Raw genomic sequence first — 55901 nt, 5'->3', positions numbered from 1 at the left:
TCCTTACAGAAATCGCAAACATTTCCCGGCGCGGCCCCATTCCCGCCCTGATCGGCCGGCAAAACAGGGTCATCGCAACCAGAGCGGCACGCACCACACCGTCACGCCCCGCTCGAACCTGAACCTGGAGAGTAAACAATGACCAACCTGATCAAGAACTTCGCCAAGTCCGAATCCGGCGCCGTGACCGTTGACTGGGTCGTGCTGACCGCCGCCCTCGTGGGCCTGGGTCTCGCCGTGATGGCCGTCGTCTCGGGCGGCGTGCAGGACCTCTCGGGCGAAGTGCAGGCCGCGCTCGGCGCCCAGAACCCCGGTGGCACCGATGGCGTTCCGGCCTTCGGCACCGCGATCATCGGCGGCGGCGACACCCTGGCCGACTGATCCCGGGTCTTTCCCAGCAGAACTTCACGATCGGGCCGCGAGCATGTCTCGCGGCCCTTTCGCATGGCGCACCACCCCGGCGGCCGGCGTCTGACGATCGCCCCGCCCGCCGCCCGATCATCGGGGCCCTTGTCTCCGGGTTTTCCCGAACCGGGCCAAATTAGGCCCAAATTCCATGGGACGTATGGGCATCCCTCGGCCCCGGCCCCCGCCGGGCAGGCGATCTGTGCAGTACGAAAAACGGAGCACCACCATGATTACCTACCTCAAGACCTTCGCCACGTCCGAATCCGGCGCCGTCACCGTCGACTGGGTTGTCCTGACCGCGGCCCTCGTGGGCCTCGGCCTGGCCGTGATGGCCGTGGTGTCCGGCGGCGTCCAGGACCTCTCGGGCGAGGTCCAGGCCGCCCTCGGCGCGACCGATCCGGGCGACGGCACCTTCTTCGTGAACCCGATCATCGGCGGCGGCGACACGCTGGCCGACTGATCCTCGATCCCCCGACACGGCAGCGGGCCGCGCGGCGATCGCGCGGCCCGCCGCATGACGGGGCCGGCCGTGGGTGCCCGGCCCATTCCGTCCGCAGGCGAAACAATTCCGCCGCAGCACCACGAAAACGCCAGATTTTCGGAACAGCCTTGGCGAGGCAGGTTCAGTCCCGGCGCCGTATCTGCGGCCGGTCGGGGCAAATACAGGAAAGGACCGATGCAATGAGACTGGTTTTCGGATTGGTGCTGATCCTCGGCGTTGGCCTTGCGGGCTTTGCCGTGAAGGTCGCCATGGAACGTTTCGAGCAGTACCAGGCGGCGCTGGCCCAGCAGCAGACCGCGATCGTGCCGACCACGCAGGTCTTCGTCGTCACGCGCCAGCTGCGCTACGGCGAGCGGCTGACCCCGGCGGACGTGCAGGCCGTGCGCTGGCCGGCCGACTTCGTGCCCTTCGGCGCCTTCACCGAGGCGGACGCGATCTTCCCGCCCGGCGAGGAGGGCTCCCGCACCGTCCTGCGCACCATGGAGCAGCACGAGCCGCTGCTGATCAGCAAGGTCACGGGCCCCGGCGAGGACGCCGGCGTCGCCTCGCGCCTCGAGGCCGGCACCCGCGCCTTCACCCTGCAGATCGACGTGATCGCGGGCGTGTCGGGCTTCCTGCGGCCGGGCGACCGGGTCGACGTCTACTGGACGGGCACCGGGCGGAACGGCGAAAGCGTCACCCGCCTGCTGCGCTCGTCGCTGCAGATCATGGCGCTCGACCAGACCGCCGACGAGGAGCGCAACAACCCCATCATCGCGCGCACCATCACCTTCGCCGCCCAGCCCGAGGACATCGCGGCGCTGACCCAGGCGCAGGCCGCCGGCCGGCTGACGCTGGCGCTGGTGGGCCTGAACGACGAGACCGAGATCGAGCCGGTCGAGGTGTCCCGCGACGCGCTGCTCGGCGCCCGCGAGGAAGTGGCCGAGGCGGTCGAAGGCCCGCGCATCTGCACCGTGCGCCAGCGCAACGGCGCCGACGTGGTGGTGGTTCAGGTGCCCTGCACCAACTGACCCCGCCCCCGACATCCCGCGCGGCCCGGCAGGCTAACCCCTGCCGGGCCGCTGCCGATTTTCCGAGGCAGTTGTGGAAAAAGCACATGAACAGGCCGCGTCAATTGACTGATTCTTGCGCGGAATCCGTTTTTGAGGCAGGGTGCGATGAAAGATGGCGCGTCAAGACGCCGGCAGAGCAGTCATAGAGGCAGGATCACCATGTCCCTGAAGCATTTTCTGCGCGCATGCGTGGTGGGTTGCGCGCTCGCCGTCATTCCGGCGGCCGGCGCCGACGCCCAGGGCCTGAGGGTCGTCGAGGGTCAGACCTCGGCCACGCTCTCGGTGCCGATGAACCGGGCGGTCGTCGTCGAGAGCGACCTGCTCTTCGCCGAGATCAGCGTCGCCAACCCCTCGATCGCCGACATCGCCACCCTGTCGGAACGCACGATCTACGTGCTGGGCCGGGCACCGGGGCGGACCACCATGACGCTGCTCGGCGCCGACGGGGCGCTGATCGCCAACATCGAGGTGCAGGTCGTCCCCGACGTGGCCGAACTGCGCGAACGCCTGCGCGAGATCCTGCGCGGCGAACAGATCGAGGTGCGCACCGCCAATGACGGCATCGTCCTGTCGGGCACCGTCAGCTCGGGCCGCGTGGTCGAGCGCGCGATGGAACTGGCCGACCGCTACGCGCCCGGCCGGGTGTCGAACCTGATGCTCGTCGGCGGCAGCCAGCAGGTCATGCTGCAGGTCCGCTTCGCCGAGATGAGCCGCACAGTCCGGCAGGAACTCGGGGTCCGCCTCGGCCTGACCGAGGACGCCGGCGGCACCGGGTCGACCTTCAGCGGCTCCTCGGCCCCGCCGAGCGGTGTGTTGAGCGTCGCCTCGACCTTCGGCAACGTGCGCATGAACATCATGCTCGAGGCGCTGGAAACCGAGGGCCTGGTGCGCACCCTGGCCGAGCCGAACCTGACCGCGCTGTCGGGCCAGACCGCCAGCTTCCTGGCCGGCGGCGAGTTCCCGGTGCCGACCCGGGACGAGGACGGCTCGGTGGCGGTCCAGTTCCAGCCCTTCGGCGTCGAGCTGGAATTCACGCCCACGGTCGTGGACGACGACATCATCAACCTCAGCCTGGGCGCGACGGTCAGCTCGATCGACGCCGAGATCCCGGGCAACGAAAGCGGCCTTCCGGGCCTGCGCACCCGCGAGGCATCGACCACGGTCGAGCTGCGCGACGGCGAAAGCTTCGCCATCGCGGGCCTGCTGCAGGACGACTTCCGCGATTCGATCGGCCAGGTGCCGTGGCTGGGCGATCTGCCCGTGCTGGGCGCGCTGTTCCGCTCGGCCAGCTACCAGCGCGAGCAGTCCGAACTCGTGATCATCGTCACCGCCCACATGGTGACGCCGGTCCGCGGCGAGGCGTTGGCCCTGCCCACCGACCGGGTGACGATCCCCACCGCGAACCAGCTGTTCCTGCAGGGCCGCCTCTATGGCACGCCCCAGGCGGGCGCCGCGGGCGATGTCGCGCGGCAGGACTTTTCGGGTTCCTACGGCTACGTGATGGAGTGAGAGGATGCGCCCCATGACCAGGACTGCCCGCCCCCTTGCCCTGACCGTGGCCGCCGCGCTGGCGCTGTCGGCCTGCGGCAACACCCCGCTCGGATCGCAGCTCGACGAGGGCGGGTTCGGCAACCCGACGATGAACAACATCCTCTACCACTCGGGCGAGCTGCAGTATGCCGAGGTGCTGAGCGAGCGTTTCGCCCGCGAGGTGCCGACGACGATCAACTTCGCCTTCAACTCGGCCACGCTGGACGAGGAGGCGCGCGCCGTCCTGCGCCAGCAGGCGGCCTTCATCCGGCACTTCCCCGAGGTGCGGTTCTCGGTCTACGGCCACACCGACCTGGTCGGCAGCCGCGCCTACAACCACCGGCTGGGCCTGCGCCGGGCGCGGGCCGCGGTCGACTTCCTCGTCAGCCAGGGCATCGACCGGTCCCGGCTCGAGGCGCTGGTGTCCTTCGGGGAATCGCAGCCCCTGGTGGCGACCGAGGCCGAGGAACGCCGCAACCGCCGCACCGTGACCGAGGTGTCGGGCTTCGTCGCCACGAACCCGCTGGTGCTGGACGGGCGCTATGCCCAGATCGTCTACCGGTCCTACACGACCGGCGGCGGCGGCGGCGGCGGCTCCTGAGCCACGCCGCAGGCCCGGGCGGCCACGGTCGCCCCGGCCCGACCTACAGGTCCCAGGCTGCAAACGAATCCCCCCGTTTCGTCCTATTGTTGCCTCTTTTCCCCACCATCGTCCGAGACTGAGCCCGACCGCCCCGACTCCGCCCGGAGCAGGGCGCCGGGTGCCACGACGGTGCAGGCCGTCGGGCCAGAAAGACGATCCGGGGAACCCGGGCAGTGAAGGACTTGAGGAAATGAGTAGCGGACTTGCCTTGCGATCCGAACCGGCGCCCGTCCTGGCGTGCACCGTTTCGCAGAATGTCCATCACTTCGATCTTCTGATCGAGGACATGGAGGCCGAGCTCGGCGAAGCGTGGGGCGATCTCACCTTCGACGAGGCGCGCGCCTTTCTCGACCAGCCCGACGCCTCGGCGCTCCAGTTCCTGGCGCTCGCGGTGACGGCGGAGGACGACCTCGATCTCGGGATGGTGGGCGAACTGGTGGTCGCGGCCAAGGCGCGCCGCATCCGCACGATCCTCGTCGCCCACGACCTCGGGCCCGCCGCGCTGCACGAGCTGCTGCGCCTCGGCGCCGACGATTTCGTGCCCTACCCGCTGGCCGAGGGCGCCCTGCACGACGCCATCGCCCGGGTCCGGGCCCCGCAGCCGACCCCCGAGCCGGCCGCGGCCGCCGCCCCGGTGGCCCCGGTCGTCGCCGCACAGCCGGAACCCGCCGCCCCCATGGCCATCGCGCCCCGCATCGGGGGCAAGGCCGCGGTCTTCGCGGTGCAGGGCCTGGCCGGCGGCACCGGCGCCTCGACGCTGGCGGTGAACCTGGCCTGGGAACTGGCCAATATCGACAAGCAGAGGGCGCCGTCGGTCTGCCTTCTCGACCTCGACCTGCAGGCCGGGACCGTGACCACCTACCTCGACCTGCCCCGGCGGGACACCGTGATCGAGGTGCTGCAGGACGCGCAGACGATGGATGTCGAGGCGTTCAAGCAGGCGCTTCTGGGCTACGAGAACAAGCTGTCGGTTTTCCCGGCGCCGCCCGAGCTGCTGCCGCTGGACCTGATCGGCCCGGAAGAGGTCGAGGCGCTCCTGAACCTCGCCACCCAGTGCTTCGACATCGTCGTCGTCGACATGCCGCACACCCTGGTGATGTGGACCGAGACCGTGCTGCACCGCGCGGACGTCTATTTCACCACGATGGAGCTGGACATGCGCTCGGCCCAGAACGCGATGCGCTTCATCAAGGCGTTGCGCGCCGAGAACCTGCCGGTGGAAAAGCTGAACTTCGTGCTGAACCGGGCGCCGGGCCTGACGGACCTGAACGGCAAGGGCCGGGTCAAGAAGCTGGCCGAAAGCCTGGGCGTCAAGATCGCGACCCAGCTGCCCGACGGCGGCAAGCAGGTGATGCAGGCCGGCGACCACGGCGAGCCTCTGGCCGCCACCGCCCGCAAGAACGTGCTCCGCAAGGAAATCGCCAAGCTCGCCGCGGGCCTGCACAAGGCCATGCTGGGCGAGGCCGCGGCCGCGAAGTGATCTGAAAGGGGTCTCGGATGTTCGGGAAGTACAAGAAACCGCAGCGCCCCGGGATGCCCGAGGCCGACGACGACCGCGCCGCCGCCCCCTCGCACGCCGCGGCCGACGACGCGCCCTCGGCGATGTCGCGCATCCGGCGCAAGCCGATGGTGGTGTCCGAGGTGCCGAAGACCGCCGCGCAGCCCGCCGACGGCGACAAGGACATGAAGCGCCGCCAGCGTCTCGACGAGATCAAGACCGAGATGCACTCGCGGCTTCTCGACAACCTGAACCTCTCCGCGCTCGAATCCGCCAAGGAAAACGAGCTGCGCGCCGAGATCACCGCCATCGTCTCGGAACAGCTGACCGAGATGGGCGTGGTCCTGAACCGCGAGGACCGCCAGACCCTCAACGTCGAGCTGTTCGACGAGGTCACGGGCCTGGGCCCGCTCGAGCCGCTGCTGAAGGACGAGGGCGTCAACGACATCCTGGTGAACGGCCCCAATCGCGTGTTCGTGGAACGCAAGGGCCGGCTGGAACTGACCGACGTCCGGTTCAAGGACGAGCGCCACCTGCTGCGCATCATCGACAAGATCGTGTCGGCCGTGGGCCGCCGCGTGGACGAATCGAACCCCTACGTCGACGCCCGCCTCAAGGACGGCTCGCGCTTCAACGCGATGGTGCCGCCGGTGGCGGTGGACGGCTCGCTGGTCTCGATCCGGAAGTTCAAGAAGGAAAAGCTGGGCATCGACGACCTGGTCCGGTTCGGCGCCTTTTCCGAGGAAATGGCCGCCTACCTCCAGGCCGCCGTCGCCACCCGGCTGAACGTGATCGTCTCGGGCGGTACCGGTTCCGGTAAAACGACGACGCTCAACGCGCTGTCCTCCTTCATCGACAACAAGGAACGCATCCTGACGATCGAGGACACGGCGGAACTTCAGCTCCAGCAGGTCCATGTGGGCCGGATGGAAAGCCGCCCGCCGAACGTCGAGGGCAAGGGCGCCGTGACCCAGCGCGACTGTCTCAGGAACGCGCTGCGGATGCGTCCCGACCGCATCATCGTCGGCGAGACCCGCGGCGAGGAAGTGATCGACATGCTGCAGGCCATGAACACCGGCCACGACGGGTCGATGACCACGATCCACGCCAACAACGCGCGCGACGCCTGCTCGCGCCTGGAAAACATGGTCGCCATGGCCGGCATCGAGATGCCGCTCAAGGCCGTGCGCGCCCAGATCGCCAGCGCCGTGAACCTGATCGTGCAGGCCAGCCGCCTGCAGGACGGCAGCCGCCGCATGGTCTCGATCACCGAGATCACCGGTATGGAGGGCGAGGTCATCTCGATGCAGGAGGTGTTCCGCTACCAGCGCACCGGCCTGAAACCCGACGGCACCATCATCGGCCATTTCACGGCCTGCGGCGTGCGCTCGCACTATTCGGAACGCTTCCGGCAGTGGGGCTACGACCTGCCGGCGTCGATCTACGAACCCATCGCGGCGGAGTAACGCGACATGCAGCTCTCCATCGAACCGCTCATCTACATCGGCATCTTCGTCGGCGTCATCATGCTGGTCGAAGGCGTCTACCTGGCGATCTTCGGCAAGTCGATCAGCCTGAACGCGCGCGTCAACCGACGCCTCGCCATGCTGGAAAAAGGCACCTCGCGCGAGGACGTGCTGGCCAAGCTCCGCAAGGAGATGAACCAGCACAAGGGCTCGGTCCGGCTGCCGCTCTACGCGCTGATCGCCGACAAGGCGCAGAAGGCCAACATCGCCTTCACCCCCGGCCAGCTGATGCTGGTGATGCTGGGCCTCGGCGTCGCGGCCTTCCTGATGCTGACGATCATGACCACGGCGTCGTTCCCGATCCGGCTGCTGGTCGCGGTAGCCATGGGCGTCGGCGGCGTCTACTACTGGGTCAACAGCAAGGCCAAGAAACGCATGGCCATGATCGACGAACAGCTGCCCGACGCGGTGGAACTGATGGTGCGCAGCCTGCGCGTCGGCCACCCCTTCGTGTCCGCGATCAACACCGTGGCCAAGGAAATCGCCGACCCGCTGGCCTCGGAACTGGGCGTCATCGCCGACGAGGCCGCCTATGGCCGCGACGTGTCCGAGGCGATCCGCGCCATGGCCGAGCGGCTGGACAGCCAGGACCTGCGCTTCCTCGCGGTGGCCGTGGGCATCCAGCAGAAATCGGGCGGCAACCTCGCCGAGATCCTCGCCGGCCTGGCCAGCGTGATCCGCGCCCGCTTCAAGCTGTTCCGCAAGGTCAAGGCGATCACCGCCGAGGCCAAGTGGTCGGGCACCTTCCTGTCGGTGTTCCCGCTGCTGGCGCTGGTCGGCATCAACGTGATGCAGCCCGACTACTACGACGAGGTCATGGGCACGCCCGTCTTCATCCCGGCCTGCGCCGTGGTGGCGGTCATGCTGTTCATGAACATGATGTTCATGAAGATGCTCGTTAACATCAAGGTGTGAACGGAGGGCTACGCGATGGACTTTCTCACAAGCCTCTTCGACGACGCCAACGCCTTCCTCGTGGCGCAGCTGGGCGAGATGGGGCCGCTGATCGTGGCCGGGGGTCTGGGGCTCCTGCTGATCATCGTGGCCCTGCCCTCGATGCTGTTCCGCAAGAAGGACCCGCTCGACAAGATCAAGGCGATGCGCCTGGGCACCGACGTGTCCGAGACGCCGCACGCCCTGCGCCGGGGCGGCAAGGACGAGCGCCTGAACCGCTTCGCCCAGTATCTCGAACCGCAGAACCAGGCCGAATACAGCGCCGCGCAGATGACGCTGGTGCGCGCCGGCTACCGCTCCAAGGGCGCGGTGCAGACCTTCCACTTCGCCCAGTTCGCGCTCGGCATCGGGGGGCTGCTCCTCGGCACGCTGTTCGTGATCCTGTCGGGCGGCGGCACGGCCCAGAGCTCGATCATGACCGTTCTCATCCCCGGCGCCGTCGGCTATTATGCCCCGAAATACTGGGTGCAGCGCCGGGTCCAGAGCCGCGAGGGCGAGATCACGGCCGGCTTCCCGGATGCGCTCGACCTGATGCTGGTCTGCGTCGAGGCGGGCCAGTCGCTCGACCAGGCGATCATCCGCGTCGCCAAGGAGATCCGCGCCGGCTATCCCGCGCTGTCGGAGGAATTCGAGATCGTCGCCTACGAGATGAAGGCCGGCAAGGACAAGTCGCGGGTGCTGCGCGACATGGGCGAGCGCGTCGGCATCCAGGACGTGAACAGCTTCGTCACCACACTGATCCAGTCGGCCACCTTCGGCACCTCGATCGCCGAGGCGCTCCGGGTCTACGCCGACGAGATGCGCGACAAACGGGTGATGCGGGCCGAGGAAAAGGCGAACAAGCTGCCCACGAAGCTGACGCTCGGGACGATGATGTTCTGCCTGCCGCCGCTGCTGATCATCCTGATCGGGCCGTCGGTCTACGGCATCGCCCAGAACCTGTCGGGGGGCGTCGGGCCGTGACGGTCCGACGCGGGGCGCCCCCGCGCTGACATGGAGGGCATGATGAGGGGGCTCATCATCCTGACGACCTGCGCAGGCCTCGGGGCCTGCGTCGGCACATCGGACCCGGCGCGGCTCGACCCGCTGGAGCAGGCCATGGAGGTGGCCGCCCCCGAGGGCACCGTCGTCCTGCGCGAGGGCGTGGACCAGCTCCTCGTCGGCGACCGGCTGATGGACGCGGGCCAGCACCAGCTGGCGCTGCGGGCCTATTACCGCGCCGCCGCCGAGCGCGGGCTCGACGCCGAGATCCTCACCGCGATCGGGTCGGCCAACCTGCGCCTCGGCCGGGTCGGCCAGGCCGAGGACCAGTTCCGCCAGGCGCTGGACGACGACGACCGCTTCGTGCCGGCCTGGAACAACCTGGGCGTCGCGCTGATGGAGCAGGGCGAATACGGCGAGGCGCGGCGCGTGTTCGAGCAGGCCTTCGCGCTGGATAGTGGCCGTTCGGACGCGATTCGCGACAACCTGCGACTGGCTATCGCGCGAATGGAAAATAACGTCTATAGTGAAGCCAATAACCAGAATGGCCCCGGGCTGATCCGGCGCGGTGGGGGGGTCTACGTCCTCCTTGCCGACCCGTGAGAGGGATCGGGGCCTTGAGACCGAGCAGTAAGAGGTCGCCCATGATGCTCCGCCCCCGGACCCTTCCGGTGGTCGCGCTCGCACTGGCCGCATTGGCCGGATGCGACGCTGCCCGCTCGCCCGATGTCGACCGGGCACTCGACCCCATGAACGTCATCGACGAGTCGAACCTCGGCGACATCATGCTGACCGCGGCCGCCCCGGAGGAGGCCGTGGCCTACTTCCAGCGCGCCGTCGGCGAGCAGCCCGACCGCGTCGACCTGCGCCGCGGCCTCGCCGCCAGCCTGGTGCGCGCCGGCCGTGCCGACGAGGCGGTGCCGCTCTGGCGCGAGATCGTCGACAGCGACGGCGCAATCGAGCAGGACCGCATCGACTATGCCGGCGCGCTGATCCGCACCGGCGACTGGGACGAGGCCGAGCGCCAGCTGGACCTGGTGCCGCCCACCCTCGAGACCTACGAGCGCTACCGGCTCGAGGCGATGGTGGCGGACTCGAACCAGGAATGGGACCGCGCCGACCATTTCTACGAAACCGCCGTGGGCCTGACCACGCGGCCGGCCAACGTGTTGAACAACTGGGGCTACTCGCGCCTGAGCCGGGGCGAGTACCGGGGCGCCGAGGAGCTGTTCCTCGAGGCGATCCGCTACGACCCCGACCTGTTCACCGCCAAGAATAACCTCGTGCTCGCCCGCGCGGCGCAGGGCAACTACCAGCTGCCCCTCGTCCGCATGACCGAGATCGAGCGCGCGCAGCTGCTGCACACCGCCGCGCTGGCCGCGATCCGGCAAGGCGAGACCGACATCGGCCGCGCCCTGCTGGCCGAGGCGATCGAAACCCATCCCCAGCACTTCGAGGCCGCCGTGCGCGCCCTCGACGCCCTCGACACGGAGGTTCGCGGCTGATGACGCTGTCCCTGACCCTGACCGAAGCCCTCTGGTTCCTGCCCTTCGTGCTGCCGATCTGCATCTGGGTGGCGCTGTCGGACCTGCGCGCCATGCGCATCCCCAACGTGGCCGTGCTGGCGCTGGCGGGCGTGTTCCTCGGGATCGGGCTCGTGCTGGTGCTGGGCGTCGGGGCCTGGACCTTCGAGACCTACCTGTGGCGCCTCGCGGCGCTGGGCGTCGTGCTGGTGATCGGCTTCGTGATCTCGTCGCTGGGCCTCGTCGGCGCGGGCGACGCCAAGTTCGCGGCCGCGATGGCGCCCTTCGTGGCGCCGGGCGACGGGCTGTTCTTCCTGATGCTCTTCGCGCTGGTGCTGATCGGGTCCTGGGTCACGCACCGCACCGCGGGCCGGGTGCCGGCGCTGCGGCGCGCCACCGCCGACTGGGCGTCCTGGGACCAGGGCAAGCTGTTCCCGATGGGCGTGGCGCTGGCCGGCGCGCTGGCGATCTACCTGGCGCTGGGTCTGTCCGCGGGGCTCTGAGCCCCGCCGCCTCCCCCGCCGCGCCCCGAATCCGCCGCAATCGCCCGGCAGGGTCATGCGCGTCGAGACAAGGGGTTTGACCACATGAACATGCAAGTCACGCAGCCCGAGCCCATGGCGCCCCCGCCGCTGCGCCGGCTCGCGGACACCGGGCTGACGCCCGTGATGATGCGCGACATCCTGCTCAAGACCGTCTTCCGCAAGAACGTCGAAAAGACCTCCGAGATCGCCCGGGCCGTCGCCCTGCCGATCCCGCTGACGCAGGAGCTGATCGACAACCTGCGCGAGATGGGTCTGATGCAGGCCACCGGCACGCTGCACGCCACCTCCAGCTCGGAAATGGGCTTCCAGCTGACCGACGGCGGCAAGGCGCGCGCGCTCGATGCGCTGTCGCAGTCGGAATACTACGGGCCGATGCCGGTGCCGCTCGAGGACTACAAGGCGCAGGTCAAGCGCCAGTCGATCCGCGACATCAAGCTGACCCGCGACATGCTGGAACGGTCCATGGGCCACCTGATCCTGCCCAAGGGCCTGATCGACCAGCTGGGCCCGGCCGTGGGCTCGGGGCGGTCGGTGCTGATGTACGGCCCGCCCGGCAACGGCAAGTCCTCCATCGCCGAGGGCATCCGCAAGGCCATGGGCGACAACATCTTCGTCCCCCACGCGCTGTCCTACGCGGGGCAGGTCATCACGCTGTTCGACCCCATCGTCCACAGTCCGGTCAAGCAGGACGAGGACGCCACCGGCACCAGCCCGCTGCGCAAGGCCTCGGCGCGCTTCGACACCCGCTACATCCTGTGCACCCGGCCCACGGTGATGACGGGCGGCGAACTGACGCTGTCGATGCTCGACCTCAACTACAACGCGGTCAGCCGTACCTACCAGGCCTCGCTCCAGCTGAAGTCCACCGGCGGCGTGTTCATCGTCGACGACCTTGGCCGCCAGGAAGAGCCGCCGCAGGCGCTCATCAACCGCTGGATCGTTCCGATGGAGATGGGCTACGACATCCTCGCCCTGCAGTCGGGCGAGAAGTTCGAGGTGCCCTTCGACACGCTGGTGGTGTTCTCGACCAACTTCCACCCCAACGACATCTTCGACCAGGCGGCGCTGCGCCGGATCTTCTTCAAGGTCAAGATCGACGGCCCGACGCAGGAGCAGTTCCTCAAGATCTTCGCCATGGTCGCCAAGAAGAAGGGCGTGCCGCTGGACGAGGCGTCGCTGATCCACCTGCTTAAGACCAAGTACCCCACGATCGACCACATCTACGCGAACTACCACCCGGTGTTCCTGTGCGACCAGATCAAGGCGATCTGCGAATTCGAGGGCATCCCCTACCAGATGCGCCCCGAATTCATCGACCGCGCCTGGGAGAACCTGTTCGTGAAGCAGGAGAAGATCATCCACTGAAGGCGCGCGAAACTGCAGTTTCGCGGCACGGAAAACTGCAGTTTTCCCCTTCGACTTGCTGCAGCAAGACGCCCCCGGTGGCCAATCGCGCGGCAACGGTTATCTAGGGGGGCATGACGCGCCCCCTGCCCCCCGCCATAACAGGCTGGTTCACCGCCCGCGGCTGGTCCATCCACCCCCACCAGCAGGCCATGCTGGACAGGGCCGCGGCCCCCTGCCAGCTCCTGATCGCGCCCACGGGCGGCGGCAAGACCATGGCGGGCTTCCTGCCCACGCTGGCCGAACTGGCCGACGGCAGCCGCGCGGGCCTGCACACCCTCTACGTCTCGCCCCTCAAGGCGCTGGCCGCCGACATCAAGCGCAACCTCACCGGCCCCATCACCGACATGGGCCTGCCCATCCGCGTCGAGGACCGCACCGGCGACACCTCCTCCCACACCAAGCGCCGCCAGCGCGCCGACCCGCCGCACATCCTGCTGACGACGCCGGAGTCGCTCGCCCTCCTCGTCTCCTACGAGGACGCCCACCGCACCTTCGCGGGCCTCCAGCGCATCATCGTCGACGAGATCCACGCGCTGGCCGAGTCCAAGCGCGGCGACCAGCTCATGCTCGCCCTCTCGCGCCTGTCCGCGCTCGCCCCCGGCCTCCGACGCGTCGGCCTGTCGGCCACCGTCGAGGACCCCGCCGCCATCGCCCGCCTGCTGGCCCGCCACCCCGACCCCTGCGAGATCCTGCAGGCCGACCCCGGCCCCGACCCCGACATCGCCATGCTGACGACCGAGGCGCCCCCACCGTGGTCCGGCGGCGGCGGCAAATACGCCATTCCCGCCGTGCTGGAGCAGGTCAAACGCCACCGCACCACGCTGATCTTCCACAACACCCGCGCGCAGGCCGAGCTGTTCTTTCACCACCTCTGGCTGGCCAACGACGCGCAGCTGCCCATCGGCATCCACCACGGCGCACTGGCCCGCGAGCAGCGCGAAAAGGTGGAACAGGCGATGGTCGACGGGCGGCTGAGGGCCATTGTCTGCACCGGCTCGCTCGACCTGGGGATCGACTGGGGCGACGTCGACCTCGTGATCCAGGTCGGCGCGCCCAAGAACGTAAAACGCCTCGTGCAGCGGATCGGCCGCGCCAACCACCGCTACAACGCGCCCTCCAAGGCGCTGATCGTGCCCGCGAACCGCTTCGAGGTGATCGAATGCACCGCCGCGCTCGACGCCGTGCGCGCCCATGCGCTGGACGGCGACACCGACCACACCGGCCCGCTCGACGTCCTTTGCCAGCACATCCTGATCCGCGCCTGCGCCGGCCCCTTCCACGCCGACGACCTTTTCGCCGAGATCCGCACCGCCGGCGCCTATGCCGACCTGCCGCGCGCCACCTTCGACCGCTGCCTCGATTTCGCGGCCACCGGCGGCTACGCCCTCAGGGCCTACGACCAGTGGCAGCGGCTGATCCAGCGCCCGGACGGCCAGTGGCAGCTGCGCGACCCGCGCCGCGCGCTGCGGATCCGCATGAACATCGGCACCATCGTGGACGCCGACAAGATGCAGGTCCGCTACCAGCGCAGCCGCGGCGGCGCGCCCTTGGGCGAGGTCGAGGAATACTTCGCCTCGATGCTGCGCAAGGGCGACACCTTCCTGATCGGCGGCCAGATCGTGCGCTACGAGGGGATGCGCGAGATGGTGGTCGAGGTCAGCCGCACCCCCTACCTCAAGCCCAAGATCGCCACCTTCATGGGCACGAAATTCGCCACCTCCACGCAGCTGTCGGACCGCATCCTGCAGATGTTCCGGCAGGACGACTGGCCCGAGCTGCCCGGCCACACCCGCGACTGGCTCCGCCTCCAGCGCGAGGTCAGCCGCCTGCCCGAACGCGACCGCCTTCTGATCGAAAGCTTCCCCCATGACGGGCGCGAGCACGTGGTGGCCTACGGCTTCGCCGGCAAGAACGCGCAGCAGACCCTCGGCCTCCTGATCACCAAGCGGATGGAGGAGATGGGCCTGAACCCGATGGGCTTCGTCTCCACCGACTACGCGACGCTGATCTGGGGCCTCGACCCGCTGGACGACCCGCGCCCGCTGTTCACCCGCGACAACCTGGTCGAGACGATGGAGGCCTGGCTGGCCGACAACGCCGTGATGAAGCGCACCTTCAAGGGCAGCGCCATCATCGCCGGGCTGATCGACCGCAACCAGCCCGGCGGCCAGCGCAAGACCGGCCGGCAGGCAACCTTTTCCACCGACATCCTCTACGACACCCTGCGCAAGTACGACCCCGACCATGTCATGCTCGAGATCACCCGCGCCGAGGCGATGCGCGGCCTCGTCGATTTCGGCCGCATCGAGGAAATGCTGGCCCGCATCGGCGACCGCATCGACCACGCCCGCCTGACCCGCGTCAGCCCGCTGGCCGCGCCCCTGTTCCTCGAACCCGGCCGCATCCCCATCGCGGGCATGGCCGACCAGCGCCTGCTGGAGGAGGAGGCGCAGCGCCTGATGACCGCCGCGGGCCTCGCCGCCTGACCGCCCTTGCGCCCCATCCTGCCGCACGGCTATGAACAAAGCATGAACGCCCTGCCCTTCCCCTTCCGCGGCGAAACGCTCCACGCGCTCCCCTCCGGCGGCCTGCACTGGCCGGCCCGCAGGCTGCTCTGCGTGGCCGACCTGCACCTGGGCAAATCCGACCGCATGGCGCGGCGCGGCGGCCCGATGCTGCCGCCCTACGAAAGCCTCGACACCCTCGACCGGCTGGCCGACGACATCGCCGCCACGGGCCCCTCCGAGGTGGTCTGCCTCGGCGACAGCTTCGACGACCTCGCGGCCGGGCGCGACCTGGCCGGGCCCGTGCGGGCGCGCATCGCCGCCCTGATGGCGGGCCGCCGCTGGATCTGGGTGCTGGGCAACCACGACCCCGGCCCGGTCGATCTGGGCGGCACGCACCTGGCCGAATACCGCGCGGGGCCGCTGGTGTTCCGCCACATCGCCGAACCCGGCGCGGCGGGCGAGGTCTCGGGCCATTACCACCCCAAGGCCCGCGTCACCCTGCGCGGCCGGTCCCTCAGCCGGCGCTGCCTGCTGGTCGACAGCGCCCGGCTGATCCTGCCCGCCTACGGCACCTATACCGGCGGCCTGTCCTGCGACCGGCCCGAACTGGCGACCCTGATGGAGGCCGGCGCCGAGGCGATCCTGCTGGGCCCGCAGCCCGTGCGCCTGCCGATGCCGCGCTAGCCGAGCAGCCCCGCCGCCCGGAGGTCGTCGAGATAGGCCCGGCTGACCGGCAGTGCGGTGCCGTCGCCCAGTTCGGCCAGGTGCCGCCGCCCCTCGGCCCGGATGCGCAGGATCGCCCCCTCGGCCACCCAGTGCGAGCGGTGGATGCGGTGGCCCGGCAGCGCCTCGAGCTCCTCCAGCGCGTCGCGGAACCGCATCAGGATGCGCCCGCAACCCGCCGTGGTCACGACGTGGAGGTAATGGTCGTCGGCCGACACCCGCAGCAGCCGGCCCTCGGGCACACCCTCCACCCGGTCGAGAAACCCGGGCCGCCGCTCGGGCTCCGGCACAGGCGCGGACAGCTCCACGTCCGGCATGGGCGCGGGCGGCGCGGGCTGCCGCGCCGCGGCCCGGTCGCGGCTCCGGCGCAGCTGGTCGCGGACCAGCACGATGCACAGGCAGACGGCCAGCACCACGACCACATGTTCCGCCAGCCAGAACAACCCCGCCACGTCGAACCCGTACAGCAGCAGGTTCACGGCCCAGATCGCCGGCCCCAGGACAAGCGCCAGCACCAGCGCCCCCGCCAGATCGCTGGACAGGCTCTCGTCGCCGAACACCCGGCCCGTGACGGCGCGCACAGCCTCCGCCACCAGGATCGCGCCGCCGATCAGCGTGCCCCAGTAGGCCAGCCGCTCGGCGAAGGTGAAGGACAGATAGGTGGTGAAGGGCCCGATCAACGCCACCACCACGGTTGCCGCAAGCCAGGCCACAAGCCGGCTCAGAACGCGGCCCCGAATATCCGAGACCATGGGCTCGTCGGAACGGATCATTCAATAATCTTTGCTGAACAACAATCTATCCGCATATCCTAGATCAATGACATGGCCGATCAAGTCGGTGATGCGGCCGTGGGCCCGGCCGGCGCGACAGGAGGAACACACCCATGGACAGGCCCGTTCCGGACCCGGTGGCGCGGGCGATCCGCGACAGCTTCGCCCGGCAGGGGATGATGGCGACGCTCGGCGCCCGGATCGACGCGATCGCGCCGGGCCGGGTGGTGCTCAGCGCCCCCATCGCCGCCGGCCTGTCGCAGCAGCACGGCTTCGCCCATGCCGGGGCCACCTTCGCGCTCGGCGACAGCGCGGCGGGCTACGCGGCGCTGTCGGCGATGCCCGAGGGGGCCGAGGTTCTGACGGTGGAGATGAAGATCAACCTGATCGCCCCGGCGGCCGGCCTGCGCCTCGTCGCCACCGGCGAGGTGGTCAAGCCGGGCCGGCGCCTGACCGTCGTCCGCGCCACGGTCGAGGCCGAGGCCGAGGACGGCACGCGCACCGCCGTGGCGCTGCTGCAGGGCACCATGATCCCCGCCTGATCCGTTTCAGGCCGTCAGGCCCTGCGGCTCCGGCAGGCCATGGGCGCGGCAGCAGGCGGTCAGCGTGTTGGCCAGCAGGCAGGCGATGGTCATCGGCCCGACGCCCCCCGGCACCGGCGTGATCGCGCCCGCCACCTCCGCGCAGCTGTCGAAATGGCAATCCCCCACCAGCCGCGACTTGCCCGGATCGTCGGGGTGCGCCACCCGGTTGATGCCCACGTCGATCACCGTCGCGCCGGGCTTCACCCAGTCGCCCCGGATCATCTCGGGCCGGCCCACCGCCGCCACCAGGATGTCGGCGCGCCGGCACACCGCGCCCAGGTCCGCCGTCCGGCTGTGCGCCACCGTCACCGTGCAGCTGTCGCCCAGCAACAGCTGCGCCATCGGCTTGCCGACGATGTTCGACCGGCCGACGACCACCGCCTCCATCCCCGCAAGCGACCCGTGATGGTCGCGCAGCATCATCAGGCACCCCAGCGGCGTGCAGGGCACCAGCGCCTTCTGCCCCGTGGCCAGCAGGCCGACGTTCGAGATGTGGAACCCGTCCACGTCCTTGGCCGGGTCGATCGCGTTGATCACCTTGGCCGCGTCGATGTGGGCCGGCAGGGGCAGCTGCACGAGGATGCCGTGCACCGCCGGATCGGCGTTCAGCCGCGCGACCAGCGCCAGCAGCTCCGCCTCCGGCGTGGCGGCGTCAAGCTTGTGCTCGAAGCTCGCCATCCCCGCCTCTGCCGTCTGCTTGCCCTTGTTGCGCACGTAGACCTGGCTTGCAGGATCCTCGCCCACCAGCACCACGGCCAGCCCCGGCACGATCCCGTGCCCGGCCTTCAGCGCCGCCACGTGCTCGGCCACCTGCCCCCGCACCGTCGCGGCAAAGGCTTTCCCGTCGATGATCGTCGCGGCCATGCCCGCCCCCTTCATCTTTCCAAAAATACGCCCTTCGGGAGCGCCCTGACCGACCGCGCCCTCCGTCTCCGGTGGCGTGCCCGGCCCGCCCCCAGGGGGGCGGGACGCGCGCCGGGCGGGGTTCGATGCCCCGCCCGGCGCGCCCCCGTTTGGGTCAGAACAGCCCCTCGATCAACCCCGCGTCGTTGAGGCGGATGGTCTCGGACGCCGGCACCTTCGGCAGGCCCGGCATGGTCATGATCTCGCCGCAGATCGCCACGACGAAACCCGCCCCCGCCGACAGCCGCACCTCGCGCACGGGGATGGTGTGGCCCACCGGCGCGCCGCGCAGGTTCGGGTCGGTCGAGAAGGAATACTGCGTCTTGGCCATGCAGACCGGCAGGGTGCCGTAGCCTTGCGCCTCCCATTCCTTCAGCTGGTCGCGCACCTTCTTGTCCGCGATCACCTCCGAGGCGCGGTAGATCGACTTGGCGATGGTCTCGATCTTCTGGAACAGGCCCATCTCGTCGGGGTAGAGCGTGTGGAATTCCGACGACCCACCCTCGGCCAGCGCCACCACCCGGCGGGCCAGGTCCTCGATCCCGGCCGACCCCTGCGCCCAGTGCTTGCACAGGATCGCCTCCGAGCCCTGCGCCGCCACGTAGTCCTTCACCGCCTGGATCTCGGCCTCGGTGTCGCCCGCGAAGTGGTTGATGCCGACCACGACCGGCACGCCGAAGCCCTTCACGTTCTCGATGTGCCGCCCGAGGTTGGCGCAGCCCTTCTGCACCGCGGCCACGTTCTCGGCGCCGAGGTCGGCCTTGGCGACGCCGCCGTTCATTTTCATCGCGCGCACGGTCGCCACGATCACCACCGCGTCGGGGGCAAGGCCCGCCTTGCGGCACTTGATGTTCATGAACTTCTCGGCGCCCAGATCGGCGCCGAAGCCCGCCTCCGTCACCACATAATCGGCCAGCTTCAGCGCGGTCTTCGTCGCGATGACCGAGTTGCAGCCATGGGCGATGTTGGCAAAGGGCCCGCCATGGACGAAGGCGGGGTTGTTCTCCAGCGTCTGCACCAGGTTCGGCTGCATCGCGTCCTTCAGCAGCACCGTCATCGCCCCGTCGGCCTTGAGGTCGCGGGCATAGACCGGCGACTTGTCGCGGCGATAGGCGACGATCATGTCGCCGAGCCGCCGCTCGAGGTCGGCGAGGTCGGTGGCAAGGCACAGGATCGCCATGACCTCGGACGCCACCGTGATGTCGAAGCCCGTCTGCCGCGGGAACCCGTTGGCCACCCCCCCGAGGCTCACCACGATGTCGCGCAGCGCGCGGTCGTTCATGTCCATCACCCGGCGCCAGACCACCCGGCGCTCGTCGATGCCGAGGTCGTTGCCCCAGTAGATGTGGTTGTCGATCATCGCCGACAGCAGGTTGTGGGCGCTGGTGATGGCGTGGAAATCGCCGGTGAAGTGGAGGTTCATGTCCTCCATCGGCACCACCTGTGCGTGGCCGCCGCCCGCGGCGCCGCCCTTCATCCCGAAATTCGGGCCGAGGCTCGCCTCGCGGATGCAGATGGCGGCCTTCTTGCCGATCCGGTTCAGCCCGTCGCCGAGGCCCACGGTGGTCGTCGTCTTGCCCTCGCCCGCCGGCGTCGGGTTGATTGCCGTGACGAGGATCAGCTTGCCGTTCGGACGGTCCGCCAGCGAGGTGATGAAATCCTGCCCGATCTTGGCCTTGTCATGCCCGTAGGGCAGCAGCGCCTCGGTGGGGATGCCGAGCTTGCCGCCGATCTCCTGGATCGGCTTCTTCCGCGCTTCCCTTGCGATTTCGATGTCGGTCTTGAAGGCCATGTCGGACGGGCTCCCTGTGCCACGCGGGCGTGTCTCTCGCACTCGCCTATAACGGGCGCGGGCCGCCGGGTGAGGGTCGTTTCCGACACATTCACGGGCTCATTCGTCACGCGGCGTTTCCGATGCGAAACCGGCGCGCGCCCTCAGGCCGGATCGGCGCGGGCGGCATCCAGATGCGGCCAGACCGGCTGGTCGGGGATGTGCAGGCGCAGCGTCGCGCCCAGCCTGATCGTCCCCTCCCGTTCCACCCAGGCGGTGACGCCGCGCCGGTTCACGGCGGCGCGCTTGAATGCCTTGCCGAAACCCGGATGCCGCCCCTCGATCGGCTTCGCCGGCAGGGTGCAGGGCCGGTTCTCCATGTCGATCGTCAGGGTGGTGCCGCTGGCCTCGTCCTGCAGCCGCGCGGACGGGGGCACATGGGTAAAGTCGGGGATGCCCGCGATGACCATCGACGCCCCCACCAGCGCGGGGTCGAGCGCGTCGAGACCCATGTCGGCGGCGATGGCGGCCAGATCCTCGGCCGACAGGATCGACAGCTGCCGGGTGTTGCGGATCGGCGTGCCGCGCCGGTACTGCGCCAGCACCCGGCTGTCGGACGGCCGCGTCAGCCCCGCGCGGCTTTCGCCCGCGTAGCCCGCGAAGGTCAGCGGCATCTCGGTGAGCGGGGCGGTTTCCAGCGCCGCGCCGCGGTCGGCGTTGTGGCCGAGCCAGATGACGGTCGCGGTGAAACGGGTCGGCAGGAGCGCGGGCATCGGGGCCTCCGGGACATCACTGGCGCGATCTGACCCGGGTCGCCCGGCGGGCGCAACCCGGACCTTGCGACAGCCGGACGCCGGGGGCGCATCCGGCCGCGATCCGTGCTAGGCTCGGCCCGAGACAACCCACGGGAGACCCCAGCAGATGACCGACAAGACCGACTTCATGGCGCAGGCCAAGGCCCAGATGGACCAGTGGACCGTCGAGATGAAGAAGATGCAGGACAAGATGGTGGAGGCCGGCGCACAGGGCCAGCAACAGATGATGAAGCAATGGGAGGACATGAACGCCCAGCGCAAGAAGATCGAGGCCCAGATGGAGGAGATGGGCAAGGCGAACATGGAGGCCGTGAAAGAGGTCCAGAAATCCATGGAGAGCGCCTGGAAGGAGATGGAAAAGACGATGGAGGCAGCCCGCAAGAAGATGATGGGCGGCTGAGGGCCCGGCCCCGTCCTAGACCGTCACCGGCGCGCCGCCCGCCGCGGCGCGGCGCGCCAGAAGCGCATTGGTCACCTCGTAGGTGCCCGGCATGAACCGCTTGCGCGCCTGCGCCTCGGCCCACCACGCCGCGCCGCCGGGCGTCGTCAGCATCTCGTGGAAATGGTTGGCGATCGCGCCCTCCAGCCCGACCAGCTTCACCGAGAGCGCGTCGTTGTGCTTGAGGAAGTTGCCATAGATGTGCACGCCCTGCTCCAGGTACATCCCGAAGGTGATCGCGTCGGCCGGGCCGAGGCTGCCGTAATCCGCATGTCCCCGGACGAGGATCCCGGCGAGCTGCGGATCCTGGGTGCGCGCCTTGTAGTCGGTCAGCGTCTGCAGCACGTCGCGCCAGTTCGACAGCTCGGCCTGGTGCCGGGTCTGCCGCAGTTCGTAGGCCAGCACGGCCACCGAGGCAAAGACACCCAGCGCGGCGAGCAGGCTGGCGATATCCGCAATCTGGCCGAGCATGTGCGTGTCCCCGTCGTGGCGTGGGCCAGCCTACCCCGAACCCACCCCGTCGCCTAGCACGCAAGAAAAAACCCCCGGCCGAGCCGGGGGTCTCTGGTCTTCCGTCCTGTCAGCCGGGTCAGGCCGAGGGCTCGGGCTCCATGTCGCCCGAGGGGCGCGACTTGGGCTTGAGCTTGGGGATCGCCGTGATCGACGGCGTCCCGCCCGAGGCCGGGCCCGCGTCGCTATTGTCGTCGCCCCGGTTCAGCGGCTCGCCGTTGATGACCTTCTGGATCTCGATGCCCGTCAGGGTCTCGTATTCCAGCAGGCCCTGCGCCAGCCGCTCCAGGTCGTCGCGCTTTTCGGTCAGGATGCGCTTGGCGGTATTGTAACCCTCGTCGACCAGCTCCTTCACCTTGGCGTCGATGCGCTTCTGCATCTCTTCCGAGTGGTTGGTGCCGCCGCCATAGGCGCCGAGATAGCTCTGCTGTTCGTTGGCGTAGTCGACGTAGCCCAGCTCCTCGGCATAGCCGAACTGGGTCACCATCGCGCGGGCGATCTTGGACACCTGCTGGATGTCGGACGCGGCGCCCGAGGTCACCATGTCCTTGCCGAACACCAGCTCCTCGGCCACGCGGCCGCCCATCGCCATGGCGATCTTGGAGGTGTATTTCCGGTAGCTCACCGACAGCTGGTCGCGCTCGGGCAGCGACAGCACGAGGCCCAGCGCCCGGCCGCGCGGGATGATCGTGGCCTTGTGGATCGGGTCGTGGTCGGGAACGTTCAGGCCGACGATGGCGTGGCCCGCCTCGTGGTAGGCGGTCAGCTTCTTCTCGTCCTCGGTCATGACCATCGACCGGCGCTCGGCGCCCATCATGACCTTGTCCTTGGCGTTCTCGAAATCCTCCATCGTGACGAAGCGCCGGTTGACGCGGGCGGCCATCAGGGCCGCCTCGTTCACCAGGTTCGCCAGGTCCGCGCCCGAGAAGCCCGGGGTGCCGCGCGCGATGATGCGCAGGTCCACGTCGGGGCCCAGCGGCACCTTGCGGGCGTGCACGCTGAGGATGCGCTCGCGGCCCTTGATGTCGGGGTTCGGCACCTGCACCTGCCGGTCGAACCGGCCGGGGCGCAGCAGCGCGGGGTCGAGCACGTCGGGGCGGTTGGTCGCCGCGATGATGATGATGCCCTCGTTGGCCTCGAAGCCGTCCATCTCGACCAGCAGCTGGTTCAGCGTCTGCTCGCGCTCGTCGTTGCCGCCGCCGTAGCCCACGCCACGCGACCGGCCCACGGCGTCGATCTCGTCGATGAAGACGATGCAGGGCGCGTTCTTCTTGGCCTGCTCGAACATGTCGCGCACGCGGGACGCGCCGACACCCACGAACATCTCGACGAAGTCCGAGCCCGAGATGGTGAAGAAGGGCACGCCCGCCTCGCCCGCGATGGCGCGCGCCAGAAGGGTCTTGCCCGTGCCGGGCGGGCCGACCAGCAGCGCGCCCTTGGGGATCTTGCCGCCGAGGCGGCTGAATTTCTGCGGGTTGCGCAGGAACTCGACGATCTCCTCGAGCTCCTCCTTGGCCTCGTCGATGCCGGCGACGTCGTCGAAGGTGACGCGCCCGTGCTTTTCCGTCAGCAGTTTCGCCTTGGACTTGCCGAAGCCCATCGCCCCGCCGCGGCCGCCGCCCTGCATCCGGTTCATGAAGAAGATCCAGATGCCGATCAGCACCAGCACCGGCAGCCACAGCGACAGCACGCTGAGGAAGCCCGACTGCTCCTGCGGCCGCGCCTCGATGCGCACCTCGTTCTGGAGCAGCGTCTCGGTGGTGTTGGCGTCGCCCGGCGCGATGGTCGAGTAGGTGCCGTCCGACGTGGTGAACTGGACGTTCTCGCCGTCGAGCGTCGCGGACAGGACCTGCCCGGTCTGAACCTGGCGGATGAACTCGGAATAAGCCACGCCGCGCTGCGCCATCTGGCTCTGCCCGCCCGAGAACAGGTTGAACAGCGCCAGGATCAACAGGAACAGGATGACCCAGAATGCGACGTTTCTCGCGTTACCCAAGGGGAGATCTCCTTACACTCCGGGCGGGAAACCCACCGCCCGCGTTGCCCTAGAAAGATAGACACGCGGCGGGGGACTTCAATGCGAATTGCTGGACTGGGCGATTTGGCCGCCCCCGGTCGCCGGCACGATGGCATCGGCCGGCCCGAGGCCCAGCGCCGGGCAGGCCACCAGCCGGTCGCCGTCGAACAGCGCGGGCCAGGCCCGGGCCGCGCGGGCCGGGGCCGCCACGGGGGCGTCCGCGGGCCGTTGCGCCCAGCCGTCGGGGCCGAGCGCGCGGATCGTCAGGCCCGGCGCGACGCCCGCGCCGACGCGCCAGCGTCCGTCCCACAGCGCGCCGGGGATCGCCGGCGCGGCCAGGCCCGCCACCGCGGCATGTTCCCGCGACAGGCGGACCGCCGCCCGCCCCACCGTCACCTCGACCCCGTGCAGCGTGCCGCCGCCCCCCGCCAGAACCCGGTCGAGCAGCGCCTCCAGCGCCTGCGCGCGCGGGCGGTAGGGGGCCGACGCCACCCGCTGCAACGCGCCCGCCAGCAGCCGCATCTGCGTGTCCCGCTCCACCGCGGCCAGCCCGTCGCGGTCGATCAGGAGGTCGCCGGTCGGCGCGCCGGCCTGCGTCTCGTCGGTGACGATGCGCGCCGCGACCTCGGCCGCGCGGGCCGCCAGCGCCTCGGCCGCGCGCGCCATCCGGGCGGCGGTGCGGGCCAGCCCGTCCGCCTCCAGCCCCAGCGCCGCCATCGCCTGCCGCGCCCGCACCCGGTCAAAGCGGGGATCGGCGTTCGACGGGTCGTCGACGTAGGGCAGCCGCAGCGTGTCGGCGTAGTGGCGCAGGTCCGCGCGGGTCTCGGACAGGAGCGGCCGCAGGAGCCACCAGCCGCCGCGGGCGTCGGGCACCCGCCGCGCCTCGGCCATGCCGGCCAGCCCCTCCACCCCCGACCCGCGCAAGAGGCGCATCAGCACGGTTTCCGCCTGGTCGTCGCGGGTGTGGGCGTAAAGCACATGGCCGACGTCGCCGCGCCAGCCGCCGATCAGGTCCAGCCGCGCGGCGCGGGCGGCGTCCTGCAGGTTGCCCGTGCCGTCCCAGTGCCAGCGCAGCGTGGCGTGCGGGTGGCCGAGCGCGCGGCACTCGGCGGCGACGGCCGCGGCCTCGGCGGCGGCCTCGGGGCGCAGGCCGTGGTCCACCGTCACCACCCTGAGCCCGATGCCCATGACCCGCGCCCAGCCATGGGCCAGCGCCAGCATCGCCATGCTGTCGCCGCCGCCCGACACGGCGAGACCGATGCACTTCGGGAAGTCGGGCCCGAGCAGCGCGCCCATGCGGGCGGCGAAGCGGGCCTCCAGGCTGTCGCCCGTCACGAACAGCCGAGACGCGCCCGCGCGGCCTGCGCCTCGGCCACCGCCGGGTTGCCGGGGTAGCGGCCGCCGACCTCGGCCAGCGTCACGCAGGCCTCGTCGCGCTGGCCCAGTTCACCCAGCGCGATCCCGAGGTTCAGGAGCGCGCCCGGCGCCCGCATCCCCTGCGTGTCGGCGGTGAAACTGTCGAGATAGGCCCGCGCGGCGCGCGACCACTGGCCCTGCTGCGCCTCGGCCTGGCCGCGCAGGAAATGCGCCTCGGCGCTCAGCGGCCCGCCGGGGTAGGTCAGCGTGAAGGCCTCGAACAGCTGCGCCGCCTGCGCGTAGTCGGCCGCCTCGTAGGCGGCGCGGGCGCGGTCGAAGTCGCTCTGCTCGGCCACGGCAAGATTGGCGCCGCCCGGCGCGGCCGGGGCCGAGGGTGCGACGGCGGTCGCGCCCTGCTGCACCGGGACCCCGCCCAGCGGCGCGGTCTGGCCGATGTCGCCGATGCGGCAGTCGGGCGTCAGTTCGCAGAGCCGGAACTCCAGGTCGCCGACCCGGTTGGTGCCGTCGGTCACCACCCGGTCGATGCGGATCTGCAGCTCCTCGGTCAGGGCGTTCAGCCGGCGCAGCTCGGCCTCGATCGCGTCGACGCGCGACAGGACCGTGCCGCCCCCGCCCGAGCCCATGGCGCCGCCGGTGGTGTTCAGCTCGCCGCGCAGGCGCTGCAGCTCGACGAACAGCACCGACAGCTCCTGCCGGATGTCGGCAAGCGTCTGCGTCCGGTCCTGCGCGACGGCCGCGGGCGCGGACAGGCCAAGGCAGAGGGCGAGGACCAGGACGCGGCGCATGGGGTCAGACCCCCGTCCCGAAGGACACGACCGTCACGGCGCGGCGGTTCTGCTGGTAGCAGGCCTCGGCCGAGCAGATCTCGATCGGGCGCTCCTTGCCGTAGCTGATGGTGTTCAGCCGGCCCGCGGGCACGCCGCGCGACACCAGGTAGTCGCGCACGGCCGCGGCGCGGCGGGCGCCCAGCGCAAGGTTGTATTCCCGCGTGCCCTGCTCGTCGGCGTGGCCTTCGATCAGGACGGAATACTCGGTGTTGGTCAGCAGCCACTGGGCCTGGCCGTCCAGCGTGGCCTGGGCGGCGGGCGTCAGGGTGGACTGGTCCACCGCGAACAGCACGCGGTCGCCGACGACCTGGTTGAAGTAGGCGATGCTGGTCGGGTCCGAGATCGACCCGGCCCCGCCGGCGCCCGGCAGGGTGGTGGTGTCGCCGTCCCTGAGCCCGCCCTGGGCACAGGCCGACAGCGCAAGCGCGGCGGTGAGGAGAAGCGCGGAGGCGCGGAAGCGGAAGGTCATGGTGCTCGGGTCCTTGTCGTTTTGGTCAATCTAGCATGGGTCTGTCCGCCAGGTCCATGCGGGGCTAAGGCTCAGGGCAGGCGCGGCGACCAGGCGGGGTCGGAGGCCATGCCGGGGGTGGCGACGCGCTGCAGGTTGCGGCCCGAGATGTCGACCGAATAGACCGCGGGCGCGCCATCGGCGCCGGCGGTCTCGCGGGTGAACATCAGGACGCGGCCGTTCGGCGCCCAGGTCGGGCCCTCGTCGAGGAACGAGGCCGTCAGAAGCCGCTCCTCGGACCCGTTGGTGCGCATCACGCCGATGTGGAAGCGCCCGGCCTCCTGCTTGGTAAAGGCGATGTAGTCGCCGCGGGGGCTCCAGACGGGCGTGCCGTAGCGCCCGGTGCCCTGGCTGATGCGGCGCGCCTCGCCGCCGCCCGAGGGCATGACGTAGATCTGCTGCACCCCGGTGCGGTCGCTCTCGAAGGCCATCTCGCTGCCATCCGGCGAAAACGACGGCGCGGTCTCGATCGAGGGCGCGTTGGTCAGCTGGGTGCGCCCGCCGCCGTCGACGCCGACGCGGTAGATGTCGCTGTTGCCGCCCTGCTCCATCGAGAACACCACGCTGCCGCCATCGGGCGTGAAGCGCGGCGAGAAGGTCATGTTGCCCGCCGAGATCGCCTCGAGCGGACGGCGCGTGACGGTGGCCACGTCCATCACGTAGACGCGCGGCTGGCCGCTCTCGTAGCTGGTGTAGATGATCCGGTCGCCCGTGGGGCTGAAGCGCGGCGCCAGCACCAGCGAGCGGCTGTCGGTCAGGAACTGCACGTTGGCGCCGTCGTAGTCCATGATCGCGATGCGCTTGAGGCGGGCGTTCTTGGGCCCCTCCTCGTGCACGAAGGCGACGCGGGTGTCGAAATAGCCGCCCTCGCCGGTGATGCGCTGGTAGACCTGGTCGGCGACCTGGTGGGCCATCCGCCGCCAGCCCTCGCGCGGGCCGACGAACTGGAGCCCCTCGCCCAGCGGCTGGCCCGAGAACACGTCGAACAGGCGGAACCGGACGACGAGGCGGCCACCGCTCTCCTCGACCTCGCCGACGATCAGCGCCTGGGCGTTGATCGCCTGCCAGTCGGCATACTGCACCGGGGCGTCGAAGCTGGTGACGGTCGAGATGTAGGCGGTCTCGGGGATCTGCCGGAACAGGCCCGTGCCGCGCAGGTCGGCGGCGATGACGCGGGTGATGTCGGCGGCGGCGTCGGCCGCGCCCCCGGACCGGGCGATGAAGCTCGGGATCGCGAAGGGCAAGGGCTCGATCACGCCCTCGGTGATCTCGAGCCTGAGCGGCCCGGTCTGGGCGCGGAGGCGGGCCGGCAGGAGCGGCGCGGCCGCCAGCGCGGAGCCGGCAAGGAGCAGGGAACGGCGGGTCAGCATGAAAGCACCTCCTGCCGCAGGACGCGGCGCTGGGGTCTGGAAAGGATCGGGCAATGGCGCGGTGTCATCTCAGGCGCATCCCCTCGGGGTTGAAGACCAGTTCTACCTGGCGCCAGTAGTCGTAGCTTTCGGCGGGCAGGCCGTAGCCGTTGGCGCCGCAGCGCAGGATGGCGCGCCGGGCGGCCTCGTAGGCCTGCTGCGCGGCGGCCTGGCTGCCGTTCTCGAAGGACACGAGCCGGAGCGAGCCGTCCACCGGCCGGGCGTCGGGCGTCATGTCGAAGCCGACCACCACGGTCGTGCCCTGCGCCTCGGTGCTGAGCGAGCCCACGTTCCAGCAGGCCGACACGGCCACCCGGAACCCTTCGCGCGCGCCGGCGGTCAGCGGCGGGCCCGAGGGCTGGGCGGCCGGCGCGGGCGTGGTCACGGCCTCGGCCACCGCCGAGGCGATGGCGTCGGCCAGCGGGTCGCTCTGCGGCGCGGGCGCCGGGTCCGGGGTGGTTGGGGGCGTGGGCGCCGGGTCGGGCGCGGGCGCGGCGGCGGGCGTGGGCTCGGGGCGCGCGGGCCGGGTCGGCGGGCGGATCGAGGCCAGCGGGCCAAGCGGGCCGCCCGAGGGCGTCTCGGCCTCGGTCACGATCTGGGTCGTCGCCTCCTCGGGGGCGGCCTCGGGCTGGGCTTCCACCGGGGTCTCGGCCGGGGCGGGGTCGGTCGAGGGGGCGACCTCCTCGGGCGCGACGGCGACATCCTCCTCGGGGGCGGGCGTCGGCAGCGGCGCGATGCGGTCGGCCTGGTCGGGCGTGGGCGTGCCGTCGGGCGGCAGGTCGGGCGCGCCCGACAGGGGCGCCGGCGGCGCGATGGTGTCGGTCACCTCGCCGGGCGGCGTCGGCTCGGGCTGCGGCGCGGGTTCGGGCTCGGGCGCCGGTTCGGGCTCCGGCTCGGGCTCGGGCGCGGGCGGCGGCGGGTCGGGCCGCTGCGCGGGCGCTGGCGAGGAGGTGACGGCCACCGGCGTCGGCTCGGGCGCGACGGTCAGCGCCTCGAACTCGGCGGTCGACAGGATGGTGACGCCGGTCACCTGGAACTCGGGCTCGGGGCTGTCGCGGAACACGGTTCCACCGAACGCGACCCACAGCAGGATCACGGCATGGATGGCGGTCGAGGCGTACAGGGACCGGCGCATCCGAGGCCCCCCCTTACTCTCCGGTTCCGTCGAGACGCGGGCCGCCCGAATCGGTGACGAGACCGATCTCGCGGAACCCGCCGGCATTCAGCGCCCCCATCACGCGCATCACGTCCTCGTAGGGGATCGCCCCGTCGGCGCGCAGGAAGATGCGGGTCGAATCCCGCTCGGCCGCGATCGCCTGCAGACGCGGGATCAGGTCCGCGGCGGGCACCGCCGTGGTCTGGATCATCACCTCGCCCTCGGGCGTCAGCGTGACGGTCAGCGGCTCCTCGTCCTCGGACGGCAGCGCCTCGGCCGAGGTGTCGGGCAGGTCGATGGGCACCCCCACGGTCATCAGCGGCGCCGAGACCATGAAGATGATCAGAAGGCACAGGATGACGTCGACGAAGGGCGTCACGTTGATCTCGGACATCGGGCGCAGGTTGGCCCTGCGCCCCCGCCCGCGCCGGCGCGAGCCGCTGTTGGTGGCGAGCGAGACCCCCATCAGTCGAGCTGCCGCGACAGGAGGGTGGAGAACTCGTCGGCGAAGCCTTCCAGCCCGGTGACGAGCCGGTCGGCATCGCCGCTGAGCTTGTTGTAGAGAATCACCGCCGGGATGGCCGCGAGCAGGCCGAGGCCGGTGGCCAGCAGCGCCTCGGCGATACCGGGCGCCACGACGGCGAGCGAGGTGTTGCCCGAGGCCGCGATCTCCTGGAACGAGCGCATGATGCCCCAGACCGTGCCGAACAGGCCCACGAAGGGCGCGGCCGAGCCGGTGGTGGCGAGGAAGTTCAGCCCCTGCGTCCAGCGCTCGCTTTCCCGCGCGATGGCCACGTCCATCGACCGGTCGACGCGCTGCTGCACGCCCGGGATCAGCGCGCCGTCATCGCGCAGTGATCGCCGCCATTCCGTCATGCCGGCGACGAAGACGCGCTCGTAGGCGCTACGGGGGGCGTCGGCGATCTGGTCGTAGAGCTCGTCCAGCGGCTCGCCCGACCAGAAGGCGGAATCGAAGGCCGCGGCATTGGCGCGGGCGCGGCGGAACATGGCGACCTTGGTGAAGGTCACGGCCCACACCCATACCGACGCCACGATCAGCCCGATCATGACAAGCTGGACGATGAGGGTCGCACGGAAGAACAGCGCAACAACGGTATACTCCGCGTGTTGCGCGACGGCGAGCGTTTCGGTTTCCATGACTGGTAAAGACTTCCTCTGCCCCGGCCTCAAAATCATCGCGGGCGCGTTCGTGCGCGCCTCTTAGAGCGAGAGTTTACCAGTTTGGAAGGGGGATTGCGAACACTTCTCTGTCAGGGGCCGACATCTGCCGTGAACGGGGCGAGGGCTGCGCGAATATCCGCCGGAAGCCGGGTGGCGCGGCCCTGCGCGTCCAGCACCACGATGGTCACGCGGGCCCGGAACAGCAGGTCGTCGCCGCGCCACACCTCCTGCGGCATGTCGAAACTGGCGCCCTTCACCCGGTCGAGCGTCGTGCGCACCTCGATCTGGTCGTCGTAGCGCGCGGGCTTGAGGTAATCCGCCTCGACCCGCCGCACGGCGAAGACGAGGCCGCGCGCCTTCATCTCCACCTGGTCGACGCCGGCCGCCCGGACCATCTCGGACCGCGCCCGCTCGATGAAGCGCAGGTAGTTGGCGTAGTAGACGAGGCCCGCAAGGTCGGTGTCCTCGTAATAGACGCGGATCGGCCAGAGGTGGGTCACTGCGCCCTCCCCACACGGGCGGCCAGGCGCAGCGCGTGGCTCGGGTCGGTCGCGGCCACCGGCAGGACAGGATCGTAGGCGGCGCGGATCAGGCCGGCGATCTCGGGCTTCAGGATCGCGGGGCCGCCGTCCGACAGCACGGCCAGCGGCGAGGTGCCGAGAAAGGCGGTGTCGGACCAGAGCAGGATCGTCTGCACGATCTGGGACAGGGCGATGGTCTCGGCCGGCGCCTCGGCCAGCGCGGCGTCCATGCGCACGAAGACGAAGGCCGCCTTGATCCCGCCCTCGGCATCGAAGCGGAAGGCGCGGTACTGGTTCGCGTCGGCCCGCTCCAGCCGGGCGACGGTCTCGGGCAGGTCGGGGATCAGCCGGTCGAGGTTCGGCGTCTGGGTCAGCTCGGCCCAGTCGCGCAGGAAGAAGATCATCAGGTTCGCGCCCAGCTCTGGGTCGGTCTCGGCCATCTTGTGGCCGGCCAGCGCCACCACGGCCTCGATCGCGCCCTTCAGGATCGAGACGGTCGCGTCCTCGACGCCGAAGACGACGGGCACGAGGGGGCGGCCCCAGCGGGCGAACAGGAACTGGCCGTCGGCGCGGGTGAACAGGGCCATGACGGCGTCGGGGGTGAGCGGCTGCATGCGGCGGACCTAATCCGGGCGCTGTTCTTCGACAAGCTGCCGGAACGCGGGGTCGAGCAGATCGGGACCGAGGCTCGCGCCCCGCCCGTTCGGCTCCAGCAAGGCAGCGACGACCGCCGCATCGGTGATGCGGACCCCGATGATCGCGCGGACCTGGTCGCACTGCCGGGCGCGGCAGCCGGTCTGGAACACCCAGTCGCCGCGCCGGATCAGCGCGGGTCGGACGGCGCTGGCCGCCTCGATCCGGTCGAACATCTCGCGCGCGGAGTCGCCCAGATCATCGTATCTTTGCGCCAGATAGGCGCGCAGGGCGGCACGGACGAAGGGTTCCTCGGGCAGATGCCGGTAGGTCCCGGCCCAGGCGGCGATCTCGGCAGGCGTCGGCAGGGCCGTGTAGGCGGCGGGGTCGAGCGGGATGTCGGCCTCGGTCAGTGTCACACCGTCGAAGGTGAACACCCGGCTCAGGTCGGCGTTCACCGGCGAGGGCAGGTGCACGGCGATCCGGCCCGGCGACAGCGCGACCTCGCGGATGGTGTGGACGCAGGCGCCGAAGGGCGGGCTGACGGCGACATCGCCGGCGGTGACGCGCAGGATGGTGACAGGCGGCGGGCAGGCCCCGCCACCACCGCCCTGCCCGACGAGCACCCAGTCGACCGGCTCCTCCGCCAGCGCGAAGGCGGTGCGAATGGTGATCGCAGACCGCTGCGGGAGCGCGATGTCGCGGCCGTGGATGCGCAGCGCCGGCGCGCCCTGCGCCTCGACCACCTCGACCGGGCCGAAGCGGGTGTCGAAGCGGGTGAAATCGCCGAGGGGGACATCGGCCAGCGCCGCGATGGGCAGGAAAAGCGAAAAACAGAACGAAACCAGGCGCATCAATCGAATTCTCAGAACAGGTCGGCCTGGCCGGGCGCGGGCGGGGCCTGCAGCCCCAGATGCGTCCAGCCTTTCTGGGCCAGCATCCTTCCCCGCGGGGTCCGCGCGATCAACCCCTGTTGCAGGAGGTAGGGCTCGATCACCTCCTCGATCGCATCGCGGCTTTCCGACAGGGCGGCCGACAGCGTCTCCACCCCCACCGGCCCGCCGGCGTAGTTCTCGGCGATGAGCGTCAGATAGCGCCGGTCGGCCCCGTCGAGGCCAAGGTAGTCGACCCCCAGCCGGGTCAGCGCGCTGTCGGCGATGGCCCGGGTCAGCCGCCCGTCGCCCTCGACCAGCGCGAAGTCGATCACCCGGCGCAACAGCCGCCCGGCAATCCGCGGCGTGCCGCGGGCGCGGGCGGCGATCTCGTGCACGCCCTCGGGGTCCGACGGGATGCCCGACAGCCGCGCGCCGCGCTCGACGATGCGGGTCAGCTCCTCGGTGGTGTAGAACTGCAGCCGCGTGGGGATGCCGAAGCGGTCGCGGAGCGGCGTCGTCAGCAGGCCCAGCCGCGTCGTCGCGCCGACCAGCGTGAAGGGCTGCAGCTCGATCCGCACAGTGCGCGCGGCGGGGCCCTCGCCGATCACGAGGTCGAGCTCGAAATCCTCCATCGCGGGGTAGAGGATCTCCTCGACCGCCGGGTTCAGGCGGTGGATCTCGTCGATGAAGAGAACGTCACGCGCCTCGAGGTTGGTCAGGATCGCCGCCAGATCGCCCGCCCGCGCCAGCACGGGCCCGGAGGTCATGCGGAAATTCACGCCAAGCTCGCGCGCCATGATCTGCGCCAGCGTCGTCTTGCCCAAGCCCGGCGGCCCGTGGAACAGGACGTGGTCCATCGCCTCGCCCCGCCGCCGCGCGCTTTCGAGGAACACGCCCAGGTTCGCCCGCGCCTCGGCCTGGCCGATGAAATCGCCCAGCGTCTGCGGCCGCAGCGCGCGGTCTGCGTCCTCGGGCAGCGCCTCGGGGCGGAGCGTGGGGTCGGGCTCGGTCATCGCGGTCCTCTATGCCCGGGGCGGACGGGGCGCGCCACCCCTCACTCCTTTGGCGCGAGCAGCCGCAGGGCGGCGCGGATCAGGGCCGGGGCCTCGGCGCCGGGGTCGTTGCCCGCCGCCTCGGCGACCGCGCGGGCGGCCTCGGACGGCGCATAGCCGAGGTTCGACAGCGCCGACAGCGCATCGGCCTGCGCGGCACCGGAGGAGGGCGCGGCCGGTTTTGAAGCGGGCGCTACGATCGGACGGTCCGGCTCGATCAACGGGTCGGGGACGGTGCCCGCCGCCTGCCCCAGCGTGCCGCCCAGCGCCATGATCCCCGGCGCCTTGTCCTTCAGTTCGTTCACCACCCGCTGCGCCAGTTTCGGCCCCACGCCCGGCGCGGCCTTGACCGCACCCCAGTCGCCGATGGCGATGGCGCGGGCCACGCCCTCGGCCCCGAGCGTGCCGAGGATCGACATGGACGCCTTGGCCCCCACGCCCTGCACAGTGGTGAGCAGCCGGTGCCATTCCCGGTCGTAGGGGGTGAGAAAGCCGAACAGCTGCAACAGGTCCTCGCGCACCAGCAACTCGGTGTAGAGCGCCGCCGCCTGCCCCGCCCCGGGCAGCGCGGCCAGCGTCCGCTCGGAGCAGTGCACGGTGTAGCCCACCCCGCCCACGTCGAGCAGCACGTGGTCGGCCGCCTTGTAATCCACCCGGCCCGTCAGCTTGCCGATCATCGCGCCGCCCCGATCGCCTGCGCCAGCCGCCCGGCGGTCTGCGCGTGGAAGGCATGGCAGATCGCGATGGCGAGCGCGTCGGCCGCATCGGGGCCCGCGGGCGCGCAGCCCGGCAGCTGCATCCGCACCATGTGGTCCACCTGCTGCTTTTCCGCGTGGCCGACGCCGACCACCGTCTTCTTCACCGCGTTCGGCGCGTATTCCGCCACCGGCAGCCCGGCCTGCGCCGGCACCAGCATGGCGATGCCGCGCGCCTGCCCCAGCTTGAGCGTGCCGGCCCCGTCGCGGTTGACGAAGGTCTGTTCCACCGCCGCCATGTCCGGCGCGTGGCGGGCCACGATCTCGGTCAGCTGCACATGCAGCGCCAGAAGCCGCGCGGCGAGGTCGCCCGCGCCGCTGAGGATCTGGCCGTTCGCGACATGCCTGAGTCGCGGCCCGTCGGCCTCGATCACCCCCCAGCCGAGGCACCTGAGCCCCGGGTCGATCCCGATGATCCGCATCCGCTGGTCCCTGCCCGTCGCCGCCTCGAAACCGGCCGCTTGCTGCGACCTTTCTGCATCACTAGCACGAAAGGCGAACATTGCCTAGGCCAAGGTCCGTTTCGGGGCCCCGGATGTCGCTTTCCGACGAGGTCGGAAACGCGGCGTCGAAAAGCGCCATTCCGCGCTCTGAAAACGACACGCATGAGCGGATTTTTGCCTGTGTTTTCGGTCTGTTAACCCGGTTTTTCTGCCATGCAGAAATTGCATGTGACCCATGCAAGAAATGCTCCTTGCCCGACGCTTTCCGGCTCTCTAGATGCGGCGTGTTCGCAGGGTGCACAAAACGCAGGCACCCATGCCCTTCAACCGACGATCGGACAGGAGACGACCCGATGGCCACCATGACGAACCGCCCCCTCGGCGCCGGCTTCGGCGCCTCCCGCTATGTTGCCGACCTCGTCGGCCGCATCGCCGCCTGGAACGATGCCCGCGTGACCCGCAAGAGCCTCTCGGCGCTGTCGGACCGCGAGCTCGACGACCTGGGCCTGGTGCGCGGCGACATCGAAGAGATCGCCCGCGGCACCTTCACCCGCCGCTGACCGCGGACGGGCCGCCACCGCGGACCAAGACAAAGGGCGCTCCCGATGCGATCGGGAGCGCCCTTTTTCATTGCGCGGACCGCGTTGCGGTGTCAGCCCTCGGCGCCGGTCGCCAGCGTCGCGCGCCAGGTGGTGACCTGCTCGGCGATCCAGTCGTAGCGGTCGACCACCCACATGGTCATCTGGTCGGGCATCAGGATGCGCGCGGCGGCCTGCTGGAAGCTGGTGCCGTTGAGCAATTCCGTCACCTCGGCCTGGTACAGGTCGAGGCCAAGGAACCAGATCAGATACGCCTTGACCGCCACGGCAATCACGAAGGCGGCCAGAAGGCCGCGGAACGGGAACCGGAAGCGCAGGCTGCGGTGTTTGGGCACGAGCAGACCGTTCGACTGGAGTACGAACTCACCCTCGACGCGGTTGCGCCGGGCACGTTCAATACGTCCAACGCGGGCCTGGAAGTTCGGATAGTCCTGATTCATCGGGCAACTCGTTCATGACTCGTCGCCCCCACCAAGGTCTGAATTAGCAAAAACTGTGACGAAATGCGAGCGAAATGCGGCGGAACTGGGACGCGGCCCGGCCCCTCCCCGCCCTAGCGGCGCAGCGTCAGGGTGGTCCACTCGCCGATCTCCCGGCGGTGTTCGAGGGCGAAGCCCTGGGCCGTGTAGGCGGCGATCACGTCGTCGGCCTGGGGCGTCAGGATGCCCGACAGGATGACCCGCCCGCCCGGCGCGACGCGCGGCGCCATGTCGGGCGCAAGCTCCACCAGAGGCCCCTTGAGAATATTAGCGAAAACAAGGTCATAGGGGGCGTTCCGGTCCAGCTCCGGGTGGTCGAACCCGGCCGCCTCGACGCAGGCCACCCGCCCCTCCACGCCGTTCGCCGCGACGTTGGCGCGGGCCACGTCGACCGCCACCGGGTCGATGTCCGAGGCGATCACCGGGCCGTCCAGCACCTTGGCCGCGGCGATGGCGAGCACCGCCGTCCCGCATCCAACATCCGCCACATTTCGGGGGGTGAAGCCGGCCGTCAACAATCTGTCCACGGCTTCCAAACAGCCCTTGGTGGTCCCGTGATGCCCGGTGCCGAAGGCCATCGCGGCCTCGATCAGCAGGCCGATCCGGTCGCCGGGCAGCCGGTCGGCGTCGTGTGATCCGTAGACGAAGAAGCGCCCGGCCTCGACCGGGTGCAGCTCGCGGCGGACATGGGCGACCCAGTCGGTCTCGGGCACCTCGGACACGGTGAAGGGCCTCGCGCCATGGGCCGCGGCCAGGATCGCCAGCGCGATGTCGTCGGGCGCCTCGGTGAAGTAGCCGCCGACCTCGAACAGACCCGAGCCGTCCTCCATCTCGAACACGCCCACCCCGGTCGGCTCGGGCTCCAGCTCCTCGAGCGCGGCGCCGAGCGCCTCGGCCTGCGCCTTGTCGGCCAGCGTGGTCAGGGCGGTCCAGGTGGTCATCGGTCGGGCTCCGTCGCGGTCGCGTGTCCTGCGCGGACTACGCCCTTGGCGGGCGCTTGGCAACGGGCGCGCTACTCGGCGGGCGCGGGCGCGGGCCGGACCAGCACCGTCTCGTTGCCCGGCTCGGGGTGCCGCGGCACCAGCAGCGACAGCAGCAGCGAGATCCCGGCCATGCCGGCGGCCAGCAGGAACACCGAGGTCGGCGAGGTCAGCCACAGGTAGCCCAGCGCGGCCGGCAGGAACACCGCCGCGATGTGGTTGATGGTGAAGGCCACGGCGGCGGTGGGGGCGATGTCGCCCGGATCGGCGATCTTCTGGAAATAGGTCTTGATGGCCAGCGCCAGCGCGAAGAACAGGTGGTTCAGCACGTAGAGCGCCCCGGCCACCCACGGGCCCCAGTCGTAGATGTAGAGCCCCGCGTAGAGCAGGAAGATCACGCCCAGCCCGGCGTATTCCACCACCAGCGCCAGCCGCTCGCCGAACCGCGCCACGATCGCGCCGAGGAACGGCGCGGCGATCATGTTGGCCAGGAGCGTGCCCATGAACAGCGCCGTGATCTGGTGCACGTCGAAGCCGTAGCGCTCGACCATCATGAAGGCCGCGAAGACGACGAAGATCTGCCGCCGCGCCCCCGACATGAACTGCAGCGCGTAGTAGAGCCAGTAGCGCCGGCGCAGCACCATCTTCTTGGTCTGCGGGTTCGGGCTCTCGAACTGCGGAAAGGCGAAGAAGCAGACCACCGCGATGGCCGCCGTCACCCCGCCCGCGACCCAGTAGACGAAATCGTAGCTCAGGTCATAGGCGCGCCAGGTCACCACGATCAGCGCATAGGCCAGGAGCGTCGCCCCCGACCCCACCGACAACAGCCAGCCCAGCGTCTGCGGGGCCTTCTTCTTGTCGATCCACTGCAGCTGCAGCGACTGGTTCACCGTCTCGTAGTAGTGGAACCCGATCGAGCTCAGCAGCGTCACGAACAAGAGCCCGCCCAACGTCGGGAACTGCGCCGTCAACGCGGTCGCCACCCCCAGCAGCACCAGCGACACCAGCGCCAGCACCTGCTCGCGGATGAACAGGATCAACAGGATCACCCCGATGGCCAGGAACCCGGGGATCTCGCGCACCGTGTGCAGCCAGCCGATGTCGGCCCCGTCGAAGCCCGCCATCTCGATGACGAAGTTGTTCAGCAGCGCTGACCAGGTCGCGAAGGCGACCGGCATGGCAAAGGCCATCAGCGCCAGAAGCGCCACCGGCCGCCGCCAGAGGGGCAGCCGCTCCGCCTCCGCAAGGGACAGCGTCCTGAGGGTATCGCCAAGTGCCATCCCTCGCCCTTACGCCGCTTTCCCGCCCCCGTCCATCGACGCGACGGTGCGGCAGCGCACAGACCGCTGCTTCATCTTTCCCAAAATACGCCCTTCGGGAGCAACGCCCGGAGCACGCGCGCGGCCCGCCTGTCGCGCCGCCGTCCCGGCGACGAGGGCACCGAGGAGCCGGCCCTCAGCTCGCCAGCACGTTGCGGAACGCCCAGGGCTCGTCCGGGTCGATGTCCTCGGGAAACAGCTCCCAGCGGTCCTGCAGCGGCGTCCAGTCGGTGTAATGCGCCTCGACCGGCCCCAGGTACGGCCGCTGCACCTGCAGGCAGCGCGCGTGGTCCATCTCGTCGGCCTCGACGATGCCCGCGTTCGGGTTCTCCAGCGCCCAGACCATGCCGGCCAGCACGGCGGAGGTCACCTGCAGCCCGGTCGCGTTCTGGTAGGGCGCAAGATCGCGCGCCGCGTCGTTCGACAGCCGCGAGCCGTACCACAGCGCGTTCTTCTCATGCCCGTAGAGCAGCACGCCCAGCTCGTCGATGCCCTGCACGATCTCGTCCTCGGTCAGGATGTGGTGCTTCTCCTGCACCCGCCCCGAGCCGAACATCTCGTGCAGCGACAGCACCGCGTCGTCGCAGGGGTGATAGGCGTAGTGGCAGGTCGGCCGATACTCCGGCGCCGCCCCCTGCCCCACCGTGTAGTAGTCGGCGATCGAGATCGCCTCGTTGTGCGTCACGAGGAACCCGAACTGCGGCCCCGGCGTCGGGCACCAGGTGTGCACCCGCGTGATCGCGCCCGGCCGCTCCAGCCAGATCCCGGCCTGGCAGCCGGTCTCGTGGCGATGCCCGTTCTCGGGGAACCACGGCTCGTGGGTGCCCCAGCCCAGCTCCGCCGGCTGGAACCCCTCGGCGATGAACCCCTCCACCGACCAGGTGTTCACGAACACCCCGCGCGGGCGCGGGACGCGGCGGTCCTGGGTGTCGCGCTCGGCGATGTGGATGCCCTTGACGCCGAGGCCCTGCATCAGCCGCGCCCAGCCCTCGCGGGTGGCGGGCGGCGCCACGTCGCGGCCGGTGTCGCGCGCCAGCGTCAGGAGCGCCTCCTTGACGAACCACGACACCATGCCCGGATTGGCCCCGCAGCAGGAAATCGCGGTGGTGCCGCCGGGGTTGCGCGCCTTCTCGTCGCGCACCGCCTGCCGCAGCGCGTAGTTGGTGCGCGCGGCGTTGTCGGTGGTCCCGAAATAGTAACCGGCCCAGGGCTCCACGACGGTGTCGATGTAGGGCACGCCCAGCTCGCGGCAGAGCCGCATCAGGTCGAGCGACGAGGTGTCGACGCTCAGGTTCACGCAGAACCCCCGGCCCGGCTCCAGCAGCCCGCCCAGAAGCTCGCGGTAGTTCTCCTGCGTCACCGCGACGGGCACGTGGTTGATCCGGTGCTGGCGCAGGAAGTTCGCCTGGGCGGGGTCGGGCTCGATCACCACCAGCCGGTCGGCGTCGTAGTCGAAGTGGCGTTCGATCAGGGGCCAGGTGCCCTTGCCGATCGAGCCGAAGCCGATGATGACGATGGGGCCGTCGATGCGGCCGTAGACGGGATGGGACTGGGCCATGGGATGGGTCCTCCGGTCTGCGGGGTCTGGAAACGCAACGGGCCGCACCGGAACGGCACGGCCCGAAACTCTGTCTCTGGCGGGGTCGCCCCCGGACGCGTCAGTTCTGCGCGTAGTATTCGATGACGAGGTTGGGCTCCATCACCACCGGGTAGGGCACGTCGGCCAGGCCCGGGGTCCGCACGAAGGTGGCGGTCATCTTGGAGTGGTCGACCTCGAGGTAGTCCGGCACGTCGCGCTCGGCCAGCTGCACCGCCTCGAGCACCACGACCATCTGCTTGGACTTGTCGCGCACCTCGATGACGTCGCCTTCCTGCACGCGGTAGGAGGGGATGTTGACCCGCTTGCCGTTCACGGTGACGTGGCCGTGGTTCACGAACTGGCGCGCCGCGAAGATGGTCGGCACGAACTTGGCACGGTAGACGACGGCATCCAGCCGGCGCTCCAGCAGGCCGATCAGCAGCTCGCCGGTGTCGCCGCGGCGACGCTCGGCCTCGGCGTAGATGCGGCGGAACTGCTTCTCGGTCAGGTCGCCGTAATAGCCCTTGAGCTTCTGCTTGGCGCGCAGCTGCAGACCGAAGTCCGACATCTTGCCCTTGCGGCGCTGGCCGTGCTGGCCCGGGCCGTACTCGCGCTTGTTCACGGGCGACTTGGGGCGGCCCCAGATGTTCTCGCCCATGCGGCGGTCGATCTTGTACTTGGCAGAGGTGCGTTTGGTCACCGTCTGATCTCCTTCTGGCGTGCGGGCCCGGGGGCGCCGCGATGAAGGGCGTTGTCCTTTGCCTTGCGGCCGACAGGCTGTCCCTTGCGGGAGCCACCAACACCAATGAAGACCCCCGGCCGTTGCGGACCGGGGGACGCGGGGGGCTGTCTAGGCGGATCGGGCGGGGCTGTCAATGCCGGGCGGCGACGGCCCGCGACGGGGCGCCGTGCAGCAGGATCGCCGCCTCGGCCCGGCTGACCATGCGGCGGGCGGCCGCGCCGTAGAGATCGGGGTTTCCCGCCAGCTCGGGGCGCAGGTCGAACAACAGGTCGCGCTGCACGCCCGACAGGTGGTCGAGCCCCATGAAGCCGGGGTGGAAGGTCTCGACCTCCAGCCCGTTGGCCCAGATCACCTGGTGGCGGTCGAGCATCAGGTGGATGTACCAGGTCTCGCGCAGGGAATGGTCGACGGTGATGTAGCGGTCGCCCACGAGGTCGGCGGCGCGCACCAGCACCTCGTCCTCGCCCCAGAGGTCGCGGGCCGCGCGGCCCGTCACCAGCACCCGGTGCTCGGGGCTGACGATGAGGTCGGCATCGGGCCGGTCGACCCCCAGCGCGCCGCGGCGCAGCCGGATCGGCCGCTGCTCGGGCATCGCGAAGAGCCGCGCGCCCGACATCCGGCGGTGGCCGGTCCACAGCACGTCCTGCGGACCGTCGTCGCGGGTCAGGAGCCGGTGGCCGGGCCCGAGGTCCTCGATCGCCACATCGCCGGTCTCGGTCCTGAGCCGCGTGCCGGGGGTGAAGCAGATCACCGAGGGGCGCTCGGACGGGGTCGCGCGCAGCGTGCGCTCGGAGCGGTGCACGACGGTCAGCTCGCGGTCGGGCGGCGGCATGTCGCCCGCGAACAGCAGGACTGGCGCGGCGCCGTCCTCGATCACGATCGGAACGATGGTGAAGAAGCGGGTGCCGTCCGACACCACGAAGGCGCCGCGGAACACCGGGTCCGCCTCGTCGGCGGCAAGGTCGGCGGGGCCGGGCGCGGGGCGTTGCAGGATCTTGCGCACCACCCGCGCCGCGCGGGCACGAAGCTCGTCATGGTCCCGGCTGGCGGTCAGGATGAGGGCGGCGCCGTCACCCTCCAGGGGAATGGCTCGGCCATGCCAGCTCCACGCCATCCCTTCCGCCAGATCTTGTTCTGGTTCTGCCGGATAACCCTCTACCCAGGTCTGCGCCCATGAAATCATGAACGCGCCCCGAAAGCCCGTGCCCATTGCCCCGCCTCAAGTCTTGTCATGCCGGGCGTTGGTCGCCCGTGCTTGCCGGACACCATACCAAAGGTGATTCGCTGTGTATAGCGTGCGATTCGGCGACAGCTACGAAATGTCAGAATTGCAAGCCGAGGCTGAGCGAGCCCACCAGCTGCCCCTCGGTCTGGCCGACGAATTCCTCGGACAGCCAGGTCACCCCGTAGAAGATGTTGCTGGAGCCGAAGCCGTAGTTCACCCCGGCGCGCACGCGGTGGCGGACGTCCTCGACCTGGTAGCCGCGGTCGGCGGGCAGGAAGACCGAGCTGTCGACCCAGGCGCTGTCGGCGCCGAGCAGGAAGGACCAGCCGCCGTCGCTGTCGCCGACGATCCCCTCGAGCCGCTGGCCGGTGATCGGGTCGCGGGTGCGCAGCCCGCCCTGCCCCAGATTGCCCAGCGTCAGGTCGAAGCCGGCGCGGGCCAGCGTCTCGGCCCCGGCCTGCAGCTCGACGAAGGGGCGCAGCTCGGTGCCGCCCCAGCCGAGGGTGCGGGCGACCTCGACGGTGCCGTGCAGGTGGACGCCGTTGTCGACCTGGTGGTTTTCCACGTCCATCCGCGGCATCGAGAACCAGTCGTGGATGGTCGACTGGAACGCCCGGATGCGGCTCTGCTCGCCGGTGATGGCGATGTCGGCGCCGGCCGTCACCTCGAAGCCCTGCCAGTCGAAATGGGTATGCGCCCCGAGCCACCAGGTGCCGGCATAGAGCCGGTCGCCGGGCGCGGGGTTGGCCAGGTTGTCGGGCGCCATCACCTCGCCGCGCAGGCGGTATTCCATGATCTCGAAGGGCTGCGTCGGCAGCGACCCGGCCCAGTGCGTGCCGCGGAAGGCGCTGATGGCGAAGCCGCCCGAGCGCCAGCGGTCCTGCCGGTCGGCGATGGTGTCGTTGGTGAACTGCCGCACGAGGCCGAGGGTCTCGCGGCCATCCTGGGCCTGGGCCGCGGGGGCCAGGACGGAAAGAACCAGAACGGCTGCCCCGAGCCGGGGAAAAACAACTGCCATCACACTGCCTCGCGCGTTGCGGCGGTTGATCCGCCTGCGGTTTGACGGGACACTACCATCGCAAATGCGGCATGGCTATGGCGGGACCCGATTTTTCGCCCCTCCGCGCGCGCCCCGGCCCGGCGTCAGGCGCGTCCCGGCCACAGCGCCCGCACGACCTGCCCCGCGACGCGCTCGCCCGACAGCCGCGCGCCCCCGGCCGTCTGCTGCAGCGCGCCGGCCAGCGCCTCGCCCGCGAACCAGATCCGGTCGGCCACGGGGTCGGCCAGCGTGGCGCGGGCGCGGGCCTTGCCGGGCCGCGCCGCGGCGTAGGCCCCGCGCACGTAGCGTTCGCCACCCCACTGCGTCATGCGCGACCGCCCCACCGCGCGGCGGATGCCGGAGCCGAAGATGTCCTCCAGCCGGTCGGTGACGAAATCCACCGCCGCCGCGGGGCCGGCGGCCTCCATCTCCCAGGCGAAATCGCCGCCGACGAAGCCCACCATCAGGTCGAGGTCGAAGGGAAAGCACAGGAAATACACGTCGTGATGGGCGTGGCGCTCGATCAGCAGGTCGTCGAAGGGGTTGAGGCCCAGCCGGTCGCCCCGGATCTCGACGGGGATCTTGGTCAGAAGACCCATCGGCAGGTCGAAGATCGCCTCGACATGGCGCTCGGGCAGCCGGGGGCGAAACCGGATCTCCTCGAAGGCCAGCACGCCGGTGGACACCGTGACGATCACCGCCCGCGCCCGCACCGTGCCGCGGGCGGTCTCGACCGCGACGCCGTCGCCCGACCAGTCGATCGCCCGCACCGGCGTGGACAGCGACACCGGCACGTCGGCCCCGAACCGCGCCACCAGCGCGCCGAAGCCTTCGCGGGTGAAATAGTTGGGGTCGAGGTCGGCCGCGCCGCGGAAATCGGTCACCGAGATCTCGTCGGCGTCCTGCCCGAAATCCATCGGCCCGCAGAAGGTCGCGGCCGCCCGCGCCGCCCGGCTGGCGGAAAACAGCGACGACAGCCGGTCGTCGGCCGCCCCGGTGTCGAGCAGGCGCTCCAGCTCGGCCTCGGCGGCGCAGATCTCGGCCAGTTCGCCGGGGGTGGCCGCCCGGTCGCCGAAATAGAGCCGGTCGACGCCCATCGGGTGGTGGTGCAGCGTCCAGCCCGCCGCCTCGGCCTCGGGGAAGAAGGGGTTGCGGTCGGCGGCATGAAGCCAGGCGCAGCCGATGTCGAAGGGCACACCGAAATCCGTGTCGGTGGTCCAGGCCCGCCCGCCGATGCGGTCCATCGCCTCGAGCACCACGAACCGCAGGCCGTGGGCCCGCAGCGCCCGGGCCGCGGCCAGCCCGGCGGCCCCGGCCCCCACGACCACCACATCGGTGTCCGTCATGCGTCCGTCCTCGTGACCCGGCACCACACCCGCTCGCGCCGCGGCGATGGTGGCAGCGCGGGGGGCGGCCCTGTCAAGCGTCAACCGGCGCGGCGCGGTCAAGCGCCCCCTCGCTGAACCGCGCGGAACCGGGTAGGACACACGAGTCAGCCCACCGCACCTGCACCCCGGACCCGACCATGCACATGCCGATGAGCCCCCGCCCAACCGTCGCCGGCCTGGACCCCGCCCGGATTGAGACCGTCCGCGCCCGCGAGGCCGCCCGCTTCACCGCCGCCCGCCCGAGGACGCAGGCCGCGCTGCAGGCCGGGGCCGCGCCCTGGCTGAACGGGGTGCCGATGCACTGGATGCGCGACTGGCCCTCGCCCTTCCCGCTGGTGGTGGCCGAGGCCAAGGGCGCGCGGCTGACCGACATCGACGGGCATGTGCTGGACGATTTCTGCCTCGGCGACACCGGGTCGATGTTCGGCCACGCGCCGCCCGCCGTCGCCCGGGCGATCCGCGCACAGGCGGGCCGCGGGCTGACCTACATGCTGCCGTCCGAGGCCGCGCTGAAGGCCGGCGCGCTGATGACCGAGCGCTTCGGCCCCTTCCTGTGGCAGGTGACGCTGAGTGCCACCGACGCCAACCGCCACGCGCTGCGCATCGCGCGCGCGATCACCGGGCGGCGCCGCGTGCTGGTGTTCAACGGCTGCTACCACGGCACGCTGGAGGACACGATGGTGGAGCTGTCGAACGGCCGCACCGTCCCGCGGCAGGGGCTGGTCGGGCAGGGCTTCGACCTGACCGAGGGCGCCGTCTGCGTCGAGTTCAACGACCTGGACGCGGTCGAGGCGGCGCTGGCGCAGGGCGATGTCGCCGCGATCCTGACCGAGCCGGTGATGACCAATTCCTGCATGGTCCTGCCCGAGCCGGGGTTCCTGGAGGGGCTGCGGGCGCTGGCGGACCGGCATGGCGCGCTTCTGATCATCGACGAGACGCACACGCAGTCCTCGGGCCTTGGCGGCTACACCCGCGTGCATGGGCTGAAGCCCGACCTCTTCGTCATCGGCAAATGCGTGGCCGGGGGGATGCCCACCGCGCTCTGGGGCATGACCGAGGCCGTCGCCGCCCGGTTCCGCGCCTACGACGCGGCCCGCGCGCCGGGCCATTCCGGCATGGGCACCACGCTGGCCGGCAACCCGATGCAGTTCGCCTGCCTCGCCGCGACGCTGGAGGAGGTGGCGACCGAGGCCGCCTTCGCCCGCATGGACGCCGGCGCCCAGCGGCTGGTCGACGGCCTGTCGCGCGCCATAGCCGCCGCCGGGCTGCCCTGGCACGCCATCCGCGTCGGCGCGCGGGTCGAATTCATCTGCGCCCCCGGGCCCCTGCGCAACGGGACCGAGGCCGCCGAGGCCCATCACCCGGTCGTCGAATCCGTGGTGCACCTGGGCCTTCTGAACCGCGGCTGCCTGATCGCGCCGTTCCACAACATGATGCTGGTGAGCCCCGTCACCACCCGCCGCCAGATCGACCGGCTGGTGGCGGCCTTCACCGACATCGTGACCGACCTCAAGGACGACAGCCGTGCCTGACACCTGCCCCTCGGGGGCCACCCCCGCCGAGGCCGAGACCTTCCTGGCCGCCCACCCCGAGATCCAGGCGGTGGATATCCTGCTGCACGATTCCAACGGCATCGCGCGCGGCAAGATCATCCGCCGGCACGAGCTGGCCGCGCTGTATCGCGGCGGGCGGCACCTGCCGATCTCGATCCTCGGGCTCGACGTGGTGGGCGAGGACGTGCACGAGACCGGCCTGATCTGGGACGCGGGCGACGGCGACCTGCGGGCCTGGCCGGTGCCGGGGTCGCTGGTGCCGCTGCACGGCACCGACCCCGCGCGGGCCGAGCTGTTCCTGTCGCAATACCACCTCGACGGCACGCCGATGCTGTCGGACCCGCGCCACGCGCTGACCCGGCAGGTCGCGGCGATGGCGGCGCACGACCTGCACCCGACCGCCGCCTTCGAGCTGGAGTTCTTCCTGCTCGACCCCGAGCGCGACGCGCAGGGCCAGGTGCAGCCCGCCCGCGACGTGCTGGACGGGCGCCACTCGGGCCGCACCGAGGTCTATTCCGTCGACCAGCTTATCGGGATGCAGCCGCTGTTCGACGACATCTACGCCGGCGCGGCCAAGGCGGGGATCACCGCCGAGACGCTGATCTCGGAATACGCGCCGGGGCAGTACGAGCTGACGCTGCGCCACCGCGACGACATCCTGCAGGCCGCCGACGACCTGGTGCGGCTGAAGCGCATCGTGCGGGCGCAGGCCCGGCGGCATGGCGTGGTGGCCTGCTTCATGGCCAAGCCGCTGGCCGATTACGCGGGCTCGGGGATGCACCTGCATGTCAGCCTGCGCGACGGCACGGGGCGCAACGCGCTGGCCGAGGCGCCGGGCGCGGGCTTCACCGACATGCTGCGCCACGCGATCGGCGGGACGCTCGCCACCATGGGAGAGACCATGCTGGTCTTCGCCCCCCACGCCAACAGCTGGCGCCGCTTCGCCGACCAGAGCTATGCGCCGGTGTCGCCGGTCTGGGGCGTGAACAACCGCTCGGTCGCGATCAGGGTGCCGGCGGGCGACCGCGCCGCGCGGCGGATCGAGCACCGCCCCTCGGGCGTCGACGCCAACCCCTACCTCGTCGCGGCGACGGTGCTGGCGGCCATGCGCAAGGGCATCGAGGAGCGCATCGACCCCGGCCCCGAGACCACCGGCAACGCCTACGAGGCCGGGCGCGACGCCGCGATCCCGCGCGACTGGGGCGCGGCCATCGCGGCGGCGCAGGGCTCGGCCTTCCTGAAGGACGCGCTGGGCGAGGAGATGCACCGCACCTTCACCGCGGTGAAGGCCGCGGAATACGCCCGGGTCGCCCGCACTATCCCGGACGTGGACTACGAGCTGTACCTGCACCGGGTCTGAGGGACGGCGACCCAGAGCAGGCGGCGGCGGGCGGTCACTGGTCCGCGCCGCGCCGCAGGACCAGCCGTTCCACCGTGTAGACCAGGATCGCGCCGCCGACCGCGCCCATCGCGGCGATGCCCAGAAGCACGATCACGTCGATCGGGCCGCCGATGTCGGACAGGTGGCTTTCCGTCATCACCAGCACGAACCACACCGCCAGAACGGCCCCCACCGGCATGAACAGCTGCGCGATCAGGAACTGCCGCATCCCGAGGCTGCGGTCGCGGACCAGCACGTAGAGCCAGGCCAGCGTCACCAGCACGGCGGCCGCCACCATGGCCCAGAACAGGCCGCGGCCGAAGATCTCCTCGAACACCGCGATCATCGTCTCGAAGGTCAGGTCTTTCATCGGGCATCCTCCTCAGGCGCGGCCGCGCAGCATGGCGTTGTAGGTGGCCTTGAGCGCCACCTCCTTCATCAGCCAGCTGATCCACAGCTCCTCCAGCGGCGCGATGATGCCGGGGAAGGACGGGACAAGGTTGTTGTTGTAGTCGAACTCCACCAGCATCGCCCGGCCGATCCGGGTGATCAGCGGGCAGGAGGTGTAGCCGTTGTAGGTCTCGGTGCCCTCGCGGCCCTCGATGGCGGCGACCAGGTGATCCTCGACCACCGGCACCTGCCACTTGACGCTGGCCGCCGTCTTGCCCTTGGGCACGCCGGCCACGTCGCCCACGGCCCAGATGTTGGGATAGCGGTTGTGGCGCAGCGTGGCGGGCTCGCAGTCGACCCAGCCCTGGTCGGTCCAGCGGTCGGCCCAGGCCAGGCCGGACTCCACCACGAAGGCGGGCGCGCGTTGCGGCGGGATGACGTGGAGGTAGTCGTAGTCCTCCTCGTGGGTGAAGCCGTCCTGGTCGACGAAGGTGGCGATGCGGGCCTCGGCGTCGATGGACCGGAGCGTCCGCTGCTGGGTGAAGCCGATGCCGCGGTCGCCGAACAGCATCCGCACCCGTTCCGACACGATCGGCACCCCGAACAGCGCGGTCTGCGGCGCCATATAGGCGATCTCGGCGTTGCCCCGGTTGCCGGCCCGGCGCAGGCGGTCGTCGATCAGGAAAGTGTGCTTGAGCGGCGCGCCGGCGCATTTCATCTCGGTCGCGGGGCGGGTGAAGACGCCGCGCCCGCCCTCCTCGACGAAGCGGGCCGCCGCGGCCCAGGTCCGGGCGGCATGGTCGGGCCCGGCATAAAGCGCGCCGATCCCGTTCTCGCCCACCATGTCGAGCGAGAAACCCTCGATCGCGTCGTGGTCGAGGATCAGGCCGGGCGCCACGATCAGGAAGTCGTAGCCGAGGCTCTGGCCGCCCCCGGTCGCCACGGTCTGCGCCTCGGGGTCGACGGCGGCCACCGGCTCGGCGATCAGGGTGACGCCCGCGGGCAGCCAGTCGGTTGTCCGCGAGACGACATAGGACGCTGGCTTGAGCCCCGCGGCGACCAGCGACAGGCCGGGCTGGTAGAGGTGCTCGGCCCGCGGGTCGATCAGGGTGATCTGCGCGCCCTCCAGCCGGCGCACCAGCCGGTTGGCCATCGCCGTGCCGGCGGCCCCCGCCCCGATGATGACGATGCGGGCATTGGTGGCGACGGCCTGCGCCCCGGCGTCGCGCGCGGGCAGGGCGGCGGCAGCGGCCCCGGTCGCGGCCAACGCCAGGAAGGCGCGGCGGCTGGTCTGGAAATCCTCGGTCATGGCACACTCCTGCGAACCTTGCGGGCGCAGGTTATGAACACCGTCAACAGCGCGACATGACGTGGATCAAACGGCCGTCGCACAGGGTGCGGGGCCGGCGAAAAAACCGGGCGCGCCGGGTCAGCCGCGGGCGGCACGGGTCAGCTGCACTTGGAGTAGCCGCAGCTGTTGCAGGTCAGGCAGCCCTCGGCCATGCGCATGTCGTACTGGCCGCAGTTCGGGCAGGCCGGCCCCGGCTTGTGCCCGAGGTTCACCACCTCGGCCTGCGGGTCCGATTTCAGGCCCATCCCCTCGCCGGCGATGAAGCCGATGGAGATCATGTGCCGCTCGATCACGCCGCCGATGGCCGCGAGGATCGAGGGGACATACTTGCCGTTCATCCAGGCCCCGCCGCGCGGGTCGAAGACGGCCTTGAGCTCCTCGACCACGAAGGACACGTCGCCGCCGCGCCGGAACACCGCCGAGATCATGCGCGTCAGGGCGACCGTCCAGGCGTAGTGCTCCATGTTCTTGGAGTTGATGAACACCTCGAAGGGCCGCCGGTGGCCGGCCAGCACGATGTCATTGATGGTGATGTAGAGCGCGTGCTCGCTGTCGGGCCACTTGAGCTTGTAGGTGTGGCCTTCGAGCGACTGCGGGCGGTCGAGCGGCTCGGACATGTAGATGACGTCGCCGTGGGGCCGGAGGGGTTCTGCGGCGGTCGTCGCCACGACTTCGGGGGCGGCAGCGTTGAGGAAGCCTTTAACCGATTTGCCGAAGAACGCGGCAATCTTGTGAGCGTTCTCTGCGCTGGTGCTCGACCCGCTCCTCTTCTTCAACTTGTCGAGCGTATGGTAATTTACGCCGGTCGCTTCGGCTACCTCGGCAACGCTCTTGCCAGTCTCGCTGAGGTGACGAGCGAAAGCCTCGCCAAAGCTGGGCGCAGCAGCCTTCCCATCCTCGGCCACACTCAACACGCTCCCCGTCACCGCGTTCGGGCGGTAGGTCGTGCAGCCCTTGCAGCCGGTGCGGTAGGCTTCGGCGTAGACGTCCTTGAAGTCCTCGAAGGAGATGTCGGCGGGCACGTTGATCGTCTTGGAGATCGACGAGTCGATCCAGGGCTGGGCGGCGGCCTGCATCCGCACATGGTCCATCGGCGCCAGCGTTTGGGCGGTCACGAACTGGTCGGGCAGGTCGGCGTCGCCCTCGATCTCGCGCCACATGGCGACGGCGTAGTCGACCACCTCCTCCTCGGTGCGGGTGCCGTCGGGTTGCAGGACCTTTCTTGTATAGGAATTGGCGAAGATCGGCTCGATCCCCGACGACACGTTGCCGGCGAACAGGCTGATCGTCCCGGTCGGCGCGATGGAGGTGAGGAGCGCGTTGCGCAGCCCGTGTTGCGCGATCAGCGCCTGCACCTCGGGCGACAGGCGGCGGATCATCGGCGCGTCGGCATAGGCCGCGGCGTCGTAGAGGGGGAAGGCCCCCTTTTCCGCCGCGATCAGGGCCGAGGCGCGGTAGGCGGCGTTGGCGATGGCCTCCATCCAATCCGCCGTCTGCGCCGCCGCCTCGGGCGAGCCGTAGCGCAGCCCGACCATGGCCAGCGCGTCGGCGAGGCCCGTCACGCCCAGCCCGATCCGCCGTTTCGCCTGCGCCTCCTGCGCCTGCTGCGGCAGGGGGAAGCGCGAGGCGTCGACCACGTTGTCCATCATCCGCACCGCGACGGCGACGAGGTCGTCCAGCCGCTCGGCCTCGATCCGGGCGGCGGGGGCAAAGGGGTCCTCGACCAGCCGCGACAGGTTGATGGAGCCCAGGAGGCACGCGCCGTAGGGCGGCAGGGGCTGCTCGCCGCAGGGGTTCGTGGCCGCGATGGTCTCGGCGTACTGGAGGTTGTTCTCTGCGTTGATGCGGTCGATGAAGATCACGCCGGGTTCGGCGTAGTCGTAGGTCGCCCGCATGATCCGGTTCCACAGGTCGCGCGCCTGCACGGTGCGGTAGACCTTGCCGTCGAAGACGAGGTCCCAGGGGCCATCGGCCTCGACCGCGGCCATGAAGGCGTCGGTCACCAGAACCGAGACGTTGAACATGCGCAGCCGCGCGGGGTCGGATTTCGCGGCGATGAAGGCCTCGATGTCGGGGTGGTCGCAGCGCAGCGTCGCCATCATCGCGCCGCGGCGGCTGCCCGCCGACATGATGGTGCGGCACATCGCGTCCCACACGTCCATGAAGGACAGCGGCCCCGAGGCGTCGGCCGCCACGCCGTGCACGGCGGCGCCCTTGGGCCGGATGGTGGAGAAATCGTAGCCGATCCCACCGCCCTGCTGCATGGTCAGGGCGGCCTCCTTCAGGTTGTCGAAGATGCCGCCCATGCTGTCGGGGATGGTGCCCATGACGAAGCAGTTGAACAGCGTCACCGACCGCCCGGTGCCCGCACCCGCGACGATGCGGCCGGCGGGCAGGTACCGGAAATCCTCGAGCGCGGCGTAGAAGCGGTTTTCCCACTCAGCGGTGTCCTGTTCCACCGAGGCCAGCGCGCGGGCGATGCGGCGCCAGGTGTCCTCGACCGTCTGGTCGATGGGCGTGCCGTCCGCCTGTTTCAGGCGGTACTTCATGTCCCAGATCTGCGCGGCGATGGGGGCGGCGAAACGGCTCATGCGGGGGGCTCCTGTCGGCAGACGGCCAAGATAACCTTTGTGGCCGGGGCGATCAACAGATTGCAGCGGATCGTGACAGCCCTACGATATGGGGTAGGGATTTCGGGATTCTGTGGAGCGATCTGTGGGTAAGCCGGGGACAATTCACCTGATCAAGCTCTGCGTCGGCGCCGAGCGGGTCGAGGACCTGACCGACTGGCAGGCGACGGCGCGGGCCAAGGGGCCGGACGGGCTGCCGCGGCATGTCACGCGGATGTGGCCCAAGCGTGCCGAAGAGGTGCTGGCGGGCGGCTCGCTCTATTGGGTGTTCAAGGGGCTGGTGCTGTGCCGCCAGCGCATCCTGCGGCTGGACGAGGTGGTGGGCGGCGACGGCATCCCGCGCTGCGGCATCGTGCTCGACCCCGCCGTGACGCGGGTGGCCGCGACGCCCAAGCGGCCGTTCCAGGGCTGGCGGTACCTGTCGCCCGAGGACGCCCCGCGCGACCTGCCGCAGGGCCGCGAGGAGGAGGAAACGCTGCCCCCCGCCCTGCAGACCGCGCTGGCCGAGATCGGGGTCCTCTGAACGCGAAACGCGCGACCCGGGGGGCCGCGCGTTTCCTCGTGTCAGGCTGCAGCCGAACTCAGAGCGAGTTGGCCAGCGCCGCGATGGCCGAGCGGTAATCGCCGCGCGCCGTGCGGGTGTTGGAGTTGAGCGGTTCGGACGAGCCGCCACCCAGCGGGATGGTCACGCCGATCGCGAAACGGTCGATATCCGGGTCGAGCGGGATCGGGCCGAGGTCGATCGTGGTGTGCGAGTACTCGAGGTTCAGCGTCATCGGGGTGCCCATCGAGGCGAGGTCGTAGGCGACGCCGATGGTCATGCCCGTGGCGTCGAAGTCGCCGAGCGGGCCGAGGCCGATGTCGAGCATCCCGACCGAGCCGTAGGCCGACAGGCCGTTGCCGAAGTCGTAGTCGGCGCCCACCGAGATGGCCGTGAGGTCAAGGTCGGTGCCGCCAGCGTCGATGTCGGTGCGGATCACGCTGCCGAAGACCGCCAACTGGCTGTTGATGTCGTAGGACATCGCGATGCCGTAGTCCATGATGTCGATGCCGCTCGGCAGGCCCGGATCGCTGTCGGAGGTGCCGATGAAGCCCTCGACCCAGAGCGGGCCGTGCTCGTAGCCGCCGAAGACACCGTAGCTTTCGGTGTCGACGCCCAGCGCGATCGGGAGCGGCGCGAGCGACAGGTCGAGATCGCCCATGCGGTAGTAGACACCGACGTAGGCGCCGTTGCCGAAGTGGTAGGCCGGCTCGATGGCGAGGCCGATCAGGTCGATGTCGAGGTCCAGCGCGCCGCCGGCGATGTCGAGCGAGCCCGTCGACATGCTGAAGTCCAGCCCGACGGTGAAGGCATCGCTGAAGGCGATGTCGGTGACGACGTCGATCGACAGGGCGTCAAGATCGACGCCCACGGGCAGGCCCCCGATCGAGGAGGACGAATACCCCAGCGTCAGCGTGCCCGAGAAACCGGGGCCGGTCTGGGCCTGCGCCGCCAGCGGCAGCGCCACGAGCGCGGCCCCCGACAGCAGGATGGTACGAAGGTGAGACATGGCAGACTCCATAAATTTCGGCGCGGAACCGAGCGGCGTGGAACAAAGTAAACGCCCTCGTCACCCCATTTCAAAGTCGGGAATACCTCCAGACGCAGGGGGCACCCGCCTAAGAATTAAGCAGTAATGAATCCCGCGGAACGTGTCTATCCGTTGCGATTTACAATTATTCCGCGTCGCAAATCGGCAACAGGTCAGACAGTCGTTCTGACAAGCCGGCGTGACAGGTCGTCCATCGCGCGCCGTTCGGCCGCGCCCCAGGTCGCGCCGCGGGCGCGGAACAGGGTGGCCTCCGAGCGGTGGATCACCCCGTCATCGAGGATCTTCAGGTGGTTGGCGCGCAGCGTCTCGCCCGAGGAGGTGATGTCGGCGATGGCCTCGGCGGTGCCGTGCGCCACGGTGCCCTCGGTCGCGCCCTGGCTGTCGACCAGCTGGTAGTCGGCCACGCCCGCGTCGCGCAGGAATTCCCGCACCAGGCGGTGATACTTGGTCGCGATGCGCAGGCGGAACCCGTGGCGCCGCCGGAACGCCGCCGCGACGGCGTCGAGGTCGTCCAGCGTGGCGACGTCGATCCACAGCCGCGGCACCGCGATCACCAGGTCGGCGTGGCCGAAGCCCATCGGCGCCACCACCTCGACCGCCTGGTCCCAGGCCGGGATGCGCTCGCGCACCAGGTCCGAGCCGGTGACGCCCAGGTGGATGCGCCCCGCGGCCAGTTCGCGCGGGATCTCGCCTGCCGACAGCAGCATCAGTTCCACGTCGGCGCCGTCGACGGTGGCCGCGTATTCCCGCTCGGACCCGCTGCGGCGCATCTCGAGGCCCCGCTCGGCGAACCAGGCGAAGGTCTTGTCCATCAGCCGCCCCTTGGACGGCACGCCCAGCCGGATCGTCATGGCCGCGCCTCCGCCTTGAGCCGGGACACCAGCTCGGGCCGGATCACGCCGCCCACGGCCGGGATCTCGCGCCCGCCGCCCAGGTGGCGGGTCATCGCGTCGTAGCGCCCGCCGGTCGCCACCGGCGGCAGGTCGGGCCGGCCCGGTGCGAGGAAGCCGAAGACGAAGCCGTCGTAGTATTCCATCGTGGTGCGGCCGAAGCTGGCCTCGAAGGGCAGCTCGCCCACGTCGATGCCGGCGGCGATCAGCGCCTCGATGCGGGCGGCAAAGCGGTCGACCGCGGGGGCCAGCCCCGGCAGGTCGACGCAGACGTCGCACAGCATCTCGTAGGCGTCGGGCAGCGCGGCCTTGAGCGACAGGATCACGCCCAGCACCTCGGCCTCGGCCGCGCCGATCGGCGGCGCCGCGCCGTCGGCGACCAGCGCGGCCAGCCGTTCGGCCACCTCCTGCGCAGAACGCAGCCCGATCTCGGGCCCGGCCTCGGCGATCAGGGCGCCGGCACCCTGGGCCTGCATGGCGCGGATCAGCTGGGCCCGGGCGGGCGGCAGGGCCACGCGGCCGGTGTAGCGGTCGAGCAGCGCCCGGAACCGCCGCGGGCGCCAGATGTGGCGGCGGAGCGCGGCCTTGCGCGCGTCGGTCGTCGACAGCGTGTCGACCGCGGCCATCAGGATGCCCATGTCGCCCGTCACCGCGCGCAGGCCCAGCGGCGCCAGCGCCTGCGCGAACAGGGCAAAGACCTCGGCATCGGCGCGGGTCGGGTCGGCGCGGTCGAAGACCTCGTAGCCGACCTGGATGTATTCCGACGGCCGCCCCGACCCCGCGGCCTGGGTGCGGAACACCTCGCCCATGTAGGTGTAGCGCGCGGGCTCGGCACCGCCGGCCATGTGCATCTGCACCACCGGCACGGTGAAGTCGGGGCGCAGCATCAACTCGCCCCGGTCGGGGTCGTGGGTGACGTAGGCGCGCGCGCGGATGTCCTCGCCGTAGAGGTCGAGCAGCGTGTCGGCGGGCAACAGGAGATCCGCCTCGACGGGCACGGCACCCGCCGCCTCGAAGAAGGCCAGAAGCGCCGCCGCCTCGGCCCGGAGGGCGGATTTGGGCGTCACCTGTGCCGGTCCAGGAGCTTGCGGACTTCTGCTACAAGATCGGCCAGCGGCACCTCGACCTGCGCGGGCTGGGATTTCCATTCCTCGAGCGTCGCCTCCTGCGCGAGCTTGGCGCCGAGGATCAGGTCCTTGAGCTGCACCACGCCGCGGGCGGCCTCGTCCGAGCCCTGGATGACGGCCACGGGGCTGGCCCGTTTGTCGGCGTATTTCAGCTGGTTGCCGAAGTTCTTGGGGTTGCCGAGGTAGACCTCGGCGCGCAGGCCGGCGGCGCGCAGATCGGCCGCCATGCGCTGGTAGTCGGCCATGCGGTCGCGGTCCATCACGGTGACGACCACCGGGCCCTGCGCGTCGCCGCCCATCCGCCCCTTGGCGCGCAGCGCGGCGAGCAGCCGGTCGACGCCGATGGACACGCCGGTGGCCGGCACCTCCTGCCCGGTGAAGCGTTTCACGAGGTCGTCGTAGCGCCCGCCGCCGGCGACGGAGCCGAACTGCCGCGGGCGGCCGTCGTCGCCGAGGATCTCGAAGGTCAGCTCGGCCTCGTAGACCGGGCCGGTGTAGTAGCCGAGGCCCCGGACGACGGAGGGGTCGATGACGATGCGGTCGGGGCCGTAGCCGGCGGCGGCGAGGAGAGAGGCGATGGTTTCGAGTTCCTGAACGCCCTCGGTGCCGACCGACGAGCCGGCCACCAGCTCGCGCAGCCGGGCGACCGTCGCGGCGCCGCTGTCGCGCCGGGCGGCCATGAAGCCCATCACCACGTCGGCCTGCGCGTCCGAGAGCCCCGCGCCTTCGGTGAAGTCGCCGCTCTCGTCCTTGCGGCCCTTGCCCAGCAGGGCGCGCACGCCGTCCTCGCCCAGCCGGTCGAGCTTGTCGATGGCGCGGAGCACGATGCCGCGGGCGTGCTCCTTGTCGTCGCCCGCCAGCCCCGCGACCTCCATCACGCCGTTCAGCACCTTGCGGTTGTTGACCCGCACGATGTAGTCGCCGCGGTCGATCCCCACGGCCTCCAGCGCGTCGGCCAGCATGCCGCAGATCTCGGCGTCGGCGGCGACCGAGGCCGCGCCGACCGTGTCCGCATCGCATTGATAGAACTGGCGGAACCGGCCCGGGCCGGGCTTCTCGTTGCGCCAGACGGGGCCCATGGTGAAGCGGCGGTAGGGGTTGGGCAGGTCGTTGCGGTACTGCGCCGCGACGCGGGCCAAGGGCGCCGTCATGTCGTAGCGGAGTGCGAGCCAGCTGCCGCCCTCGCCCTCCTCCTCAGCCCAAGCGAAGACGCCCGCGTTGGGGCGGTCGACATCGGGGAGGTACTTGCCCAGCGCCTCGACGGTTTCCACGGCCGAGGTTTCCAGCG

Annotated in this window: 55 protein-coding genes (1 of these 55 running past the window's edge); 21 read left to right on the top strand and 34 right to left on the bottom strand. The window is 70.6% G+C overall.

Going from position 1 to position 55901, the window contains the following annotated elements; translation table 11 throughout:
- Positions 1-138: 138 nt before the first annotated feature.
- The 15 genes from HCU73_RS06295 (at position 139) to pdeM (ending at position 15760) form a co-directional block, all read left to right on the top strand.
- Complete coding sequence (locus tag HCU73_RS06295) at positions 139-381, top strand: hypothetical protein (RefSeq protein WP_168622582.1); 243 nt, start codon at positions 139-141, stop codon at positions 379-381.
- 253 nt (positions 382-634) lie between these two features.
- Complete coding sequence (locus HCU73_RS06290) at positions 635-868, top strand: hypothetical protein (protein ID WP_168622581.1); 234 nt, start codon at positions 635-637, stop codon at positions 866-868.
- 221 nt (positions 869-1089) lie between these two features.
- A complete protein-coding gene (gene cpaB, locus HCU73_RS06285) occupies positions 1090-1920 on the top strand; it encodes a Flp pilus assembly protein CpaB (RefSeq protein ID WP_168622580.1) in 831 nt (276 codons plus the stop codon).
- 201 nt (positions 1921-2121) lie between these two features.
- Positions 2122-3471 carry a type II and III secretion system protein family protein gene (locus HCU73_RS06280; RefSeq protein ID WP_168622579.1) on the top strand — a complete coding sequence of 450 codons (1350 nt, stop codon included), beginning with the start codon at positions 2122-2124 and terminating at the stop codon, positions 3469-3471.
- A 13-nt stretch (positions 3472-3484) separates the two neighbouring features.
- Positions 3485-4093: an OmpA family protein gene (locus HCU73_RS06275; RefSeq protein WP_168622578.1), complete on the top strand. Its 609-nt coding sequence runs from the start codon at positions 3485-3487 to the stop codon at positions 4091-4093.
- A 232-nt stretch (positions 4094-4325) separates the two neighbouring features.
- The gene (locus HCU73_RS06270) at positions 4326-5615 is read left to right on the top strand and encodes a CpaE/TadZ family protein (protein ID WP_168622577.1); all 1290 of its coding nucleotides are present in this window, start codon (positions 4326-4328) and stop codon (positions 5613-5615) included.
- 17 nt (positions 5616-5632) lie between these two features.
- Positions 5633-7099 carry a TadA family conjugal transfer-associated ATPase gene (locus HCU73_RS06265; RefSeq protein WP_168622576.1) on the top strand — a complete coding sequence of 489 codons (1467 nt, stop codon included), beginning with the start codon at positions 5633-5635 and terminating at the stop codon, positions 7097-7099.
- Between the two features lie 6 nt (positions 7100-7105).
- Positions 7106-8074, top strand: coding sequence for a type II secretion system F family protein (locus HCU73_RS06260; RefSeq protein ID WP_168622575.1), 969 nt, complete (start codon positions 7106-7108; stop codon positions 8072-8074).
- 15 nt (positions 8075-8089) lie between these two features.
- Positions 8090-9076: a type II secretion system F family protein gene (locus HCU73_RS06255; protein WP_168622574.1), complete on the top strand. Its 987-nt coding sequence runs from the start codon at positions 8090-8092 to the stop codon at positions 9074-9076.
- A 39-nt stretch (positions 9077-9115) separates the two neighbouring features.
- The gene (locus HCU73_RS06250; protein WP_168622573.1) at positions 9116-9697 is read left to right on the top strand and encodes a tetratricopeptide repeat protein; all 582 of its coding nucleotides are present in this window, start codon (positions 9116-9118) and stop codon (positions 9695-9697) included.
- 44 nt (positions 9698-9741) lie between these two features.
- Positions 9742-10599 (top strand): tetratricopeptide repeat protein, encoded by an 858-nt coding sequence (locus HCU73_RS06245; protein ID WP_168622572.1) that lies wholly within the window; start codon positions 9742-9744, stop codon positions 10597-10599.
- The gene (locus tag HCU73_RS06240; RefSeq protein ID WP_168622571.1) at positions 10599-11120 is read left to right on the top strand and encodes a prepilin peptidase; all 522 of its coding nucleotides are present in this window, start codon (positions 10599-10601) and stop codon (positions 11118-11120) included. Before HCU73_RS06245 ends, HCU73_RS06240 begins: the two co-directional genes overlap by 1 nt.
- An 84-nt stretch (positions 11121-11204) precedes the next feature.
- The gene (locus HCU73_RS06235; protein ID WP_168622570.1) at positions 11205-12527 is read left to right on the top strand and encodes a P-loop NTPase family protein; all 1323 of its coding nucleotides are present in this window, start codon (positions 11205-11207) and stop codon (positions 12525-12527) included.
- 113 nt (positions 12528-12640) lie between these two features.
- Positions 12641-15055, top strand: a complete 2415-nt coding sequence (locus HCU73_RS06230) for a ligase-associated DNA damage response DEXH box helicase (protein WP_168622569.1) — start codon at positions 12641-12643, stop codon at positions 15053-15055.
- 42 nt (positions 15056-15097) lie between these two features.
- Positions 15098-15760 carry a ligase-associated DNA damage response endonuclease PdeM gene (gene pdeM, locus HCU73_RS06225; RefSeq protein WP_168622568.1) on the top strand — a complete coding sequence of 221 codons (663 nt, stop codon included), beginning with the start codon at positions 15098-15100 and terminating at the stop codon, positions 15758-15760.
- Here the strand turns inward: pdeM and HCU73_RS06220 are convergent.
- A complete protein-coding gene (locus HCU73_RS06220; protein WP_168622567.1) occupies positions 15757-16572 on the bottom strand; it encodes a LytTR family DNA-binding domain-containing protein in 816 nt (271 codons plus the stop codon). The two genes, pdeM and HCU73_RS06220, sit on opposite strands and share 4 nt — an antisense overlap.
- A gap of 113 nt (positions 16573-16685) precedes the next feature.
- Between HCU73_RS06220 and HCU73_RS06215 the strand changes: the two genes are divergently transcribed.
- Positions 16686-17114 carry a PaaI family thioesterase gene (locus HCU73_RS06215; protein ID WP_168622566.1) on the top strand — a complete coding sequence of 143 codons (429 nt, stop codon included), beginning with the start codon at positions 16686-16688 and terminating at the stop codon, positions 17112-17114.
- Between the two features lie 6 nt (positions 17115-17120).
- Here HCU73_RS06215 and folD read toward each other — a convergent pair whose 3' ends face one another.
- The 3 genes from folD to HCU73_RS06200 form a co-directional block, all read right to left on the bottom strand.
- The gene (gene folD, locus HCU73_RS06210; RefSeq protein ID WP_168622565.1) at positions 17121-18020 is read right to left on the bottom strand and encodes a bifunctional methylenetetrahydrofolate dehydrogenase/methenyltetrahydrofolate cyclohydrolase FolD; all 900 of its coding nucleotides are present in this window, start codon (positions 18018-18020) and stop codon (positions 17121-17123) included.
- A 154-nt stretch (positions 18021-18174) separates the two neighbouring features.
- Entirely contained in the window at positions 18175-19851 is a 1677-nt protein-coding gene (locus HCU73_RS06205) for a formate--tetrahydrofolate ligase (RefSeq protein WP_168622564.1), read from the bottom strand.
- Positions 19852-19994: 143 nt separating this feature from the next.
- Entirely contained in the window at positions 19995-20603 is a 609-nt protein-coding gene (locus HCU73_RS06200) for an MOSC domain-containing protein (protein ID WP_168622563.1), read from the bottom strand.
- Positions 20604-20751: 148 nt separating this feature from the next.
- Here HCU73_RS06200 and HCU73_RS06195 point away from each other — a divergent pair, with 148 nt between their 5' ends.
- A complete protein-coding gene (locus HCU73_RS06195) occupies positions 20752-21045 on the top strand; it encodes a sll1863 family stress response protein (protein WP_168622562.1) in 294 nt (97 codons plus the stop codon).
- A 15-nt stretch (positions 21046-21060) separates the two neighbouring features.
- On the opposite strand, the gene HCU73_RS06190 is transcribed toward HCU73_RS06195, so the two are convergent.
- From HCU73_RS06190 to ruvC, 15 genes are all read right to left on the bottom strand, one after another.
- The gene (locus HCU73_RS06190) at positions 21061-21555 is read right to left on the bottom strand and encodes a hypothetical protein (protein ID WP_168622561.1); all 495 of its coding nucleotides are present in this window, start codon (positions 21553-21555) and stop codon (positions 21061-21063) included.
- A gap of 118 nt (positions 21556-21673) precedes the next feature.
- A complete protein-coding gene (ftsH, locus tag HCU73_RS06185) occupies positions 21674-23590 on the bottom strand; it encodes an ATP-dependent zinc metalloprotease FtsH (RefSeq protein ID WP_168622560.1) in 1917 nt (638 codons plus the stop codon).
- Between the two features lie 78 nt (positions 23591-23668).
- On the bottom strand, positions 23669-24946 hold the full coding sequence (gene tilS / locus HCU73_RS06180) for a tRNA lysidine(34) synthetase TilS (protein WP_338052002.1): 1278 nt from the start codon (positions 24944-24946) through the stop codon (positions 23669-23671).
- Positions 24943-25773 (bottom strand): tol-pal system protein YbgF, encoded by an 831-nt coding sequence (gene ybgF / locus HCU73_RS06175; protein WP_168622559.1) that lies wholly within the window; start codon positions 25771-25773, stop codon positions 24943-24945. Before ybgF ends, tilS begins: the two co-directional genes overlap by 4 nt.
- Positions 25774-25777: 4 nt before the next feature.
- The gene (gene pal / locus HCU73_RS06170) at positions 25778-26284 is read right to left on the bottom strand and encodes a peptidoglycan-associated lipoprotein Pal (RefSeq protein ID WP_168622558.1); all 507 of its coding nucleotides are present in this window, start codon (positions 26282-26284) and stop codon (positions 25778-25780) included.
- 71 nt (positions 26285-26355) lie between these two features.
- Positions 26356-27693 (bottom strand): Tol-Pal system beta propeller repeat protein TolB, encoded by a 1338-nt coding sequence (tolB, locus tag HCU73_RS06165; protein WP_168622557.1) that lies wholly within the window; start codon positions 27691-27693, stop codon positions 26356-26358.
- 64 nt (positions 27694-27757) lie between these two features.
- Complete coding sequence (locus HCU73_RS06160) at positions 27758-28867, bottom strand: hypothetical protein (RefSeq protein ID WP_168622556.1); 1110 nt, start codon at positions 28865-28867, stop codon at positions 27758-27760.
- Positions 28868-28880: 13 nt separating this feature from the next.
- Positions 28881-29354: an ExbD/TolR family protein gene (locus tag HCU73_RS06155; protein WP_168622555.1), complete on the bottom strand. Its 474-nt coding sequence runs from the start codon at positions 29352-29354 to the stop codon at positions 28881-28883.
- The gene (tolQ, locus tag HCU73_RS06150; RefSeq protein ID WP_168622554.1) at positions 29354-30046 is read right to left on the bottom strand and encodes a protein TolQ; all 693 of its coding nucleotides are present in this window, start codon (positions 30044-30046) and stop codon (positions 29354-29356) included. Before tolQ ends, HCU73_RS06155 begins: the two co-directional genes overlap by 1 nt.
- A gap of 113 nt (positions 30047-30159) precedes the next feature.
- Positions 30160-30570 (bottom strand): tol-pal system-associated acyl-CoA thioesterase, encoded by a 411-nt coding sequence (ybgC, locus tag HCU73_RS06145; RefSeq protein ID WP_168622553.1) that lies wholly within the window; start codon positions 30568-30570, stop codon positions 30160-30162.
- A complete protein-coding gene (locus tag HCU73_RS06140; protein WP_210730524.1) occupies positions 30567-31205 on the bottom strand; it encodes a hypothetical protein in 639 nt (212 codons plus the stop codon). Before HCU73_RS06140 ends, ybgC begins: the two co-directional genes overlap by 4 nt.
- Positions 31206-31214: 9 nt before the next feature.
- On the bottom strand, positions 31215-32078 hold the full coding sequence (locus tag HCU73_RS06135) for a hypothetical protein (protein WP_168622552.1): 864 nt from the start codon (positions 32076-32078) through the stop codon (positions 31215-31217).
- Between the two features lie 11 nt (positions 32079-32089).
- Positions 32090-33112 (bottom strand): Holliday junction branch migration DNA helicase RuvB, encoded by a 1023-nt coding sequence (gene ruvB, locus HCU73_RS06130; protein WP_168622551.1) that lies wholly within the window; start codon positions 33110-33112, stop codon positions 32090-32092.
- A 41-nt stretch (positions 33113-33153) separates the two neighbouring features.
- Positions 33154-33828: a Holliday junction branch migration protein RuvA gene (gene ruvA / locus HCU73_RS06125; RefSeq protein ID WP_168622550.1), complete on the bottom strand. Its 675-nt coding sequence runs from the start codon at positions 33826-33828 to the stop codon at positions 33154-33156.
- Complete coding sequence (ruvC, locus tag HCU73_RS06120) at positions 33825-34328, bottom strand: crossover junction endodeoxyribonuclease RuvC (protein WP_168622549.1); 504 nt, start codon at positions 34326-34328, stop codon at positions 33825-33827. The genes ruvA and ruvC overlap by 4 nt, the downstream gene beginning before the upstream one ends.
- 374 nt (positions 34329-34702) lie before the next feature.
- Between ruvC and HCU73_RS06115 the strand changes: the two genes are divergently transcribed.
- Positions 34703-34909, top strand: coding sequence for a DUF1127 domain-containing protein (locus tag HCU73_RS06115; protein WP_168622548.1), 207 nt, complete (start codon positions 34703-34705; stop codon positions 34907-34909).
- Between the two features lie 92 nt (positions 34910-35001).
- Here HCU73_RS06115 and HCU73_RS06110 read toward each other — a convergent pair whose 3' ends face one another.
- From HCU73_RS06110 to HCU73_RS06075, 8 genes are all read right to left on the bottom strand, one after another.
- Complete coding sequence (locus tag HCU73_RS06110; protein WP_168622547.1) at positions 35002-35283, bottom strand: hypothetical protein; 282 nt, start codon at positions 35281-35283, stop codon at positions 35002-35004.
- 218 nt (positions 35284-35501) lie between these two features.
- Positions 35502-36368, bottom strand: coding sequence for a 50S ribosomal protein L11 methyltransferase (locus HCU73_RS06105; RefSeq protein WP_168622546.1), 867 nt, complete (start codon positions 36366-36368; stop codon positions 35502-35504).
- A 71-nt stretch (positions 36369-36439) separates the two neighbouring features.
- Complete coding sequence (locus HCU73_RS06100; protein ID WP_168622545.1) at positions 36440-37687, bottom strand: MFS transporter; 1248 nt, start codon at positions 37685-37687, stop codon at positions 36440-36442.
- 175 nt (positions 37688-37862) lie between these two features.
- The gene (locus HCU73_RS06095) at positions 37863-39284 is read right to left on the bottom strand and encodes a homospermidine synthase (RefSeq protein WP_168622544.1); all 1422 of its coding nucleotides are present in this window, start codon (positions 39282-39284) and stop codon (positions 37863-37865) included.
- A 100-nt stretch (positions 39285-39384) separates the two neighbouring features.
- Positions 39385-40005: a 30S ribosomal protein S4 gene (rpsD, locus tag HCU73_RS06090; RefSeq protein WP_168622543.1), complete on the bottom strand. Its 621-nt coding sequence runs from the start codon at positions 40003-40005 to the stop codon at positions 39385-39387.
- 172 nt (positions 40006-40177) lie between these two features.
- A complete protein-coding gene (locus HCU73_RS06085; RefSeq protein WP_239025469.1) occupies positions 40178-41161 on the bottom strand; it encodes a Hint domain-containing protein in 984 nt (327 codons plus the stop codon).
- Positions 41162-41369: 208 nt separating this feature from the next.
- Positions 41370-42290, bottom strand: coding sequence for a lipid A-modifier LpxR family protein (locus HCU73_RS06080; RefSeq protein ID WP_168622541.1), 921 nt, complete (start codon positions 42288-42290; stop codon positions 41370-41372).
- 125 nt (positions 42291-42415) lie between these two features.
- On the bottom strand, positions 42416-43657 hold the full coding sequence (locus HCU73_RS06075) for a flavin monoamine oxidase family protein (RefSeq protein ID WP_168622540.1): 1242 nt from the start codon (positions 43655-43657) through the stop codon (positions 42416-42418).
- Positions 43658-43848: 191 nt separating this feature from the next.
- Between HCU73_RS06075 and HCU73_RS06070 the strand changes: the two genes are divergently transcribed.
- Positions 43849-45231 carry an aspartate aminotransferase family protein gene (locus HCU73_RS06070; RefSeq protein WP_239025468.1) on the top strand — a complete coding sequence of 461 codons (1383 nt, stop codon included), beginning with the start codon at positions 43849-43851 and terminating at the stop codon, positions 45229-45231.
- Positions 45224-46612, top strand: coding sequence for a type I glutamate--ammonia ligase (locus tag HCU73_RS06065; RefSeq protein ID WP_168622539.1), 1389 nt, complete (start codon positions 45224-45226; stop codon positions 46610-46612). The genes HCU73_RS06070 and HCU73_RS06065 overlap by 8 nt, the downstream gene beginning before the upstream one ends.
- Positions 46613-46646: 34 nt before the next feature.
- Here the strand turns inward: HCU73_RS06065 and HCU73_RS06060 are convergent, their stop codons facing one another.
- From HCU73_RS06060 to HCU73_RS06050, 3 genes are all read right to left on the bottom strand, one after another.
- Complete coding sequence (locus HCU73_RS06060) at positions 46647-47003, bottom strand: DUF5368 domain-containing protein (RefSeq protein WP_168622538.1); 357 nt, start codon at positions 47001-47003, stop codon at positions 46647-46649.
- A 12-nt stretch (positions 47004-47015) separates the two neighbouring features.
- A complete protein-coding gene (locus HCU73_RS06055) occupies positions 47016-48332 on the bottom strand; it encodes an NAD(P)/FAD-dependent oxidoreductase (RefSeq protein WP_168622537.1) in 1317 nt (438 codons plus the stop codon).
- A 140-nt stretch (positions 48333-48472) separates the two neighbouring features.
- A complete protein-coding gene (locus HCU73_RS06050) occupies positions 48473-50965 on the bottom strand; it encodes an adenosylcobalamin-dependent ribonucleoside-diphosphate reductase (RefSeq protein ID WP_168622536.1) in 2493 nt (830 codons plus the stop codon).
- A 124-nt stretch (positions 50966-51089) separates the two neighbouring features.
- Between HCU73_RS06050 and HCU73_RS06045 the strand changes: the two genes are divergently transcribed.
- On the top strand, positions 51090-51527 hold the full coding sequence (locus tag HCU73_RS06045; RefSeq protein ID WP_338052000.1) for a DUF1489 family protein: 438 nt from the start codon (positions 51090-51092) through the stop codon (positions 51525-51527).
- A 58-nt stretch (positions 51528-51585) separates the two neighbouring features.
- Here HCU73_RS06045 and HCU73_RS06040 read toward each other — a convergent pair whose 3' ends face one another.
- The 4 genes from HCU73_RS06040 to hisS all read right to left on the bottom strand — a co-directional run.
- Positions 51586-52554 carry a porin gene (locus HCU73_RS06040; RefSeq protein ID WP_168622535.1) on the bottom strand — a complete coding sequence of 323 codons (969 nt, stop codon included), beginning with the start codon at positions 52552-52554 and terminating at the stop codon, positions 51586-51588.
- Positions 52555-52748: 194 nt separating this feature from the next.
- Complete coding sequence (hisG, locus tag HCU73_RS06035; protein WP_168622534.1) at positions 52749-53447, bottom strand: ATP phosphoribosyltransferase; 699 nt, start codon at positions 53445-53447, stop codon at positions 52749-52751.
- The gene (locus HCU73_RS06030; protein WP_338051999.1) at positions 53444-54553 is read right to left on the bottom strand and encodes an ATP phosphoribosyltransferase regulatory subunit; all 1110 of its coding nucleotides are present in this window, start codon (positions 54551-54553) and stop codon (positions 53444-53446) included. Before HCU73_RS06030 ends, hisG begins: the two co-directional genes overlap by 4 nt.
- Positions 54550-55901 carry the 3' portion of a histidine--tRNA ligase gene (gene hisS, locus HCU73_RS06025; RefSeq protein ID WP_168622532.1) on the bottom strand. 139 nt of this gene lie beyond the right edge of the window, so the window shows 1352 of its 1491 coding nt (coding positions 140-1491); its start codon lies off the right edge, out of view; the stop codon is at positions 54550-54552. The genes HCU73_RS06030 and hisS overlap by 4 nt, the downstream gene beginning before the upstream one ends.

The organism is Roseicyclus persicicus, assembly GCF_012395815.1.
In the GTDB taxonomy this organism is placed as follows: Bacteria; Pseudomonadota; Alphaproteobacteria; order Rhodobacterales; family Rhodobacteraceae; genus Roseicyclus; species Roseicyclus persicicus.
This window is presented reverse-complemented; position numbering and strand designations above follow the sequence as displayed.

Coding starts and splice junctions, on each gene's coding strand:
- HCU73_RS06295 (WP_168622582.1), top strand. CDS start 139: ATGACCAACCTGATCAAGAACTTCGCCAAGTCCGAATCCGGCGCCGTG.
- HCU73_RS06290 (WP_168622581.1), top strand. CDS start 635: ATGATTACCTACCTCAAGACCTTCGCCACGTCCGAATCCGGCGCCGTC.
- cpaB (WP_168622580.1), top strand. CDS start 1,090: ATGAGACTGGTTTTCGGATTGGTGCTGATCCTCGGCGTTGGCCTTGCG.
- HCU73_RS06280 (WP_168622579.1), top strand. CDS start 2,122: ATGTCCCTGAAGCATTTTCTGCGCGCATGCGTGGTGGGTTGCGCGCTC.
- HCU73_RS06275 (WP_168622578.1), top strand. CDS start 3,485: ATGACCAGGACTGCCCGCCCCCTTGCCCTGACCGTGGCCGCCGCGCTG.
- HCU73_RS06270 (WP_168622577.1), top strand. CDS start 4,326: ATGAGTAGCGGACTTGCCTTGCGATCCGAACCGGCGCCCGTCCTGGCG.
- HCU73_RS06265 (WP_168622576.1), top strand. CDS start 5,633: ATGTTCGGGAAGTACAAGAAACCGCAGCGCCCCGGGATGCCCGAGGCC.
- HCU73_RS06260 (WP_168622575.1), top strand. CDS start 7,106: ATGCAGCTCTCCATCGAACCGCTCATCTACATCGGCATCTTCGTCGGC.
- HCU73_RS06255 (WP_168622574.1), top strand. CDS start 8,090: ATGGACTTTCTCACAAGCCTCTTCGACGACGCCAACGCCTTCCTCGTG.
- HCU73_RS06250 (WP_168622573.1), top strand. CDS start 9,116: ATGATGAGGGGGCTCATCATCCTGACGACCTGCGCAGGCCTCGGGGCC.
- HCU73_RS06245 (WP_168622572.1), top strand. CDS start 9,742: ATGCTCCGCCCCCGGACCCTTCCGGTGGTCGCGCTCGCACTGGCCGCA.
- HCU73_RS06240 (WP_168622571.1), top strand. CDS start 10,599: ATGACGCTGTCCCTGACCCTGACCGAAGCCCTCTGGTTCCTGCCCTTC.
- HCU73_RS06235 (WP_168622570.1), top strand. CDS start 11,205: ATGAACATGCAAGTCACGCAGCCCGAGCCCATGGCGCCCCCGCCGCTG.
- HCU73_RS06230 (WP_168622569.1), top strand. CDS start 12,641: ATGACGCGCCCCCTGCCCCCCGCCATAACAGGCTGGTTCACCGCCCGC.
- pdeM (WP_168622568.1), top strand. CDS start 15,098: ATGAACGCCCTGCCCTTCCCCTTCCGCGGCGAAACGCTCCACGCGCTC.
- HCU73_RS06220 (WP_168622567.1), bottom strand. CDS start 16,572: ATGATCCGTTCCGACGAGCCCATGGTCTCGGATATTCGGGGCCGCGTT.
- HCU73_RS06215 (WP_168622566.1), top strand. CDS start 16,686: ATGGACAGGCCCGTTCCGGACCCGGTGGCGCGGGCGATCCGCGACAGC.
- folD (WP_168622565.1), bottom strand. CDS start 18,020: ATGGCCGCGACGATCATCGACGGGAAAGCCTTTGCCGCGACGGTGCGG.
- HCU73_RS06205 (WP_168622564.1), bottom strand. CDS start 19,851: ATGGCCTTCAAGACCGACATCGAAATCGCAAGGGAAGCGCGGAAGAAG.
- HCU73_RS06200 (WP_168622563.1), bottom strand. CDS start 20,603: ATGCCCGCGCTCCTGCCGACCCGTTTCACCGCGACCGTCATCTGGCTC.
- HCU73_RS06195 (WP_168622562.1), top strand. CDS start 20,752: ATGACCGACAAGACCGACTTCATGGCGCAGGCCAAGGCCCAGATGGAC.
- HCU73_RS06190 (WP_168622561.1), bottom strand. CDS start 21,555: ATGCTCGGCCAGATTGCGGATATCGCCAGCCTGCTCGCCGCGCTGGGT.
- ybgF (WP_168622559.1), bottom strand. CDS start 25,773: ATGCGCCGCGTCCTGGTCCTCGCCCTCTGCCTTGGCCTGTCCGCGCCC.
- pal (WP_168622558.1), bottom strand. CDS start 26,284: ATGACCTTCCGCTTCCGCGCCTCCGCGCTTCTCCTCACCGCCGCGCTT.
- tolB (WP_168622557.1), bottom strand. CDS start 27,693: ATGCTGACCCGCCGTTCCCTGCTCCTTGCCGGCTCCGCGCTGGCGGCC.
- HCU73_RS06160 (WP_168622556.1), bottom strand. CDS start 28,867: ATGCGCCGGTCCCTGTACGCCTCGACCGCCATCCATGCCGTGATCCTG.
- HCU73_RS06155 (WP_168622555.1), bottom strand. CDS start 29,354: ATGGGGGTCTCGCTCGCCACCAACAGCGGCTCGCGCCGGCGCGGGCGG.
- tolQ (WP_168622554.1), bottom strand. CDS start 30,046: ATGGAAACCGAAACGCTCGCCGTCGCGCAACACGCGGAGTATACCGTT.
- HCU73_RS06140 (WP_210730524.1), bottom strand. CDS start 31,205: ATGCAGCCGCTCACCCCCGACGCCGTCATGGCCCTGTTCACCCGCGCC.
- HCU73_RS06135 (WP_168622552.1), bottom strand. CDS start 32,078: ATGCGCCTGGTTTCGTTCTGTTTTTCGCTTTTCCTGCCCATCGCGGCG.
- ruvB (WP_168622551.1), bottom strand. CDS start 33,112: ATGACCGAGCCCGACCCCACGCTCCGCCCCGAGGCGCTGCCCGAGGAC.
- ruvA (WP_168622550.1), bottom strand. CDS start 33,828: ATGATCGGCAAGCTGACGGGCCGGGTGGATTACAAGGCGGCCGACCAC.
- ruvC (WP_168622549.1), bottom strand. CDS start 34,328: ATGCGGATCATCGGGATCGACCCGGGGCTCAGGTGCCTCGGCTGGGGG.
- HCU73_RS06115 (WP_168622548.1), top strand. CDS start 34,703: ATGGCCACCATGACGAACCGCCCCCTCGGCGCCGGCTTCGGCGCCTCC.
- HCU73_RS06105 (WP_168622546.1), bottom strand. CDS start 36,368: ATGACCACCTGGACCGCCCTGACCACGCTGGCCGACAAGGCGCAGGCC.
- HCU73_RS06100 (WP_168622545.1), bottom strand. CDS start 37,687: ATGGCACTTGGCGATACCCTCAGGACGCTGTCCCTTGCGGAGGCGGAG.
- HCU73_RS06095 (WP_168622544.1), bottom strand. CDS start 39,284: ATGGCCCAGTCCCATCCCGTCTACGGCCGCATCGACGGCCCCATCGTC.
- HCU73_RS06085 (WP_239025469.1), bottom strand. CDS start 41,161: ATGGCGTGGAGCTGGCATGGCCGAGCCATTCCCCTGGAGGGTGACGGC.
- HCU73_RS06080 (WP_168622541.1), bottom strand. CDS start 42,290: ATGGCAGTTGTTTTTCCCCGGCTCGGGGCAGCCGTTCTGGTTCTTTCC.
- HCU73_RS06075 (WP_168622540.1), bottom strand. CDS start 43,657: ATGACGGACACCGATGTGGTGGTCGTGGGGGCCGGGGCCGCCGGGCTG.
- HCU73_RS06070 (WP_239025468.1), top strand. CDS start 43,849: ATGAGCCCCCGCCCAACCGTCGCCGGCCTGGACCCCGCCCGGATTGAG.
- HCU73_RS06060 (WP_168622538.1), bottom strand. CDS start 47,003: ATGAAAGACCTGACCTTCGAGACGATGATCGCGGTGTTCGAGGAGATC.
- HCU73_RS06055 (WP_168622537.1), bottom strand. CDS start 48,332: ATGACCGAGGATTTCCAGACCAGCCGCCGCGCCTTCCTGGCGTTGGCC.
- HCU73_RS06050 (WP_168622536.1), bottom strand. CDS start 50,965: ATGAGCCGTTTCGCCGCCCCCATCGCCGCGCAGATCTGGGACATGAAG.
- HCU73_RS06040 (WP_168622535.1), bottom strand. CDS start 52,554: ATGTCTCACCTTCGTACCATCCTGCTGTCGGGGGCCGCGCTCGTGGCG.
- hisG (WP_168622534.1), bottom strand. CDS start 53,447: ATGACGATCCGGCTGGGCGTGCCGTCCAAGGGGCGGCTGATGGACAAG.